A 57671-nucleotide genomic window follows, 5' to 3' on the forward strand; every position below is an offset into this window, starting at 1 on the left:
ATCTCGACCGCGAGCCTCCGCGCGGCCGGTCCTACCCGGCGGAGCCCTATCCCGAGGACGACCCCGACTGGGGCCCCTCGCGTGACCGCACCTACCGGCCCGAGCGCTATCCGGCGGACGACATGGACCGGGAGCCGCCGCCCAACCGCAGACACCCGCGGGACGACGGCTGGTCCTGGGCGGAAGAGGAACGATGACCGCCGAGGGCGAGGCCCGGACCTCCCCCGACCCGGTCGTGCCCGTGCCGGACGGGGGTCGGCACCCGCACGACCGGGCGGGGGAGCGCATCGCCGAGCGATTGCTGAGCACGGTGCGGGAGGACCTGGGGCGGGCCGACTCGAAGGCCGCCGTGCTCCTGTCGGGGACGCTCGCACTGCCCGCGTTCCTGATCGGATGGCACGGTGCCCCGGGCTGGCAGGGCCCCGCCGACGTCACGCTGGTCCTCGCGGGCCTGCTCTGGGCCGGCGCGGTGATCGCGCTGATCGGTGCTCTGATGCCGCGCACCAGCACTGTCCGCGGCCGGGACGGGGTGACGTACTTCGGTGACCTGGCCGCCGCCCGCGACCTCGAAGGGCTGACCGCCCAGGTCGCCGAGGCCGGGCTCGACCCGGCCGAATGGCTGCTCGTCCAAGCCGTGGACGTCAGCTCGATCCTGTCCGCCAAATACCGGGCCATCCGCTGGGGCATGGGCTCGCTCGCCCTGTCGGCGGCCCTGGCACTGGCCTGGGGCCTGACCCCGCGCTGACGCGTGGCCGGCCCGCACCAAGCACTCCATGCAGAAACGAACCAGGAATCAGGGGACGGCCGTGGAAAGAGTCACGGGAAGACGGCACACAGGAAGGGGCCGGGCGCGCCGCGCCCTGGTCCCGGTGCTGGCAGGCGCCGCGTTGTTCGTGTCCCTGCTGGCACCGGCCGGTCAGGATCCGGTGCCGGCGGCGCACTCCGCACCGGCGTTCCCAGCGGTCGACTACGCGGTGGCCGTGGACGAGTCCGCGAGCCTCGCAGCCGAGGACATGAAGGCCGAGAAGGCCGCCGCGGCACGGATCGCGCTAGGCGACGTGTCCTCGGACTCGCATGTCACCGTCTTCGGTTTCGCCGCCGCCGAGTCCGGCGACCAGCGCGCGGTGGACCCGGTGTGCCCGCGCACCACACTGGACGCGGCGGGCCGCGAGACGATCGGCACCTGCGTCGGCAAACTGCGCAGCCGCACGAAGAAAGAGGGCACCGGCACCGACTTCCCGAGCGCGATACGCCAGGGCGTGCACGATCTCACCGACGGCACGGACCCGTCCCGGCCCCGGGTGCTGTTCCTGCTCACCGACGGGTACATGGACGTCACCGACAGCCCCAAGTACGGGGCCCGCGAGCACCGCAAGGCCGAGGGTGAACGCCAGCTGGGCCTCGCGCTCAAGGAGGCCGCCGCCCAGAACGTGCAGATCTGGCCGCTCGGCTTCGGAGCGCAACCGCGGCTGGACGAGCTCAAGCGGATGGCCCGCGGCGGATACCAGAAGGGCTGTGTCGACCTGCCCTCCGCCGCCCCGCAACCCCACAAGGTCAAGGCGGCGGACATCGGCTCCACGCTGGAGGACATCTTCGCAGCCGCCCACTGCATGCGTCATGACGACGGGGACAGCCAACGGCCCCCCGGCACCCTGAAGGTCGGCATCTCGCCGCTCGCCACCGTGGGCAGCATCGTGGTCGACAAGGGCGACCCCCAGGTGAAGGTCACCTACTACGACCCGAGCGGCGACCGGGTCCCCACGCGCGGGTCGTACAAGAAATCCACGTTCGAGCTGGCGGGCGACACCGGTCCGGTGGAGGCGCTGAAGATCGTCGACCCGCTGCCCGGCACCTGGAAGGTGAAGGCCGAGGCCCCGGAAGGACACCGTTCCCTGCCGGTCTCCGTCAGCGTGCTGTGGCAGGGCGAGCTGCGCGGCGCCATCACCATGGACCCGCCCTCGCCGCAGGCCGGGGACAAGGTCAAGGTGACCATGCGGCTGCAGACGCGCGAGGGTTACGAGATCAAGGACCCGCGCGACTACGCGGGGCTGCGGGTGCGCAGCGAACTGACAGGTGACGGCTTCGGTCCCCGCGCGCTGGACCTCACGGACGACGGCAAGGGGGCCGACCCCGAGGCGAGCGACGGTGCCTTCACCGGCTCGGCGCGGATCCCGACGAGCGCCGACGGTGCGCTGAAGGTGAGCGCCACACTGACGGCCTCGGGGCTCAGTGCCGACACCCGCAGCGAGGCGGGCCAGGTCGCTCCCGGCCAACTGCCCGTCACCACCGCGCTCGACCTGCCCGCGGCGAGCGTCCACCCCGGCGCCACGGTCACCGGCAGCCTGGCCGTCCACAACACCAGCGACACCGCGCACACTCTGCGGCTCACCGTGGCCGATCTGCAGCCCGGGCTGCTCTCCGTCACCCCCGCCGAGATCACGGTCAAGGCCGGCGAGTCCGGCACCCGGAAGGTGAGTGTCGAGGTCGCTCCCGCGAACGTCTTCGGCGACCGCCTCGGCGACGACGGGCTGAAGCTCGCCGGCACCGTCACCGTCGTCGACACCACCGACCACGACCGGGCCCTCGTACGCGCCCCGCTCTCCGTGCGGGTGACGCCCGAGCCGGGGATCTGGGAGCAGTACTGGTGGGTGTTCGTGGTCGCTGCCGCCCTGGTCGTGCTGATCGCCCTGGTGGCCGCCACCTGGGTACGGCAGCGCCGCCGGCGCCGGGACCCGCACGGCCTGGTGCTGCGGCTGGTCTCGGAGGACGGCAGCGTCCTCAACGAGCACCGGGCGGGCCACGGCCACAAGCAGTGGTACGAGTTCGCCGTCGCCGAACCCCACCGCAGCCCGCGCATCGAACGGCGCCCCCACGGCCCGTACGCAGTCCGGCGCAGCCCCGAAGGCGGGGCGGTCCTGCGCAAGCAGGGCGGCGGCCGGACCCCGGTGCCCGCCCAGGGGCAGGTCCCCCTCACCGACACGCTCTACCTGGCCCTCGGCGGGGACGGCCATCCGCCGAAGGACGGCGACAGGTCGCGGTCCGTCTCCACCGGCCCCACGCCCGGTGCGGGCGGCAGCGGCCCCTACGTCGACTACGAGTGACGCGCCGCCGGGCGGCCACCTCACCGCCCGATCCGCCCGGCGCACCACATCGCGGCCACCGCGCCGCGCACACCACAGACGTTCCCAGCACGAACCCGCGGCCGCCCCGGCCGCGAGCGGGGAGGAAACCATGAAGATCTTCCAGCCGATGCTCTTCGTCGGCCTGGGCGGCACCGGGGGACTGGTCGGCGCCGAACTGGAACGCAGACTGCGCACCGAACTGTGCGGTCCGGACGGCATGGCGCTCAGCCGGCAGAGCGGCCACGCCGCCTTCCAACTGCCCGACTGCCTCCAGTTCGTGTACGCGGACTACAGCGAGAGCGACCTTCAGCGGCTGCCGCAGTTCAACGTGGACCGGTCGCTGCGGGCCGCGTACGCCCGCACCTCTCGCGCCACGCACAACCTGCTGCCGAACTTCGACAGTTCACCCGAAGTGACCAAGATGCTCCGGGCGAGCCTGCGCGAGGAGGTGGCCGGCTGGCTGCCGCCGATCATCGACGAGCCGGAGGTCACCCCGCTCCACAACGGCGCCGGGCAACTGCCCACCGTCGGGCGCGCCGCCCTGTTCGCCACGCTCCGCCATGGCCTCGCTCCGGTCCTGGAGCCGCTGCTCCAGGCGATCGACGCGATCGCCAAGTCGGCCGGTGAACTGAGCGAGCTGGGCGGCGGCAAGGTCAGCGGCTGCGACGTGTTCGTCGCCTTCTCGGTGGCCGGCGGCACCGGTGCCGGGATCTTCCTGGACTATCTGCACCTCATCAATTACGCCTTCCAGCTGCGCCGCTTCGACGGGGTGAAGATCTACCCGCTGGTCGTGATGCCGTCGTCGTTCGCCGCCGCCACCGGCGGCGGGCGCGAGGCGGAACTCAACGCGGCCCGGGCACTGGTCGACCTGTTCCGGCTGGTGGACCGGCAGAACGCGCCGCGGGAGGGCGCGGAGATCGGCGACCTCGACCACGACTCCAGCTTCGGCATCCGCTACCCGGGCACCACCCCCGTCCGGCTGCGCACCGGCATTCTGCCCACGGCCTTCCTGTTCAGCCCGACCGCCGGCATCCGGGCGGACGACCTGCGCCGGTCCATCGTCTCCCTGGTGATGTCGCTGATCGGCACCGAACTGGGCGACGGACGCTCACGGGGCCGGAAGACGGCGGCCGACGACGACTACCAGACCTTCGCCGCGAGCTTCATCAACCGGGGAGTGGCCCGAGGTTCCCTGTCCCCCACCGGGATCGGCCGGCAGGGCGTCTCCACCAGCCTGGTGGCCTCCATGACCGCCCCGATGGACCAGCTGGCCGACCTGGTGGCCGGGCGGGTGCTGCGCGAGGCGGTCACGGATCTCGTGGAGCGGCCGCGGGCCGCGTTGCGGGACGGCGCGGTGCCGATGATCCGCCAACTGTTCGCCGACTCCCACCTCGAAGAGCTGTGGGAACGCAGGCAGTTGGCGGTGCCCGAGCCCGATCCGCTGCCGCGTGGCGGCAAGAACATCGAGCAGGCGCTGGGCGAGCGCGTCGTCGACATGCAGCGGCTCGTGTCCGACCTGCGGGCCGAGGCCGACCGCCAGGCCGCCGTGATGGCCGACCGGTTCGCCCCGCGCCCCGCCATCGACAAGCTGCTGCAGAACGCGGACCCCTTCCTCGCCGAACGCGTCGTCAGGGGCATACCGGACAGTGACGAGGGCATCGCCCGGCTCGGCTTCCTCGGCATGCTGGACAGCCGTGCCCGTGCCCCGCAGCGCCCGCCGGGCGTCACCGAACAGCCGCCCAAGATCCCCCGGATCAAGGGCCTGCTGGCCGGCATGGCCCCGGCCCGCTGGGGCGACGACGCCGTACAGGCGGCCATCCAGGAGCAGGACGCCTGGTACCAGTGGCGCTGCCGGTCGGTGTGGCACGAGGCCTGGCGGGAGCAGCAACAGCACTGGCAACCCCAGGCCGACGCGGCCGGGACCGACCTCGACCGCCTGGTGCGGGCCTTTCGCACCCACGGCGACCAGGAGCGCAAGGCCTCCGCGCGCAAGGGCCACGAACTGTACGAGGACCGCACCGGCATCTCGTATCTGCTGCCTCCGCAGCGCACCCTCAACCACTTCTACGAGGACGTGGTCGCCCGGCTGATCCGCCGCGAGGGGCTGCGCGAGACCGACTACGTGGCCGCGCTGCTGCTCAAGCTGGTCGACGGGGACAGCTGGCGCCAGGTCCACGCGCGCAGCCGCCGCGACCCGGAGGGGGCCGTGGCGCAGGTCAAGGGGCAGCTGGAGGCCCGGATCACCCGGCTGTTCGCCGAGAGCGGCACCCATCTGGAGGAGCGGCCGCTGCTGCCGGCCATGGGCACGCTGCTGGCCGCCGCGGCGGGCAGCACGGACGCCGTCGACCAGGTCAGCAAGGAGGCACTGGACCTGTTCGGACGCAAGCTGACCGGGCTGCTGCCCGTCGGATTCACCCCGGAGGGCACCGGGCCGCTCCGGGTCCTGGTCACCCACCCCAGGGTGCAGGCCGTGGAGGAGGTGCAGGAATACCTCGGCAAGACGTTGCGGCTGCCGGCGGACGCGAAGAACTCCGTGGAGTACCGGGGTGTGGAGAGCGACTCGATCACCGTGGTGCTGTTCCGCAGCGAGATGAGCCTCACCCAGGTGCCCGAGGCCCGCAAGGTACTGCGCCAGTGGGCCCGGGCCAAGGAGTCCGAGCAGGCCCAGGACGTGCTGCGGTGGCGCCAGCGCACGGGCTACCGGGACAACTGGATGGTGAGCAGCGAGGAGGACCGGCGCACCATCCTGCACCGGCTGCTGTGCTGTCTGTGGAACGGCCAGGTGGACGTGGTGGACGGCGACCCGGCGTCGCCGGACCGGGTCCGGCTGCGGCTGCACTCCGAGACCGGTCCGAACGTGCCGGGTGTCCGGCTGCGGCTGGGCGACTTCCCCGGCGGAGTGTCGAGCTGGGCGGAGCTGCTGCGGTCGTACGAGCGCTGGACGGTCCTCGACGACGAGCGGATCGTCGAGGACTACTGCCGCGAACTGATGGGCGCTCAGCCGCTGGGTCTGGCCCGCACGGGCAGCGAACCGCATCCGCTCTTCGTCGACCTGGTCGAGAAGATCGCGCCGCGCCAGCTGGAACTGCTGACGGACCGCAGGGAACGGGGCGGCGAGCGGGTCGAGGGCTGGGTGCGGCCGCTGTGGGAGTTCTGGGCGGAGACCCTCCCGGCCGCTCTGGACAAGGAGTTCGGCGATCAGCGCGCCGTTCAGCCGACCCTGCGCACCCTGCTGGAACACGTGCGCGGCGGCACGGCGACCCGCCCCCGCGGCCGCGACGACATCCCGCAACCCCGGCGCGCGGCATCCGATGACGACGACTGGGGCACGGCGCCCGTCTCCTCCTACGACACCCACCGGCGCGAGGGCGAACGGGACGAGCCGAGCGGCAGGAACGACACCGGCGGTTACCGCAACGAAACGCGCTACGGCGAGGAGAGGCCGTACGCGGAGGAGAGGCCGTACGGCGACGAACGGCGGTACGGCGACGAACGGCGGCACGGCGACGAACGGCGGTACGGCGACGATCGCGGTGGCCGCTTCCGGAAAGAGGACGACGAAAGCGGCGACGGCCGGGCCGACCGGGAGGGCCGCCGTGACGGCAGGTCCCCCTCGGAGGACGGCGCGGACGGACGGTCCCGCCGCGAGGACGCTCCTCCCCCGCCGTGGGACGAGCCCGGTGGCCGGGAGGCGTACCGCGGCGGCGACGAGCGTGACCGGTCCCGCCGCACCCCCTGGGACGGAGACGCGCAGTGAGCATGCCTCAGGACTTCGACTCGGTCATCCATCTGGACCTGCGGGCCGGAGCGGCCGAACTCGACAGCGCGTCCGCGCTGCGCGGCAGGGTCGCCCGGCAGCTGGGCCGGGCCGGACTGGCGGACCCCGACGACCCGCTCTTCCTGGTGGTCGACACCCCGGCCGGCCTCACCGACCACCAGCTCCAGTACGAACTGCTCACCGGCTACCGGGCCGTGGGCGAGGTCAGGCTCCTGGTGCTGCTGGTCGGCAGCGCGCCGGGCTCGTACGCCGGTGAGGACGAGGCGTTCCAGCCCGACCGTCGGCTGGTGCGGCCCGCCGTACTGCGGGCCTCGGGCACCGCGCTGCTGTGGGCCGGCGATCTGCGCTCCGCCCGTACCGCGCTCGAGCAGCCCGCGCCCGACGACCCGGACGCGCTGGCGGTCCTCGTGGACGTGCTGTCGGTTCCGGACCTCTACCTCCGGGTGCTGCACACCATCGGGTCGCTGCCCGAGGCCGTCGCCGCGCCCGGGGTGCGGCTGCTGGAGCAGGACCTGCCGCCCGAGGTGCGCGACCGGGCCTGGCGCGACGCGCTCACCCGGTTCGCGGGCGAGGACAGCGAACTCCCGCCGGACGTCGTGCTCACCGCCTCGTCCGCGGCCGATCTGCCGGAGCCGCTGCGCTCCCTGATGGCGATGCCCGGCGGCCAGGACCGGCGGCACCGCGAACCCGGCGGCGTGGCCGACGACGCCTACCGCGCCTGCGCGGACGCCCTCGACCACGCCGCGGACGCGCTGGCCGGGCTGCAGACCCTGCCCGGGCTGCTGCGGCCCACCCGCAGGGAGGCGTTCGAGGCGGACGTCGACCAGGCGCACCAGGCCCTGGACGAGTACCGCGAACTCGTCGGCACGGCCCTGCGCGGCGGCGGTGGCACGGCACCGTCCGCCGCCGAATCGGCTGCCCGCCTCGCCGCCCTCGGCCTGCGGGTGCCGTCGGCCGAGGGCATGGGCGAGCGGATCGGCGAGGGCCTGAAGGAGTTCGCGGGGAAGCTGCTTGGCCAGGGACTGCCCATGCGCGCGGTGGCCCAGCGCTTCACCGGTCTGGCGGGACGGGTGGAGCCGGTACCGGGCTCCGCGCTGCTGCCCAAGCTCGCCGCGCTCCCGCACGCCCGGATCGACGCGCGCGGGGGCGCCCCCGGCGCCGACGCCGCGGCCCGCAAGTCCGGGACGGCGGGCGCGGCGGTGCCCGGCCTCCCGGCGGCCGCTCCACTGGCCTGCGTGGCGGGGCTGCTCGGCGCACTGTGGCAGGGGCCGTACCTCGCGCTGGCCGTCGTCGTCCCCCTGCTGTTCGTCGGCATGGCGGTGCTCGGGGCGGCCCGGCTGCGCGAGGCCGGACGGCCCGGCCGCTGGGCGGTGGCCCCTCGCATCGCCGCGTTCTGCGGCGCGGTGGCCGGGGCGGCCGTGGCGCATGCGACCGGGCCCACGGTCTGGCTGGGCGCTCTCGGCCTGCTGGCCGGTCTCGGCCTCGCATGGGACACCGCGCGCCGCCTCTGGCGTGCGGCGGCGGGCGCCTGGGCGCCGGGCCGCACAACGGCCGTGCTGCGCCGGGCCCTGGACGGGCTCGACGCTCTGCTGGCCGAGGCGGTCCGGGAGCACTGGGCCGTCGAGGAGCGCCTGTACTGCGCCGATGCCGCCCGGTCCGTCGCCGGCATGCTGCGGGCGACGGCGGCCGCGGCCGAGGCCGAGGCGGTACCCGAGCCGGAACGGCTCGCGGCGGCCGCCGCCTTCGGCGGGCCGGACGACGGGACCCCCGTCGAGGACGACTGGCTCGCCGGCCCCTCCGCACTGGAGGCGGACGACGCCCTCGACGGCTCCGACGACGCCGAGGCCGACTGGGCGAGCGTGTACGCCTGGCAGGACAGGCCGTCATGGGAGGAACCGGCCGAGCGGGAGGGCTGGGAGAAACGGGCGGGGGAGAGCCCGGATAAGAACTCCGCCATCCCCTTGGGGGATCGCACCAAGGGGGTTCCGCGCTGGCTCGACCGGGAGAGCGGCGAGGGCGGACCTGAACTGGTCGCCACCCTGGCCGCCGATCTCACGGACGCCGCCCTGGAGGCGATGAAGCAGTACTGGGGCGCCGTCGAACGCGGCCAGGCCGGCACCCGTGCCGTCCGGCGCACCGAGGAACGGGTCCGTGAGCTGCTGTCGACGGCCCGCCGCCACCTCCAGCACAACGGCGTGCTGGCCCCACCCCCGTTCGCCGCTCCCCGTCGCGTCCGCGCCACCTCCGCGAGCCTGCTCGGCACCGACCCGCACGGACCGGCCGAACTGGTCCGCGCGGAGGCCGACCGGCAGGCCGTGGTGCAGCTGTCCTCACCCGAGCAGGGCGCGCTGCTCAGCCGCGACCCGGCAGCCGCGGGGTGGATCAGATTCGCGCCGAGAGCCGTACGCGACGAACTCGAGAAGGCCTGGCGGTCGAGCGGTACGGCCCAGCCCGAGGAGGTCCTGTGGACCTCGTCGGGACGGTACGCCGGCCTGGTGCGGCTCACCCCGCTGCGGATGGGTGTGGTGGACACCGTCCGGCCCCGGTACGGCTCCGGGACCGACGACAGGACGGATCCGTACAGCCGGTCGGAGACGGATCCCCGAAGGGACGGTGACCGCTGGTGACCCGCGCCACGCACCCCGACTCACCGGACAAGCTCGCGTTCACCCTGCCCTCGGGCCGGCGCCGCGTGACTCCCGCCCGCTTCGGCCGGGAGTCCCGGCGCGACCGGCTGCTGCCCCAGCTGATCCGCAACTGCCTGCTCGACGACGACGCAGAGCAGTGCGTACAGGTACGCCTGACCGCCGCCGACGCGGCCAACCCCGCGGCCCGCGCCCTGCTGGACGCCGAGGCGGGCACCGCCCTGCACCTGCACCGCGTGCTCGACGACACCGAGTACGCGGCGCTCTTCCCGAGGATCATCGGCTACGAGCCGGACGCGGCAGAGCCGTTCCTGCTGTACGCCGCTCCGCGCGGCGCCCCCGCCGCGCGGACCCATGTGATGGCCGCGACCGACCAGCAGCGCCTGACCCGGGACCTGATGCTGGCCCTGTGCCTGCTGGACGGACAGGGCCTGGTGCCGCGTGGTGTCTCGCCCGCCACCGTGCTCTGGGACGGCGCCCGGCTTCAGCTGTGGGGACTGGAGGCGGTGACCAGGACCGGCCTGCGGCGCGGCCCGTGGGGCCGGCCGCCCTTCTGCTCGCCCGAACAGCGCCAGGGCGAAGGACTCACCGACTCGCGGGACGCGGTGTGGAGCGCCGCCCAGGTGCTGTACCGGCTGGTGACCGGCCGGCCGGGCCCCGCCGACCGGGCGCCCGCCGACCTCGGTGAACACCGGGTGCTCGACCGGACGTTGCGGCAGGCCTTCGCCCCGCGGGCGGCCGACCGGCCGACACCCGACCAGGTGCTCGACCTCGTGGCGCCGGGAGCCGCCCGGCGCGCCCGCCTCACCCTGCCCGCCGACGAGACACGACCGCACCGGGAGGCCTTCGAGGAGGCGCTGCGCCTCAAACGGCAGGCCCCTGTCACCGTTTCCGAGGACGCCGCCGGGGCGACGACGGCCGGGCGTGGCACCGGCGAAGTGCTCTGCCCCTACTGCCTGGAGACCATCCAGCTCGACCTCGCGAAGCTGTTCGTCACCGACAGCAGGATGCAGTACCAGCCGCTGGACCTCGCCGGCATCAACAACCCGGTCCGGCGGCACGACATCATGCGCGGCGCCGTCCAGAAGTGCACGGCCGACCCGGAGTTCCCCGAGCACTTCATCCCGGTGCCCTATCTGACGTACGGCCGCCCGCTGACCGTCGCGATGGTCGGCCAGTCCTCCACCGGCAAGAGCCATCTGCTGACCCAGATGATCGCGGCCGTCACCGACGGCGGCCTGGAGCCGTTCGGCCTGAAGTGGCAGTCCGTCAATCCGGAGCAGCACGCCCGGTTCGTACGGGAACGGGTGCAGCCGCTGCGGGGCGGCCAGGTCCTGGACCACACGGCCGCCCTGGGCCTGGACGACTTCGCCCGCTTCGTGGAGTCGCTCCTGATCACCGACGCCCGCGGACAGGTGCGCCCGGTCGCCTTCTTCGACCTCGGCGGCGAGGACCTCGTACGGACCGACGCGGCGCTGCGGTTCCTGCTCGGCGTCGACGCCATGATCTTCGTCGTCGACCCGGCGCTGGCCCTGCCGCTGCCGCAGCTGGACCACGTCAGGGAACGCTGGGGGGTGGAGGTGAACCGGGACGGCGACCTCGCCTTCGGCACCGTCCTCGACCGGCTGCGGAAGAACGGCCCGTACCTGGACGTGCCGGCCGCCATGGTGCTCGGCAAGGCGGACCTCCTCAGGTTCCGGCCGCCCGTCGACCGGTGGCTGAGCCGGCCGCCGGCCACCTCGCTCGACCCCGCGCTCATGCACGAGGAGAGCCGGGACGTGTACGGGCTGCTGCGCCGGCACGCCGGGCAGGCGTGGCTGCGCCCGTTCGACGCGATCCGCCGGTGCACCCTGCACATCGCGTCCGCCACCGGCGGCCAGGAGGACCACGGCCGCTATCCGGCGGGCGCGGGGCCCCGGCGGGTGCTGGAACCGCTGCTTGCGCTGCTGGCGATGCACGGGCTGATCGACGTGCCGGGCGGCGCCGAGGCGCTGGCCGTGGGAGAGGCGCCCGTGCTCGAGGCGGTGCCGTGGGAGGACGCAGAGGAAACAGCGGGATCCGGGGGATCCGGGGGAGAGGTGCTGCAGTGAACGGCTTCCAGGACCGGGACTCGGTGCACCAGGTCGTCTTCCGCTGGGACGGCAACCACGGCCGCCAGGACACCGGTATGAACGCCGTCGCCCACTCCTGCTCGGCGGCGCGTGCCGGGGAACTGGGCCGGGAACTCGGCCCGTTGCTCTGGGTGTCCGGTGCGGCGGCGGCACGGCCCAGCGTCGTGCGCACCCTCTCCCGCGACGGCGACGTCATGCTCGTACAACGCTGGCCCACCACCGACCGGGCCGGCCGGCCGAGCACGGTCAGCCATGTCCTCGTCGGCGACCCCGGGATCCTGAAGACACGTCAGTGCCTCGGCCTCGCGTGGAACGGCGGCTGGCGGTTGCAGGAGAAGGCCGAGCAGGCGTCCGGCCCGCAGCCGGAGCTCAGCCGCGGGAAACTCGACGAGCTGGCGCTCAGCCGGCTGCCGGACATGCTGGAGCTGCTGCCCACCGTCGAACACGCGCTGATCCTCGCCACCGCGGAGCTGCTCCGCGATCCGGCCCAGCGGGTGTCGCTGCTCCTGGAGGAGAAGGCGCCGCGTGACTGGCCGGATCCGGAGGGGGTGCCGCTGGTCTATCTCGGGCTGTTCCTGATCTTCGGGACCTGGCTGCGGCACGAGTGGACGTTCGCCACCTACGACACGGTGGACACCCATCCGCTGCGGCTGATGTCCGTCCCGCGCTGGGAGCCGGACACGGGCGGGTCCGGCCCGCTGGCCCGGGTCGTGGGCCGCCAGCCGACCCGGCCCGGGTTCGAGCACCGGGCGGCGAAACGGCTGGTGGAGCATCTCCTCGCGCACCCGTACGAGGCTGCCGGCGTGCCCCAGCTGGTCAAGGAACTCGCCGACGGCGCGACCCTCGACTGGGAGCACCGGCGTGCCCGCCTCCAGGCCGTCCTCGACACCGACCGCCCGCCGGGCCACAGGGCCGCAGCACCGCCGCCCCTCCCCGCGGACACGCCCCGCCCGGCGGAACAGGGCCCGGCGCGGGGCTGGGAACGGGAGCGGGGCCCGGAGCGGGACCGGGATCGTGATGTGGATCGGGGACTGGGCCGGGGTCGGGGGCTGGACCGGGACTTGGAGCTGGATCTCGACCCGGATCCGCACCTGGATCTCGACCCGGATCCGCATTTGGATCGGGACCCGGACCCGGACCCGTACCTGGATCGGTATGTGGATCGAGACCCGGAGCCATTGCAAGGGGGGCACGACGCAGAGGAGCGGCCCTGGGATCAGGAGCAGGCCCGGGCCATGGCCGGTCCGGAGCCCTGTCCGGAACCCGCAGCCGCACCACCTCCGCTGCCCCGTCAGCAACTGCCCGAGCACGGGCCCGGCGGGCAGCAGTGGCCCGCATCCGGCGGCGGGTATCCCGTGGCAGGCCAGGGTGTCCCGGCCGCCCCCGACCCGTACACCCTCCGCCAGGACCTGCGCGAACACCGACGCGCGGACGGCATGCGGCGCAGTCTCCTGATGGCACAACTGGGCGCGCAGCCCGACGAGTTCCTTCTGGGGGAGCTGCGCTCCGGCGACCTTCCGCCGGACTCCGTGGATCTGGTGCTGAACGAGCTGGGGAGACAGGCCCGCATCGAGGTACGGCACCTGGAGATGCGGCACGCACTGTGCGCGGAGGTGCTCCGCGAGAGCCTGTACCTCACACCGCAGGAACCGGGCGCGGAGCAGGCGTCGAGGGCGGCCATGGCCGATCGGGCCGCCGTGCTCTTCCACTGGGCCGTGGCTCCGCTGGCCCGGGACGAGCGCTATCTGCGCGATCTGCAGGAGCTGTTGTACCGGCTGGGCCGGGACCGTCACCCCACCATGGGCAACTGGCTCTGGCAGACCGTCGTCGAACCGGCGAACGGCCGGGTCCCCGACCTGCCGCCCCTCCTGTGGAGCCAGCTCCTGCGGGAGGCGATCAGCCGGAACGGCAGACCGCCCGCCGTCCCGCCGCCCGGCACCGCCCCGCTGCCCAAGTCCCCCATGGCTGCCCCCCCGGCCTCTCCGGTCGTCCCGGAGTCCTCGGCCCTCGCCGGGCACCAGCCCTCCTACGCCGCCTGGCTCGCCGACCAGACGAACAATCCGGGCTGTGTGATCGGGACCGGTCTCCTCGTGATCGGCGTGCTCATCACCATCGTGCTGATCTTCGTATGACGAGGAGCGACATTCCGTGTCACTGTGCTGGGCGCCACCTCACCCAGGAACTCGTCAAGTCCGGCTCCGTGGCCACCGGCTGACCGACCGACCCGACGGCCACACCGCTCCCCTGTGGCGGTGTGACCGTCGGAGCTTCAGGGGTCGGCGCCGCAACCTGCCGCAGTGCCTCCGCGAGGTCGAGGAGCTGCTGCTCTTGTGACCGCACTTCACCACCGAGCCGGGACGGCCGTCCGCCGATCGGTGAGCGGCGAGGGCCGTGATGGTGTAGCGCTCATTCATGTCTCCTGTGGAGGCGAGAACGCCAGACGTGAGATGGCTGTGGGTGACGTGCGGGGGCCGTACCTCTCCGGCGGCCGACCCTCCATCACGATCAGGGATCATGCTGCACCTAGTCATGGATGTCAATTGGCGCCTCAATCATTCCGTCGAGACTCCCGATGGGCTACAAATGTGGCCCCCCTGGTGCGGTGCGCGCCTCTCTGGCGCTAACCTTCTGTGCGCCGCCCACGCGGGTGTACCGACGACGAGGCAGGAGACCGCCTTTTTATGGAGAGCACCACCGGGGTGGAGGACCTTGCGGCGGCCCTGGCATCGATCAAGGCGGAGCTTGAGGAACTGGGCCACACCATCGAGGTGATCAACTTCGACCGGCTCACCGACGAAACGGGCATCGCCGAGGCGACGGTCCGCAAGCTCTTCGCGGGGGATTCCGTCAGCCCCGACGAGGTCGACCCGCCCTTCAAGGACCGCCTGCGGTTCCTCCTGGACACCCGGCTCAAGGAGAACGGGCGGAAGCATACGTTCCAGGAGGTCGCCGACGCCGTCGGTGTGGCCAAGTCGACGATCACCAATCTGTTGAACGGCTCCCGCAACCCGGGATTCGACGTCAGCAAAGACCTGGCGGAGTTCTTCAACGCCCCCGGCTTCTTCACGCTCGGACCGAAGACGGCACTCCTGACGGCCCTCGAGCCCGTTCTGGAGCAGGCACGGCTGATCGCCGAACTCAAGGGCCGGCGGGTGGAGCGCGTGGCTCTGCGGGGAAGCGTGTCGGCCGGCAGCGACCAGTTGTCACGCCAGTTGCAAGCGGCGATCCACCAAGTGGTCGAAACGGCCCAGCGCGCGTCCCAGGCGCCGACGGCTGCGGACGGTGGCGACGAGGACCCTGAACTCAGTGAACTCGCCGCCACGATGCGCTCGTTGCCGGCCAGACACCGCAGGAGCGTGATGGGCATCCTCAGAAATGCGGTTGGTCTGGCCAAGCACGACGACTGACGACAGCTTCTCGATGCGGTCCGCGGTCCGCGGCCTCGTGGCGCCCGGCCGGCCCACGGAGACCGTCCGTCACCTCGACAGGCGCCGCACGCTTCTCACGGCGCGGTACTGACGCGCCAGGACGCCGAGGGCGGCCGGGATCGACGGCCGCGCCCCGCCGTGCAGGAGGGAACCTCCCTTGCGTCGTACGGCCTGGAGATGGAGAACCTGAAGGGAGATCAGGGCTCGCAGAAACGGCCGGCAGGGCGCGTCGACCAGATCAGGCAGTCCCCGGCACGCGGTGAGCGCGGTCTCGGCGAGATCGGCCTGCGCGCCGACCAGCCGCCCCAGAGCGGGAACGCATGCCTGCGACTTGCTTCGCAGGTCCTCGATGGTCAGCCCGTACCGGTCCAGTTCCTCGCGTGCGATGCCGATGCGGCCCTGCTCGGCGTCCTCGGCGAGATCGGCCAGGAAGTCGATGCGCTGCCACCCCTCGATCAGCGACCGGCATCCCTGCAGGAACGGCTCGTCCACACCTGCCTTCGGCGCCGGCGCGATCAGCGACGCGGTGAGCATCAGGGCCGGGAGCGAGTAACTGTCGATGTAGGCCTGGTAGTCGGCCTCGCTGTCGAAGCCGGTCCATTCGGCCTCGACGGGCGCCCCGTCCAGGAAGTCGTGCACGCGCGCAGCCGTGTGCGGGCATCGGCGTGCGGTGTCGGCGAGCGCCCGGAGCAGAGCGGACGCGGGAGCACCCGGGCCGGGGTCTGCATCGAGTGCCGCCCCGACCTCACGGTGCCATGAAAGCAGTGCTTCCTTGCGGGTGCCGACCTCTCCGGCGTCGATCCGCTCGTCGGTTTCGTGCATGAAGGCGACCATCGCGACGACGGACGGATGGAGCTGCGCGGGGAGCAGCAGCCGGGTGGCGAGGTACTGGTGGAGGGCGAACTTCCGCACCAGGTCGCGCTGGGCGTCGTAGGCTCGCCGCAGCGTCGGGTCAGTGATGCCGGCCTCGGTCAGGGCCGCGGGCCATCGGGGCACTGCTCTCCTTCGGTTGGTGGTTCCGGTAGGGGCACGGACGGTCAGCGGTCCAGGAGGACGCGCGCCGCGCGCAGCAGGACATGAGCGCGGGTGAGGGTTCGCGGATGCTGTCGCATGTGGACGACGTCCATGTAGACACGGTTGATCTCGGGGTCCCGGACCGACGCTCGGGTGATCTTGTCGCCCACCCAGCGGATCAGGGGATAGCCGCGTGGACGGGGGCCGGTGACGTGCGGCTGGGCCAGGTCGGCGGTCGTCGACAGTTTCCACCCGGCGTCGATGAAGACGTCCGCGCGACGGAAGTAGTCCCAGGCCGGAGCGTGCGGCGCGGCTCCGGAGCGCAGGTGCATGGCGAGTGCGCGGGCCTGCAGAGCCGCGAGGGTGAGCCCTTGCCCGTAGACCGGGTTGACGGAGGCCATGGAATCGCCCACCGCGACCAGTCCGCCCGGAAAGCGACTTGTCGCGCGGAACAGGCGGCGTCGGCTCTCGGGGAAGTGGAAGGTGTCGACGTCGCCCTGCAGCGCGCAGTGCTCGGCGACCTCCCGCAGCGGGGCGACGCAACGGCGCATTCTGGCGATGAACTCCTGTGGGTCCCGGGTGGGGCGGTGACCGGCGTAACCGGCCAGGACGACCGTCCACCGGCTGTTCTCGACCGCCGCAAGTGCTCCGGGTTCGCAGCGCGCGGGCTCGTAGCCGCTTTCGGGTCCTGGGGCGGAGTGCGCGATCACTGTCCCCGGGAGTTCGCTGCCCCGGTGGAATGCGGCCGTGGCGTAGCCGAGGTCGATCCGCATCCGCTCCACGGGCGGCACGGGCCACCCCTCCTTGCCGAGCCAACTGCTCAGGCGACTCGACCGGCCCATGGCATCGACGACGAGGTCGGCGGCGAGTGTCGTCTCGTGCTCGTGCCCGGCCGGGGTGTAGCGGACGCCGCACACGCGGTCGCTCCGCACCAGCAGTCCTTGGCCGCGGCCGGCGAGGAAGCGCACATGGGGCAGCTCTCGCGTGCGCCGCCGTACGGCGCGTTCGATGAACGGGCGTGTGGCGCCGAGCATTTCGACGTCGTCCAGGGGAGGGCGCGGCCTGCCGTCGACGTAGAACCGGACCGCTCGGCCGCTGCCGACCAGGGCACCGCCCGCGGTCATTTCCCCGGTGATGCCGGGAAACCAGAGTTCCAGCTGCGCATGCCCCATGGCGAGCAGGGCGTGCAACTGGTGCCGGTGCGGTGCGCCTGGGCCGGTTGCCTTGTCGTCGAGGTGGTCCGGTTCCACGATGACGACCTCTTCGGCGAACTCGCTCAGCACGCGGGCTGCCAGGAGACCCGCGTAGCTTCCGCCAAGCACAACTGCCCGTTGCACGGGGCTCCCCTCCGAGCCCGTGACGGCTCAGCTCCGTTCGAATGGGTAGGTCGCCGAGAAGCACGACCGGACGGGACACTACAGTGCCGCTGCGCGAGTCCGGGGCGTCCCTTCGCCCTCCCGGGCAGAGCGGACCACCTGGAGCGATGACTCCACGAGAGGGGCACGGAGCGCTCGGGCCACGCGTACCAGGCGGGTCCTCTCCTGGGCGGCGGGCGTGTTCTTTCCCGGGGCGAACAGGGCGGGTCCGGCAGAAGCGGCCGGTGCCGCGCCGTCAGAGCCTGCCGCCTGGAGGCGTTCGACCGCGTCACGCAGGACCGCGGCCGTCACGGCGGCTTCGAGCTCATGGGGGGCGAGTCCCTTCTTCCCGAGGCCCAGCCGGCTTCGGAGGACGTCGGTCTTCATGGCCTCGCTGTGCAGGCTCGCGACCGCCTGCGTCGGCAAGTCGCTGATCCAGGCGCGCCGTTCCAGCTGCCGGATTCCGTCGAGGATCTCGATCACTCGTCGATGAAGTGTCCACCGGACATTGAAGAAGCGATTCGGCTTGGACCGCTCGGGACCGGCCGATGCTTGCCGGTCCCGGTGATCCGACCGGCGCTGGCCCGAGCCCAGGGACAGTTCCTGGTCGACCCCTGAGACGACGAGATCCCACAACGGCTGCAGGACCGCGATGTCCCGACGTTCGCCGAGCCACTTGCTCAACGCCGCTCCGGAGACTCCGTAGCAGGTCATGATGGATCCCACGACGCCGAAGGCGGAGCCCAGCACGCCCACGTCGTCGAGTTGGTGGTGACCGAGGGCAGCGGCTGCGGCCGCGGGCGCCGAGCACACCACGTACCCGGACGTCACGAGCATGCTGCGCCCGTACCAGCGGACGGAGTGCATGATCGCCTTGTCGTCGGCCCGTGCACGTCGCGTGCGACGCCATGTGTGCACCGTTCCGCAGGTGAGCATGGTCAGAAACACGCAGAGGAAGACCTGTACCTGTGGATGGACCACCTGCTCGGTATTGAACTTGAGCGGATCGGCCGGGCCGCCCAGATCCGTGGTCACGAACGCGACGACCATGATCGCCAAGGAGATGCCGTAGGCGACCGCCCAGGTCGCGATCTGCCGCCGGACCCATTGCGGCTGATCCGACCGGGACGGGGTCCACAGGATCGTCAACAGGTGCTGCGTCCCGAAGCACAGCAGGATGCCCAGGTAGATCGGCAGCGTGGGGAGCCACGGCTGACCGGACGCCGAACCGAGGCTCCGGTACCCGAAAGGAGAGGCGACCACGTAGACGATGCCGCCCAGTCCGTGGGTGGCGACCTGCAGGCCCAGCGCGAGAGAAGGGGAACGTACGAGGGCTGAGGCCTTCCAGAGGGCGATCGTCAGATGGAGGGAGGCGATGACCAGGTAGACAGTGGTCGCGCTGCTCTCAGACACCAGTCCTCCGGTGGGTGAAGCTGAAGGCGAGGCCATGTGCGTCGGACTGTTGAAGCGCGATCTTGCGGTCCAGCGCGACAGTGGCGAAGGCCTCGACCTGCCGCTCGACCGGCGAGTCGTAGTGAGACCGTTGGAAGAAGGCGGTGACCGTGTCGGGGTTGAGCGCCGGCGTGAGCTGGACCGCCAACTCCCGCGACAGCGGGCTCTTGTCGCCCGCCTCGACAGGCACCCTGACGTCCTCCGCCTTGTCGAAGAGGAAGTGCCCCAGTTCGTGGGCGATGGAGTTCACCCGGGTGAGTTCGCTCGCGTACTCGTCGACCGCGATGTAGTCCCCGTCCGGGGTGGCGAGGGAGAACGCACTGACGGTGGACGGCATGTCGATGTGCAGTACAGTGATTGGGTTGCCGCGCCGCTCGGCGACGAGCTCCACCAGGCCGTCGATGCTCTGGACGCTCGAGAGGCCCAGGTCCCGGCGGATCTGCCGGGCAGCCGCGTGGGTTTCGCGGCGTATGGCGAACTCTTCCCTGACCATGGCGATCCAGCGTGACCACTCCCGTTGCCGATGGCCCGCCCTCATGATCGGCCGCATCCTCGCCCCCCTCCGCCCGGGTCCGTGGCCACCGCACGCCGGCTGAACCCATGCGGCTGAATCTGCAGACCGGCAGGGAACTTCTCGCCGACGAGAGTGGCGGTCCGCGCAGCACGGTGATCATGTCCGGGTGGCGCGGTACCGCGGGAGCGAGGCGACTCAAGGCAGGTCGATCGATCCGCAGTGCCCGGTTGCCGGAGCCATGCCCGGTGCGTGGCCCGAGGGCCTGCTTGTACGGCCCCGGTGTCCGCTCCTGCGGCGGATCGCGCGATCCACCCCGTCATCCGTTCTCCTCACCCAGCCCCGACCACACCCCGGAAACCGCGTTCAAGTCACCAGACCCGGACAGTGTTTCAAAGCGTGTCGACCAACGCGCCGTCAACTATAGTTCCGGAACTTCAAGTGGCGGGCCGCACGCCGTGGCCCGTGACGCCTGGCCTGTCGGCGGCTGGACCTCATTGCGGTCGTGAGCCGTGGCTGCCTGGCATGCGGATGTGGGCGTGCACGCCCACCAACACAGCGATACGGGCACTGCAGAGGCCGTCGCTCCGCTTCTCCGGTTGAATGCCTGTGTGGCACAGGACTTGGACTTCGACGAGGACGACCTGCGGGCGCTGGCGGGGCCACGCTCGTTCGAGCGGGGCCGAAATTATCTGGCCGAGGTGACCGCTGTGGAGGTCGGCGACGGCTGGATCACGGCCACCGTTCACGGGACGGACGCCTACCAGGCGGAGCTGACCCTGGACGGGCCCGACGGCTTCGCCGGGGAGTGCGACTGCCCGTACGGCAGGGAGGGCAACTTCTGCAAGCACCTGGTCGCCCTGGGCCTGACCGTGCTCGCCGAGCCGGAGGCGGTGCCGCGGCAGCGCGGCCGGGCCAGGACTCGTGCTCAGGAACTGGATACGTGGCTGGCTGCGTGCTCCAGGGACGAGCTGCTCGCCCTGGTACGGGAACAGATCGCCGAGGACCGGAAGTTGGCGCGTCGGCTGGCGCTGCGTGCGGCGAGCGCCCGAGGGGACCTGGTCGAGGTAGGCGCCCGGATCCGGGAACTCCTCGACACCGCCCCCTTCGCACGGTACGGCTATGTCGAGTACGCCGATGCCCACGCCTACGGCGAACAGGCCTCTCAGGCGGTGTCCGCGATCGCCGCGCTGATCGCCGCAGGGCGGGCCACGGACGCGATCTCCCTGTCCCGGGAGGCGATGCGGCTATTGGGCGAGGCGCAGGACGCGATCGACGACTCCGACGGTCACCTGGGTCGAATCGGGGCCGCGCTCGCCGAAACCCACCTCGACGCGTGCCGCGCAGCACGCCCCGACCCGAACGAGACCGCGCGGTGGCTGGTCGGCCATCTGCTCAGCGACCTGGACGATCTCACCGGCATTGACCCCCTCGACTATGAGGATGTCCTCGGCGTACAAGGGGTGTCCCGGGTAAGGGAGTTGGCGGCTGCCGCCTGGCGCCGCAACCGCACCGGCTGGGCGGAGAAGTACCTGATGGAACGGCTGGCCAAGGCGGAAGGGGACGTGGACGGATGGGTCGCCGTGCACGCGGCCGACCTCGCTCCGGACGGCAGCACCCACCTGAGCGTCGCCCGCGAACTGGACACCGCCGGCCGCCCGGACGAGGCCCTGCGGTGGGCGGAACGCGGCATTGAGGAAACACCCGACGACGTGACCCCCGACATCGCCCTGATCGACTACCTCTGCGACCGCTACACCCGCGCCGACCGGCTCTTCGACGCCGTCGCTCTGCGCCGCACCCAGTTCGCCGCCCGCCGTTCCCTGGTCGCGTACCAGCAGCTGCGTACGGCGGCACGGGCGGCCGGCTGCTGGCAGGCCGAGCGGGAACCGGCCCTCGTGCTGCTGCGCGCCGACGCCGGGCAGCGGCAGCGGTCCTGGAACGGCGGCCCGGTCCTGGTCGATGCCCTGCTCGACGACGGGGACATCGACGCTGCCTGGCGGGCCGCGGTCGAATCGCGTGCGCACGACCGGCAGTGGCTCGCTCTCGCCGACAGGGCCCGCGTCGTCCGCTCTGCCGACGCGCTCGGGGTCTACCTGCGGCTGGCCGAACCGCTCATGAAACAGACGGGCAACGCCGTCTACGACCAGCTGACCGGTCTGCTGCTGAGCATGCGCGACTGCCATCGCCGCCTGGGCACCGAAGACGAGTTCACCGCGTACCTCGCCGCTCTGCGTGCCGGCCAGAAGCGCAAGCGGAACCTGATGAGGCTCCTCGACCAGCACGGCCTGTGACCCTGCCGGAAAATCGGTGGCGCCCGAGTGTGCGCGCATCTAGGGTTGGGCTCACTTCGTGCAGCGAGCTGTTGGCCGCTGCTGTCGGCCGAGTGAGGAACGGGAGGTGTGACCGATGGCTGTCTCTGTGATGGGCGTTGCCCGCAACCAGCAGATCATCCACTCCACCTCCGTGGCCTCCGGCTGACCTTTCTCACAGCGCAGATCTGCGCGGAGCCGGGGCCGCCCTTCGAAGGGTTTCCCTTGAATCTCTCTTCCGCTTCTGCTTCGTCGCACTCTCTCGCCCTGTACGGCTGGGACGAGGACTGGGCCGCAGAGTTCACCGTGTACGCCGACCAGGGTCTGGTGCCCGGTCGTGTCGTGCGGGTCGATCGCGGTCAGTGTGACGTCGTCACCCCGGACGGCATCGTCCGGGCCGACACAGAGTTCGTCGTTCCTCGTGACCCGATGAAGGTCGTGTGCACGGGGGACTGGGCCGCCGTCGATCCGGAGGACGGCGACCCGAGGTATGTGCGGACGCTGCTGCCACGCCGTACCGCCTTTGTCCGCTCCACCTCCTCCAAGCGGTCCGAGGGGCAGATCCTCGCGGCCAACGTCGACCACGCCGTAGTCGCCGTGTCCCTCGCCGTCGAACTCGACCTCGGCCGCGTCGAACGCTTCCTGGCCCTCGCGTGGGAGTCCGGCGCACAGCCCGCGGTCGTCCTCACCAAGGCCGACCTGGTACCGGACCCGGTGACGCTGGGCCACCTCGTCCAGGACGTCGAGACGACCGCGCCCGGCGTGCCCGTGCTCACCGTCAGCGCCCTGCACGGCGACGGCCTCGACACACTGGTCGCTCTCGTCGGCTCCGGCACGTCCGTGCTGCTCGGGCAGTCCGGCGCCGGCAAGTCCACCCTCGCGAACGCCCTCGTCGGCGAGGACGTCATGGATGTACGGGCCGCCCGTGACGTCGATGGCAAGGGCCGGCACACCACGACCACGCGCAACCTGCTGCCCCTGCCCTCCGGGGGCGTGCTCATCGACACCCCCGGGCTGCGGGGCGTCGGCCTGTTCGACGCCGAGGGCGGGGTCGGGCAGGTGTTCTCCGAGATCGAGGAACTCGCCGTGCAGTGCCGCTTCCAGGACTGCGCACACGAGTCCGAGCCCGGCTGCGCGGTCCGCTCCGCCCTGGAGAGCGGGGATCTTCCGGTACGACGGCTGGAGAGCTACCGCAAGCTGATGCGGGAGAACCAGTGGATCGTCGCGAAGACGGACGCGCGGCTCCGGGCGGAGATCAAGAAGGACTGGAAGCGGAAGGGAGCGCAGGGCCGGGCGGCGATGGAGGCCAAGCGGGGCCGCCGGCAGTAGGGCCCCGGGTACGGTGACGCGTTCCCGGCGGGTGGCTTCGGCGCCCGCCGGGAACGACGGCCTGCGACGGGGCCGTGGCAATGCGTCCGTGCACGGCCCGCGGCACAGTGGTCTGGGCTGAGCAGTCCCCGCGCGCGGACCGGCACGAACCGCCCGTCGGCACGGCCGACGACCTGCTGCCCCGACGGGACGACGACCCGTGGGCGCCCCGGCTCACCAGCGCCGCTCAGCTGCACGTCCGATTCCCGCTGGCCCTTCCCCGCCGCCGCGACCGACACTGGAAGACGTGATGGACGAGGACACCAGGTACGAAGCGGTACGCAGCCGTGACGGGCGGTTCGACGGGGCGTTCTTCTTCGCCGTCGAGACGACCGGGATCTACTGCAGGCCCAGCTGCCCGGCGGTCACCCCGAAGCGGCGCAACGTGCGGTTCTTCCCGACGGCCGCGGCCGCGCAGGGCTCCGGCTTCCGGGCCTGCCGGCGGTGCCGCCCGGACGCCGTCCCCGGCTCCGCCGAGTGGAACGTCCGCGCGGACTCCGTCGGCCGGGCCATGCGGCTGATCGCCGACGGTGTCGTGGACCGCGAGGGCGTCGCGGGTCTCGCCTCCCGGCTCGGCTACAGCGCCCGGCAGGTCCAGCGGCAGCTCACCGCCGAACTGGGCGCCGGACCCGTGGCGCTCGCCCGAGCCCAGCGGGCGCACACCGCACGGGTGCTGCTGCAGACCACCGACCTGCCGATCACCGAGATCGCGTTCGCGTCCGGGTTCGCCAGCGTGCGGCAGTTCAACGACACCGTCCGCGAGGTCTACGACTCGACGCCGACCGAGGTACGGACCGCCGCACCCCGGGGCCGGGGCAGCCGGCGGGCCACCCCGGGCGCCGGCATCCCCCTCCGGCTCGCCTACCGCGGGCCCTACCAGGCCGCCGCCGTCTTCGACCGGCTGGCGCGGGAGGCCGTACCCGGCGTCGAGGAGGTGAGCGGCGGCCCCGGCGGCCGCACCTACCGGCGTGCGCTGCGGCTGCCGTACGGGACCGCGCTCGTCGCCGTCGAGGAGCGCACCCGGGTGCCGAAGACGGTCGGCGGCACGCATCCGGGCGGCTGGCTCGACGCACGGCTGCACCTCACCGACCCACGGGACCTGACCACCGCCGTACAGCGGCTGCGGCGGCTGTTCGACCTCGACGCCGACCCGTACGCGGTGGACGAGCGGCTCGGCGCCGACCCGAGGCTCGCACCGCTGATCGCCGCCCGGCCCGGACTGCGCTCGCCCGGCGCCGTCGACCCCCTGGAGCCCGCCGTACGAGCGCTGGTCGGGGTCGCCGGAGCGGAGGACCTGGTCCGCCGGTACGGCAAGGCGCTCGACGCCCCCTGCGGCAGCCTCACCCACCTCTTCCCGGAGCCGGCCGCCCTCGCCGGGGCCGAGCCCGGCGGGCCGCTGGGCGCGCTCGCCGCCGCCCTGGCCGACGGCACCGTGCGACTGGATCCGGGCGCCGACCGGGACGACGCCCAGGAGGAGCTGCTCGCCCTGCCCGGCATGGAGCCGGCCGTCGTCGCCGCCATCCGCGTTCGCGCCCTCGGCGATCCCGACGTGGCTCCGCCCGGCCTGGACGCACCCGACACCTGGCGGCCCTGGCGTTCGTACGCCGTCCAGCATCTCGTTGCCGCAGGGGAGTTGACCGACCGATGAAGCCGATCCACTGGACGAACGTGGACACCCCGCTCGGCCGGCTGCTCCTCACCGCCGACCCGGACGGCGCACTCACCTCACTGTCCGTGCCCGGACAGAAGGGCGGGCGGACCGTCCAGGACGACTGGCGCCACGACCCCGGGCCCTTCCGGGCGGCCGAGGAACAGCTCGCCGCCTACTTCGCGGGTGAACTCAAGGACTTCCGGCTGCCGTTGCGCACCCACGGCACCGAGTTCCGCGAGCGGGTGTGGGGCGCGCTCGACTCCGTGCCGTACGGCGCCACCACCACCTACGGCGAGATCGCCGCCCGCATCGGCGCACCCCGCGCCGCGGTCCGCGCCGTCGGCGGGGCGATCGGCGCCAACCCCCTGCTCATCGTGCGCCCTTGCCATCGGGTCATCGGAGCGGACGGCTCGATGACCGGGTACGCGGGCGGACTTGAGCGGAAGGTGTGGCTGCTGACGCTGGAGGGCGTGCTCCCGGCATAGGATCTTCCTTTCGGATCAGGGGAGACGGGGGTCTGGATGAGCGACATGGACACGACCGAGTGGTGGGGGCTGCTGCCGGCCGGGATCCGCGAACAGGTCGACGGGTACGTCCTTCAGGACGCCCTCATGCAGGCGGTGCGTGCCGTGTGGGAAGCCGGCCGAGCGCAGGGTCTGGGGCTCCATGACGCCCAGCTCGTCGTCGACGACCGCTACCTCCACCACGGCGACCGCATCGCCCGCACCCCGGACAGCCCCCTCGACCCGGAGTCCCTGACCGCCGTGCGGCCGGCTGCCCCGGCCGCATCGTGGCGATCGAGGCGGTCTGGGACGGCGACACCGTTCACGGCTGGTTCGTGAACCTGCTGGCCATCACCGCCGACCCCGCCGGCGAGCATCGAATGGCCACCATCTACCGGAGGACGGCCGTGCGGTACCTCGGAGAAGACGAGGACCACGGCCCACTCCGTCCGTCGGCGGCAGCGGCCGACCGGGCCGGCCGGATCCTGGCCGCCCAGCTGTCGGTCCCCTTCCACTTCGCCGGCCCGGACACCCCCGACGACCAGGCGCCACGCTGGCGTCCCGACAATTCCTAGCTCTCCTCCAGCCCCCGGCTGAGCACACGGCCCGGACGGCTCCGGATCACCTCCTAGCTGAGGTGCGGCCCCAACTCATGTGGTCCGACGAGGAGTTCGGCATCCGCGCGGATGTCGACCCCGCGTACCCGCCAGAGGCGTTCGCTCACCACGTCGTCCACGACCAGGGCGACCCCCGGGTTCTGCGGGAGGCTGCGCCACTTCTTGGTGGTGCCCATCGCACGTCCGCCGATCAGGATCGTGCCGTCGTCCTGCGGGAAGAAGCCGACGGGGTTCGCCCGAGGCCGGCCGCGCGGGTCGACGGTGGCCGTGCGGCCCAGCCGCTGCGAGCGCAGATACGTCAGTTCGGCCTCGCTGAATCCGGTCATACAGGCAGCCGAGCACGTCGTCTGCCCGGCCCATCGGCACTCCACCCCAGGGTCTACGGCCAACGGCCTACGCCAAGCGGGTGGACCGGTCGGCATGTTCCGGCGCCGCGCGGCAGCGGTGTGGCACCTTCGCCTCGGACATCCACGGGAAGGGCGGGCACAGACATGGTCAAGGTCGGACGGGTCCTCGTGGCGCTGCTGCTCGCGGCGTTGCCGGGCACGACGGCGACGGCAGTCGCCGAACCCGCCCAGCCGCCGTGGACCGGCAGCTGGGAGACGGCCCCCTCCGGCACCGCACCCGCGCTGCCCGGTGCCGCCGTCCGCAACGTCGTCCACCTGAGCACCGGCGGCACCGCCGTGCGGATCCGGCTCAGCAACCGGCTGGGCACCAAGCCCCTGCAGCTCGGTGCGGTCACGGTCGCGCTGCGCCGGGCTGCCGGACCGGACGCCTTGCCCGGCGCCCTGCGCACCGCCACCTTCCAGGGCGCCCCGACGGCCACCGTCCCGCCCGGCCAGGACCTGCTCACCGACCCGGTCCCGCTGCCCGTACCGGACGACTCCGACCTGCTGGTCACCGTCTACACCCCGGTCGACAGCGGACCGGCCACCTACCACCGCACCGCCCTGCAGACCAGCTACCTGGCCCCCGCCGGCGCCGGCCACGTCGCCGACGAGGACGGCTCCGCGTACACCACCGCCACCGGCTACTGGTACTACGTCACCGGCGTCGACGTCCTCGGCACCGCGGCCGGCTCCGTCGTCGCCTTCGGCGACTCCCTCACCGACGGCAACGGCTCCACCCCCGAAGCCAACCACCGCTGGCCCGACCGGCTGGCCGAGCACCTGCGCGGAGCCCGGCTCGGCGTCCTCAACGCCGGCATCGCGGGCAACCGCCTGCTGCGCGACGGCACCGGACCGAGCGCCCTGGCCCGCCTGGACGCCGACGCCCTGGACCGGGCCGGGGTGCGGATCCTGATCGTGTTCGAGGGCATCAACGACATCAAGGGCACCCCCGAGGCGAGCGACCCCGAGGCCTTCGCGGCCGCGTACCGCACGATCGTCGCCCGCGCCCACGCCCGCGGCATCCAGGTCGTCGGCGTCACCCTCACCCCCTACGGCGGCCATTCCGCCCACACCCCGGCCCGCGAGGCGGTACGGCAGCAGGTCAACACCTTCATCCGCACCGGCGGCGCCTTCGACGCCGTCGCCGACGCCGACGCGGCCGTGCGCGACCCGGCCGCCCCCGAACGGATCCTGCCCGGCTACGACCCCGGCGACCACCTGCACTTCAACGACACGGGCATGCGCGCGGTCGCCGACACCGTGGCCCGGGCCCTGAGCAGCCGGTCCCTCGGCACCGTGGGCGCCGCCCCGGCCGCCGCCTGACCGGTCAGCCCCACAGCACCGCGCCCAGCCACGCGCCCGCGATCAGCAGACACGCGAACAACTCGGCGAGCACGCTGGAGCCGCCGGACCGCATCGTCGTACGCAGCGAGGCCATCGCCTCGCCGTGCCGGCCGAGCCGCAGCCGTTCGTGCAGATAGATCCCGGCCATGAAGCCGGGCAGCGCGCCCAGCACCGGGATCAGGAAGAAGCCGAGCAACGCGCCGACACCGGCGTACACACCCATGCGGGGCGTGGCGCCGCTCGCCCGCAGCCGGCGCGGCGGCAGCGCCCAGCGCACCATCAGGGACAGCAGCAGCACCCCGGTGGCCCCCACCAGGACGCCCCAGGTCACCGGCCGAGGGTCCTGCAGGGCCCACCACAGCACCGCGGCCCACACCAGCCACGATCCCGGCACCCCGGGCACCAGTACTCCGCACAGGCCGAGCACCAGGACCACGCCGACCAGCAGGAGTTCCCACGCTCCCATCTGCCCAGAGTGCCGGAGACCGGAAGAAGCCGCAGGTCACGGGAAGCCTATGAGCGGGACACCCAGCCCCGCTCGTAGGCGTGCCAGCCCAGCTGCAGCCGGGTCGTCACACCGGTCAGCTCCATCAGCCGCTTCACCCGGCGCTGTACGGTCCTGAGACCCAGGTCGAGCTGTTTGGCCACGCTCGCGTCGGTCAGCCCGGCCAGCAGCAGCGACAGCACCTCCAGGTCGGTGGCGTCCGGGCCGTCGGGCTGCTGCTCGGTCACCCCGGACGCCCCCAGCCGCAGCGGCAGCGCCTCGCGCCACACCGACTCGAACAGCCCGGCCAGCAGCTCCAGCAGACCGCTCGCGTGCACCACCAGCGCGGCCGGCCCGACCGTCCTGGAGGTCAGCGGGACCATGGCGAGGGAACGGTCGGCGATCACCAGTTTCGTCGGCACCCGGTCCACCACGCGCACCTGCTCGTCCCGGCCGAGCGCCGCGGCCAGCTCGGTGAGCCCCTGCGGCAGGTCCAGCACCGACCGCTCCACCACCACCCGGTAGCGGACCCCGCGCCCGGCCGCCTGCTCCTCCGCGTCGTTCTCCGTCCCGGACACCACCACCGGATTGCCGGTGACCAGCGCGCACACCTCCTCCACGGCGCCCAGCTGCAGCTGCAGAAAGCGCTGGGCGACCGCCGAGGCGCCGGTCACCACCTCCACCAGGTCGTGCACCTCGGGTTCGGACGCGGCGGCCCGGTACTCCTCGGCCAGCAGTGCCGCCGCCAGTTCCGCCTTCTCCAGCTCGTGCCGCTGCTGGGTCAGCAGCGCGCCCAGCGCCACCCCGGGCGGTGCCGCCACCCAGCGGCCCGGCCGCGCCGGGGACTGTGCCGCGAGGCCCTGCCGCTCCAGCCGGCGCAGCGCACGTTCGGTGTCCGGCTCGGCCAGCGACAGGCGCCGCGCCAGATCGGCCACTTCGGCGGCGCCCACGGACACCAGGGCCCGGTACGCCGACTCGTGCGTCTCGTCCAGGCCTATCGCTGCCAGCATCGACCTACGTCCCTCCCCTGAGAACAAGCCGTCCACGCGGGGCGCCCTGGCGGAAACCGGCCACGGCGCAAACCCGCCGTCGGACATCATCGCCTTACCGACGGTGACTCTGCCAAGGTGGCCAGACCGAGGGACGCGCGGCCGTACTCACGACTCACAGGCGCATCCCAGGAAACCAAGCCACAATTCGGCCATCCGGCCGGCGCCCTCGGCGATCCGGTCGGCTGAGACCGTGAGCCGGGCCCGGACGTGCGCGAACGCACGAGGGGATGCGGGGCCGGGTCACTTCGGATGTCGCCGGGCGGTCCTCCCGTGGGGGGTGGGGCCGCCCGGCGGCCATCAACCGGCGCTCGTACGGCCGTTCGGGCTGTCCCTCGACCTGTCGTTCGCGGTGATCACGTGCGCCGGTTTTTCCTGATGCCCCGTTTTCATCCGGCCGGTGCGGTGGACAATTAGGGGCATGAGCCAGCAGGGGGGTAGGCCCGCCCGTCACGAGGACGACTGGTGGGGGCAGCTGTACGACGAGTCCACCGAGGACACGGGGCCCACGAGCGCCCCCGACTCTCTGGACGACCGCTTCACCTCGGCGCGGAACGCGGTGGCGGGGCGGCCCGGCGGGACGGGGCACACAGGCGGCACGGCCGCCCGGACGCCGCGTCAGGAGTCGCCCCGGGAGCCCGCGGTACCGACGCAGCGAGCCGCGTCACCACCGACCGGTCCCACCGCGCCGCCTCCGCCCGGGCAGACCACCGCGTCACCACCGGGCACCGCTCCCACCGGCGCACCACCCGGGCAGCACGCCCCGTGGGAACCCCCGCCCGCCGAGCCCGAGGCACCGGTGACCTTCCCGCCGGTGCCGGACCGGGCCGGGGACCGGGCGGAAGGGGCGCGCGCGGCGGCCCGCACCTACGAGCCGGAGCCGCCCGGAGCGCGGCCGCCGGTGCAGGGCGGGCCCGCCGGCCGGGCGGAGAGCGCACCCGACCGGGCATCGGAACAGACGCCCGTACCAGGACCCGTACCGGAACCGGTACCGGCACCCTCTGCCGAGCCCGCCATCCCGGCCCAGCCCGCCGCACCCCCCGACGCGTCCGAGCGTCCCGCCGTCTCCCGGCCCCCCGCCACGCCCTTCGCGGGCCCCCCTGCCGTGGCCACCGCACTCGACCTCCCCGTCACACCCCCGCCGCCCCCCTCGTCCCTCGACTACGTCGGCTCCGGACCCCCCACCTACGCCCCCGAGCCCACCGCCCTCCCTGCCGCCGATCCCGACGTACTCGACGAGCTGGTCGCCGACACCGTGCTGGACGGCGCCCGGTACGGGGCCTGCACCCTGCGGGCCGTGTCGATGCGCGGGGACTCGGCGCGCTACCGGGGGGAGCCACGGCGGGACTCGCTGCTCACCGCGCGGTTCGGTACCGGCGAGCAGGCGCTGGTGCTCGTCGCGATGGCGACCGGCGCACGGGCCACACCGGATTCGCACCTGGCGGCGGCAGAGGCCTGCCAGCTGATCGGGCGGGCCGTGGGCCGCAGTCATCAACGACTGGTCGAGGACATCCGGGCCGCCCGGCGCGGCGACCTGAAATCGGGACTGCATCGGCTGGCCGACCGTAGCCTCGGCAAGCTGCGCGCCAGTGCCGTCGAGCAGGACCTGGACCCCGAGGAGTACACGGCGAGCCTGCGCTGCCTGCTGCTGCCCGCCGACCCCGACTGCCGTACCCGGGTGTTCTTCGGGGTCGGCGAAGGGGGCCTGTTCCGGCTGAGGGGAGGTGAGTGGCACGACATCGAACCGCGCGTCTCGCCCGCCGACACCACCGGCGAACCCGTCCTCGGCTTCGGCTCGGCCCCCGCCGAGACCCCCGAGGGCGACCGCCTCACCATGGACCTCGGTATCCCGACCCCGCCGAGTCCGTACGAGCCCGCCCCCGAGCCGCCCCGCGAACCCTTCCGCTTCCGCGCCTCGGTAGCCCGCCCGGGTGACGTGCTGGTGATGGGCACGTGCGGGCTCGCGGAGCCGCTGCGCGGCGAGCCCGCCCTCTGCGCCTATCTGGCCCGCCGCTGGTCCGGCCGCACCCCGCCCGGCCTGGCTGCATTCCTCGCGGACACCCAGGTGCGGGTCAAGGGCTACGCCGACGACCGCACGGCGGCGGCCGTTTGGGAGGCGTAACCACGGCCCCTGTGGACTGATGGACCGGGAGGGGCGGATCCCGGGACAGCGAAGGGGCAGACGAGAGTCATTGCCAAACAGAACGTCGCCGAACAGTTCGTCGACATCCTCGTCCGCGCCGGCGTGCGCCGCCTCTACGGCGTCGTCGGCGACAGCCTCAACCCGGTCGTGGACGCCGTCCGCCGCAACTCCGCCATCGACTGGATCCATGTACGCCACGAGGAGACCGCCGCCTTCGCGGCCGGCGCCGAGGCCCAGATCACCGGCCGACTGGCCGCCTGCGCCGGCTCCTGCGGCCCGGGCAACCTGCACCTCATCAACGGCCTGTACGACGCCCACCGCTCCATGGCTCCGGTGCTCGCCCTCGCCTCCCAGATCCCCCCAGCGAGATCGGCCTCGGCTCCTTCCAGGAGACCCGTCCGGACCGGCTCTTCCAGGAATGCAGCCACTACAGCGAGCTGATCTCCAGCCCGAAGCAGATGCCACGGCTTTCAGCACGCGGTCGGGCAGAGCGGCGTGAGCGTGGTCTCGCTGCCCGGCGACATCGCCGACGAACCCGCCCCGGACAAGGCCCCGCAGAGCGCCCTCGTCACCTCCCGGCCCACCGTCCGGCCCGTGACGCCGAGATCGGCCGGCTCGTGGAGATGATCGACGCGGCCGGCCGGGTCACCCTCTTCTGCGGCAGCGGTACGGCCGGCGCGCACGCCGAGGTCATGCGGTTCGCGGAGCGGATCAAGTCGCCCGTGGGGCATGCCCTGCGGGGCAAGGAGTGGATCCAGTACGACAATCCTTAGTGGCTTACGTATCTCGGTGTAACTGTGCTGTTGCAGCATGCTCGCGCGGGAGCGCCCCGCAGCGCGTGGCTGCGGGGCGCCTAGTGGGGCTTAGTCGACCATCTGCCCGTCGCCCGTACCGCCGACGCACTTCATCCCGACCACCTTTCCGCCGCCGTCCACGCACTCACCCGGGGTGAGGCTTTCGGTGTGGGCGGTGGCGGTGGCGTTGTGGGTGGCGGCCGTGGCGGTGGCAGCGCCTGTGAGGCCGAGTCCGGCGAGGGCTGCCGTGGCGATGACGGCGCCGAGGATTCGTCGAATGCGCATTTGGTTTCCCTTTCACGGATTGCCGCGGTTGGGGCACTGACCAGCTTGATCTTCACCCATATGGGTGGCGCGTTGGGTTACTCCATTCGGGTGACGTCAGTCGAGAATGGGCCACTGGCGACGCAGGGACGGATACCGGTGCCGCAACCCGCCGGAGAGGCCCTGAGGGCCGTGCTCGCATTCACATACGCAGGTATCACCAGTACGACAACCCGTACGACGTCGGCATGAGCGGGCTGCTCGGGTACGGCGCCGCCCACGAGGCCACCCACGAGTGCGACCTGCTGATCCTGCTCGGCACGGACTTCCCGTACAACGCCTTCCTGCCGGACGATGTGCAGATCGCCCGGATCGACGTACGGCCCGAGGTCCTCGGCCGCCGGTCCCGGCTCGACCTCGCCGTGTGGGGAGACGTCCGCGAGACCCTGCGCTGTCTGATCCCCCGGGTCCGGGAGAAGACCGACCGGCGCCGTCAGGCCGTCTCCATGTCCGGCGACGGCGGATTCTCCATGCTGATGGGCGACTTCCTCACGCTCGTGCAGTACGACCTGCCGGTCAAGATCGTGCTGTTCAACAACTCCTCCCCGAGCATGGTCGAGCTGGAGACGCTGGTCGCGGGCCTGCCCTCGTACGGCACCGCCCACACCAACCCCGACTTCGCCGCCATGGCCCGCGCCTGTGGTGCGCACGGTGTGCGGGTGGAGAAGCCCAAGCAGCTCGCCGGGGCGCTGAAGGACGCCTTCAAGCACAAGGGCCCGGCCCTGGTGGACAGCGTCACCGACCCCAACGCCCTGTCCATCCCACCGAAGATCAGCGCGGAGATGGTCACCGGGTTCGCGCTGTCCGCCTCGAAGATCGTGCCGGGCGGAGGCGTCGGACGCATGCTGCAGATGGCTCGCTCCAACCTGCGTAACGTGCCGCGGCCGTAGAGCGCTTGAGGGTCAGCGGTGTCGGCCGGTGGTGGCGGCGCGGGCCTGCCCCGGCCCTGAGGCCGAGTCAGGACCGTTGCATTCCGGCCAGTTTCGCGGGCTTCCCCGGCACGCCGGCGTCTGGCGGGCGGCATATGCGCTCTTCGTGGCGGGGCGCCCGTGGCGACGTAGGGCGCCCCCGGTGGCCGAATTGAAGGCGGCGGGGTCCTCGAAGCCGCGCCGATCCGCCGTACCGGCGTGGCCGAACCACGAGGCGTCGCCGATTCGACATGACTGCCCCCGCGCGCACAGGGCATGGATCCCCGTGAACATGTTCGACCAGGAGGGGCAGGTTCGGCAACGTGCAGGCGGGGGTCATGAAGAGGCAGGCGCGAGGGGGCGGTCCCGTGGCCATAGGGGCCTCCTCGGCGAACGCGGGGGAAGGAGCCGACACCATCACGGAACGGGCGCACACGCCCCAGCTCAGGCGCAGACTGGGGCGGGCGGATCTCAGGGCGGTGCCCGAGGCCCGCCGGGACATGCGCGAGCTCTTACGGCACTGGGGGAGGCCGGACCGCTCGGAGATAGCCGAACTGCTCACCAGCGAACTCGTCACCAACGCGCTCGTGCACACCGACGACGACGCCGTCCTGACCGCCGTCGTCTCACCGCGCGGACTGCGCGTGGAGGTACGGGACTTCGTGGCCCGCAGGCCGCGCCTGCGCGCGCCGGACACGGGCGAGGACACGCACGGCCGGGGGCTGGTCCTGGTGCAGTCCCTCGCGGACGCCTGGGGCGTAAGGCCGCACGGGGTCGGCAAGTCGGTGTGGTTCGAACTCGGCGCCGAGGCCGCGTGAGCGGGACCGGCAGGAGAGCCGGAAACGGCAACGGGACGGGGGCGTGACCTGCGCGGTCACGCCCCCGTCCCGTTCTGCACCCAGGTCTTAGCCGAACTGCTGTTCGAGGTCCTTCAGCTTGCGCTCGAGCGAGTCCAGCCGCGGCAGAGCCATCGTGTCGTCCTCCGCGGTCAGGTCGACGGCGACCGGCTCAGCGCCCTTGCGGACCGGCTGAAGGGAGGGCCGAGAGAGTACGGGCAGTTGCTCCGGCGTCGATATGGCAGGCTCCGCGGTGGCCGGCGCGGGGGCGCGCTCCATGGCCTGCACCTCGACCTGCCGGCCGCCGGTGCGGCCTACGAAGCCGCGATGGCCCCGGCTGATCGCCTTGAGCTGGGCGCGCTCCACCCGCTGCTGGTCGCGCCGGTGCTGGCGCGCCTGCTCCTTCTGCCGTGCGTCGTCGCGGACCTCTTCGACCGCCTCGTCCAGGCTGCGCACGCCCTCCAGGAGCATCAGCGACCAGGCCCTGTAGGTCTCGCGGGGGGCCCGCAGCCAGCGGACGATGCGGATCTGCGGCAGCGGGCGCGGCACCAGCCCCTGCTCACGCAGCGCGGCCCGGCGGGTCTGCTTCAGGGCGCGGTCGAACAGGACGGCCGCCGACAGGGACATGCCGGAGAAGAACTGCGGCGCGCCGTCGTGGCCGACACCCCGGGGAGCGTGCACCCAGTTGAACCAGGCCGCCGCCGCGGCGAACATCCATACGAGTATCCGGGAGCCGAGGGCCGCGTCACCGTGGCTCGCCTCGCGCACCGCGAGGACGGAGCAGAACATCGCCGCGCCGTCCAGACCGAACGGCACCAGGTACTGCCAGCCGCCCGTCAGTCCGAGGTTCTGCTCGCCGAAACCGACCAGGCCGTGGAAGGACAGCGCGGCCGCCACCGCCGCACAGCAGAACAGAAGTACATAGGAGGCCGTGCCGTAGACGGCCTCCTTGCGCCTGCGGCGCTCCTCGCTGCGCTCCCACGAGTCGTCCGCGCTCGCGTTCTCCCCGGAGGAGCGCTTGCCGCGCGCGAGCACCGCCACCGCCGCCAGCATGCCCAGGAGCAGCACGGCGCCCGGAAGCAGCCAGTTCAGCGATATGTCGGTCAATCTCATCAGGGGTCCCTTGCATTGGGATAGGGCGTAACGCCCGCCATAGTGGCCCACTCCCGAAGGCCCTCAGGGGGTTTCGGGGCAAGAGGCCGCCAAGGAAGTGCAGGGGGATGCCCGGGGCGGCGTTCTGCTCGAACTGCCGCTTGAGGGGCGAGAGTTGAGTTCGAATAAGACTACCCGCACGGATGGTTCCCCGGAAAGTTCCTGGGGCTGGTGAGGAAGTTGTGAATTCCCTGTCCGGGAGTGGACGGTCCGGGTCCGATGATCTTAGTGGACCCGCAGGGCTGCTCCGGACCTGAGGAACCCTCAGGCAGCGGCTGCGGAGGTGAGTTTGGCGATCCGGTCGGTGTCGCAGGTGCGCGGGCAGGTGGCGCAGGTGTCCTCGGGCCGCACGGTGTAGAACATGCAGCAGCTGGCTCGGTCGCGGGTGGACAGCGGCTCGCCGTCGGGCCCGCTCAGTACCCGGAACGCGGCCGAGCCGACGTACGGCCGCGTCGCCCCCGGCAGCAGCAGCTCCAGCTCCCGCACGGCCCGCGCCTCCTCGGCCCCGTCCAGCAGATGGGCGACGTACCACAGCCCCTCCACGACCTCGTCGGTCGCCATGCCCCACAGCGCCCGCCCGCGCCGACGCATCCGCGGCCCGAAGGCGGCGAGCACGGGCTCCAGGTGTTCGGCGACGGCCGCCCGCACCTCGGCCCGCAGTGCCTGGGCGTCGGGTACGACGACGGCGCCGGGCAGGGCGGCCGCGGGGTCGTCCGGCAGACAGGCGAAGGAGGCGGGGCGTACGGCCATGCGGCCGGCGGTGCGGTCGTACGAGAGATGCGTCACGGGCAGCCGGGGGACCCGGCGGTCCAGGAACCACGGGACGGTGATCAGCAGGCAGGCCGGCCAGGCGTAGCGGTGCAGGCCGAAGCTCGCCACGACGTCCGGGCGGGCCCGCCGGCCGTAGTCCCGCAGCACCTGTGCCTCGTCCCAGGCGAGAAAGGCCTCGAGGGCCGCGCCGCCCTCCGCCAGCCCGGCGGCGCCGACCCAGCCCTCGCCCCGGGGCATCGGCTCCGCCGCACCGAGGACGGTCACGGCCAGCCCGGGGTAGGCCGCGGTGAGACGGGCGTACGCGGCGGTGAGCGGCGAGGCCGCAGCGGGCATGGCGGAACCACCGGTCCTTGATCGCGGGAAACCGAAGAGGTAAGGCTAACCTTACCCACCCTCCGGGAAATTTGAACTGTTGCCTCGTGCGCCTATGGTGCTTGACGGACAGGTAACAACCCGCCGTTAATGACCCATGTGCCGACAAGCCGGAGGAGGACCCCGTGAAGCAGGGCGTGCAGGGCTCCGCCGGGATTCAGGGCACCGCCCGGATACCGGCACAGCAGCGCGCGGTCGACGTGACCCGGGAGCGGGACGTCGCCCTGCCGGGCGCGCGGGGCGAGCACACCCACTGTGAGGCGCCGATCCCGCAGCCGCGGGCCGTCGTGCAGCGTTCCTCGGTGCGCGGGCAGATCGTGGACGCGCTGCGTACGGCGCTGGTGGCGGGGGAGCTGAAGCCCGGCGCGGTCTACTCGGCGCCGGTGCTCGGTGAACGCTTCGGGGTGTCGGCGACACCGGTGCGGGAGGCCATGCAGCAGCTCGCGCTGGAGGGTGCCGTCGAGGTCGTGCCCAACCGCGGCTTCCGGGTCGTCGAGCGGGGCGCGCGGGAGCTGGCCGAGCTGGCCGAGGTGCGGGGACTGATCGAGATGCCGGTGATGCTGCGGCTCGCCCGCACGGTGCCGCCCGAGCGGTGGGCCGAGCTCCGTCCCCTGGCGGAGGAGACGGCACGCGCCGCGTCCTCCGGCTGCGCGGCGACGTACGCGGAGTCCGACCGGGCCTTCCACCGGGCGGTGCTGTCCCTGTCCGGCAACGGCCAGCTGGTCCGGATCGCGGAGGACCTGCACCGGCGCTCCCAGTGGCCGCTGGTCGGCGGACCCGTCCGGCAGCGCCGAGCTGACCTGGTGGCGGACGCGGCGGAGCACACGGCGCTGCTGGATGCCCTGATCGCCCGTGACCTGGATGTGGTGCGCGGGCTGGTGGGCGAGCACTTCGCGGGCGCGAGCTGAGGGCTCTCGGCCGCCCGGGGGCTCGCCGTCGGGCTGCGGGACGGCTGCCGGCTGCGGCTGCGCTGTGGCCGTTCGCGCAGTTCCCCGCGCCCCTCAGGTCGCAAGTTCCCGAGAGGCGCGGGGAACTGTGCGATCAGCCCCCGCGCACCCGCAATCGGCCGGGGTCCGCGACCACCCGCCGCCGGGCCCCCTCGTCGAACTCCCGTCCGCCGCGCGACAGGACCTACGCGGTCGCCGCCCCCGGTGCCGGTGGTGTCAGCTGGCGGGCCAGCCAGGTGGGGACACCGCCGAGCAACCGGAACAGCCGCCGGGCCTCCTCCCGTAGCCGCGACGCCTCGGGCTCGGACTCGGCGTCCGCCAAGGACGCGAGCGCAGGCGCCGTACCCACCAGGTAGCCCAACTCCTCCCGGATCCGCAGCGATTCGGTGAAACCGTGCCGCGCTTCCGCCAACTCGCCGTCCCGGAGAGCGAGTCCGGCCAGGTGGCGCCAGGTGAAGGACAGCAGGAGGGGGTCGGCGTGCGCCGTGGCGCCCGCGTGGGCCCGGCGGTAGGCCGCCCGCGCCGCCTGCGGGGAGCGGGCGAGGTTCTCGGCCAGCAGGCCCCTGCGGAAGTCCAGCAACGCCCTGCCCGCACCCCCCGGAGGGATCAGCGCCGCCGCCCGCCCCAGCGCGGCCCGCGCCTCGTCCGCCCGGTCCCGTACGGCGTGCAGCGTGGCCGAGTAGGCGAGCTGGCCGCGTTCGCAGGCGGCCGCCCCCCGCTCCTCGTCGGTGTGCGCCAGCGCCTCGGCCGTACGCAGCGCGTCCTCCGCCTCGGCCCAGCCCCGCTCGGTGTACAGGCACCGCTCGACCAGCAGCGCGGCCCGCTGGAGGGCGGCGGCCGGCGTGTCCGGTGGCAGCAGGGCCGCCGCGTCGGCCCAGCACGCCCGCGAGCGCAACCGCCACACCGCGGTCTGGAGAGGATCGTCCCCGGCGGTCGTTCCATTACCAGACATGGCGGAATACGCCACGTTGCCCTCCCCGAGCACGCCATCGAGCTGTTGAGTGGTGGCGGCATTCCAGCACCAATGGCCGGGCCGGGCCAAGAGGGTGGGTGAAAGATTTCACAAAGTAGTGGGGCATTGGCGTGACTTGGTTTGGCCGCCCCACGCCCGGCTGACCTCAGCTCATGCGCAGTGCCAGGAAGAAGTCCAGCTTGTCTTCGAGGCGCGAGAGGTCCCGTCCCGTCAACTGCTCGATACGGCCGACCCGGTAGCGCAGCGTGTTGACGTGCAGGTGGAGCCGGGTGGCGCAGCGGGTCCAGGAGCCGTCGCAGTCCAGGAACGCCTCCAGGGTCGGGATCAGCTCGGCCCGGTGCCGCCGGTCGTAGTCCTTGAGCGGGTCCAGCAGACGGGCCGTGAAGGCGCGGCGGACGTCGTCCGGGACGAACGGGAGCAGCAGGACGTGCGAGGCCAGTTCCTGGTGGCCGGCGGCGCAGACCCGGCCGGGGCGGGCCGCGGCGACCCGGCGGGCGTGCCGGGCCTCCTCCAGGGCGCCGCGCAGCCCCTCCGCCGAGTGCACGGCCGCGCTGACCCCGAGCGTGAGCCGCCCGTCGTCGTTCAGGCCCGCCGACAGCGACTCCCGTACCGACTGCAGCAGTGCGTCGGCGAGCAGGCCGGTCTCCGAGCCGTCGTGCTCGGAGGAGACCGCCGGGAGCGGTACGAGCGCGATGGCCTCGTCGCCCGTGTGCGCGACGGCGATGCGGTCCGAGGGCTCCGGGCCCGTGGCCAGGGGGTCGACCAGGACCTCCTCCAGCAGCGACTGGGCGACCGGGCCGCCCTCGATCTCGTCGCCCTCCCACTCGACGCGGGCCACCACCACCTGCCAGTGCGGGGCAGCGCCGAGCCCGGGCAGCAGCACCGGCGCCGCGACCCTCAGGCGCGCGGCGATCTCGGCGGGCGCGGCACCCGTCTGCACCAGCTCCAGCACCTCCTGGGCGAGCCGGCGCCGTACCGTGCGCGCCGCGTCCCGGCGGTCCCGCTCGACGGCGATCAGCTGGGTGACGCCCTGGAGCAGATCGAGGCGCTCATCCGGCCAGTCCCCGGCGTCCGCCTCGACGGCCAGCAGCCAGTCCGACAGGACCGTCTCGCGCACATCGCGGGCCGCCTGCGGGGAACGCCCGGAGGAGCGGATCGGGAACAGGGAGTACCGGACGCCGCCCAGGACCACCCGGTGCGGACCGCGGCGCCCGGTGCGGGCGGCGGCCAGGTGCTCGGCGGCGAGCTTGGCGCAGGCCTCCGGCGGCAGCTCCGGGCCCGTGGCCTTGGAGCCCGCGATCAGCCGGCCCGTGGGGGAGAGCACCCAGGCGCGCAGGTCCAGATCGGAGCCGAGCAGGTCCAGGACCACGTCCGGGCCGCCGCCCGCCGGGCCGGAGGTCATCATCCGCCGGTGCCGGTCCACCACCGCCGCCAGGTCCCCGGCCCGCTCGCCGGAGACCTGCCGCACGACGTGCTCGGTGATCGTCGCGAACGCCACCGACTCGTGCACCGCGAACAGCGGCAGCCGGTGCCGGGCGCAGGCCAGCACCAGATCGTCGGGCACATCGCCCAGCTCGGCCTCGCCGGCGGCGAGGGCCGCCACCCCGGCCTGCACGAGGAGGCGCACGAAGTGCTCGGAGTCGTCCGCGTCCCGGCGCCAGGCCAGGCCCGTCAGCACCAGTTCGCCGCCCGCGAGGTAGCGGCTCGGGTCGCGCAGGTCGGTGGTCATGACCCCGCGTACGGAGCGGTCCAGCTCGTCTTCGCCACCGAGCAGCCGCAGGCCCAGCGCATCGGTGTCCAGCAGTGCGCGCAGCCGCATCTCGTCGCCGCCGTTCTTTGTCTCGAAAACTACGATGAATCTTGATGGGTGACGGGGGAGGGACCCGACGCGGGGCGCACAGGCCGTTCTCCGGGGTCGTCGGGCTGTTTCCTGCGTTTCCCGAGGAAAACGGAGAGGTTACCGATGACCTCCGTTCATACGAATCTACAAGATGCCCGCAGTGGCCAGCCAACTCCTTCATGGTTTCGGTGACTGACCCCGCCGGAGTACGGGGCGGTGTACTGAGTCCACTCCGCGTTAACAGGACATGAACGAGCCGGGCCCGCCGCACACGGATTGGCTCAATACGTACGACCCACGAGACGAAGAAGAAGAGAGCCGGTCATGGACTTCCTTCGCCCCGCCAGCTGGGAGGAGGCGCTCGCCGCAAAGGCCGAGCACCCCACCGCTGTGCCGATTGCGGGTGGCACCGATGTGATGGTCGAGATCAACTTCGACCACCGCCGGCCCGAGTACCTCCTCGACCTCAACCGCATCGGCGACCTCTCCGAGTGGGAGGTCGGCGCGGACTCCGTACGGCTGGGTGCCTCCGTCCCGTACACCAAGATCATGCAGAATCTCCGTGCCGAGCTGCCGGGTCTCGCGCTCGCCTCGCACACGGTCGCCTCCCCGCAGATCCGCAACCGCGGCGGTGTCGGCGGCAACCTCGGCACGGCCTCGCCCGCCGGTGACGCCCACCCCGCCCTGCTCGCGGCCGGCGCCGAGGTCGAGGCGGAGTCGGCGGCCCGCGGCACCCGCCTGATCCCGATCGACGCGTTCTACACCGGCGTCAAGCGCAACGCGCTCCAGCCCGACGAGCTGATCCGCGCCGTCCACATCAAGAAGGCGGACGGACCGCAGCAGTACTCCAAGGTCGGCACCCGCAACGCCATGGTCATCGCGGTGTGCGCCTTCGGACTCGCCCTGCACCCCGAGACCCGCACCGTCCGGACCGGCATCGGCTCCGCCGCCCCGACGCCCGTGCGGGCCAGGACCGCCGAGGACTTCCTGAACGCGGCCCTGGAAGAGGGCGGCTTCTGGGACAACGGAAAGATCATCACCCCGTCGGTCGCCAAGCAGTTCGCGGACCTGTGCTCCGCGGCCTGCAACCCGATCGACGACGTCCGGGGGACCGCCAGCTACCGCCGCCACGCGGTCGGTGTCATGGCCCGCCGGACACTCACCTGGACCTGGGAGTCGTACCGCGGCACCCGCCACGCCTCGGAGGGAGCTGCGTAATGCGTGTCAACTTCACCGTCAACGGACGCCCGCAGGAAGCAGACGACGTCTGGGAGGGCGAGTCGCTGCTGTACGTCCTGCGCGAGCGGCTCGGCCTGCCCGGTTCCAAGAACGCCTGCGAGCAGGGCGAGTGCGGCTCCTGCACGGTCCGCCTGGACGGCGTCCCGGTCTGTTCCTGCCTGGTCGCGGCCGGACAGGCCGAGGGCCGCGAGGTCGTGACCGTCGAGGGCCTCGCGGACTACGCCAAGCAGCGCACCGAGGGCGGCTGCACGACCGGCGCCTGCGGCACCTCGCTCGACGCGGCCAAGGGATGGCAGGCCAAGGGCACCGACTCGCAGACCGGCGAGGGCGAGGAACTCTCCCCGATCCAGCAGGCGTTCATCGACGCCGGCGCCGTCCAGTGCGGCTTCTGCACCCCCGGTCTGCTGGTCGCCGCCGACGAGATGCTGGAGAACAACCCGAACCCGTCCGACGCGGACATCCGCGAGGCGCTGTCGGGCAACCTGTGCCGCTGCACGGGCTACGAGAAGATCATGGACGCGGTCCGCCTGGCGGCCGCCCGGCAGGGAGAGGCGGTCTGAGCATGCCCACCAACGGCGCTCCCACCAAGATCACCCAGGGTTCCCGTACCAAGGGCGGTATCGGTGAGTCCACGCTCCGCCCGGACGGCACCCTCAAGGTCACCGGCGAGTTCGCGTACTCGTCCGACATGTGGCACGAGGACATGCTGTGGGGCCAGATCCTGCGCTCCACCGTCGCCCATGCCGAGATCGTCTCGATCGACACCGGTGAGGCCCTGGCCACGCCCGGCGTCTACGCGGTCCTGACCTACGACGACCTGCCCACCGAGGTGAAGAACTACGGCCTGGAGATCCAGGACACCCCGGTCCTCGCCCACGGCAAGGTACGCCACCACGGCGAGCCGGTCGCGATCGTCGCCGCCGACCACCCGGAGACGGCACGCCGCGCCGCCGCCAAGATCAAGGTGGAGTACAAGGAGCTGCCCGTCATCACCGACGAGGCCTCCGCCACCGCGCCGGACGCCATCCTCATCCACGAGGGCCGCGACGACCACCACATCGGCCACGTCCCGCACCCGAACATCGTCCACCGCCAGCCGATCGTCCGCGGCGACGTGGAGGCGGCCCGCGGGCGGGCCGACGTAATCGTCGAGGGCGAGTACACCTTCGGCATGCAGGACCAGGCCTTCCTCGGCCCCGAGTCCGGCCTTGCCGTGCCCGAGGAGGACGGCGGCGTCCACCTCTACATCGCCACCCAGTGGCTCCACTCCGACCTGCGCCAGATCGCGCCCGTCCTCGGCCTACCCGAGGACAAGGTGCGCATGACGCTGTCGGGCGTCGGCGGCGCCTTCGGCGGCCGCGAGGACCTGTCGATGCAGATCCACGCCTGCCTGCTGGCGCTGCGCACCGGCAAGCCCGTCAAAATCGTCTACAACCGGTTCGAGTCCTTCTTCGGGCACGTCCACCGCCACCCGGCGAAGCTCCACTACGAGCACGGCGCGACCAAGGACGGCAAGCTCACGCACATGAAGTGCAGGATCGTGCTGGACGGCGGCGCCTACGCGTCCGCCTCCCCGGCGGTCGTCGGCAACGCCTCCTCGCTCTCGGTCGGCCCGTACGTCGTCGACGACGTCGACATCGAGGCCATCGCCCTCTACACCAACAACCCGCCCTGCGGCGCCATGCGCGGCTTCGGCGCGGTCCAGGCCTGCTTCGCCTACGAGGCGCAGATGGACAAGCTGGCGAAGAAGCTGGGCATGGACCCGGTGGAGTTCCGGCAGCTGAACGCGATGGAGCAGGGGACGATCATGCCGACCGGGCAGCCGGTCGACTCCCCGGCCCCGGTCGCCGAACTGCTGCGCCGCGTCAAGGCGATGCCGATGCCGCCCGAGCGCCAGTGGGAGTCCAGCGAGGGCGCCGACGTACGGCAGCTGCCCGGTGGTCTGTCCAACACCACGCACGGCGAAGGCGTCGTACGCGGTGTCGGCATCGCGGTAGGCATCAAGAACGTCGGCTTCTCCGAGGGCTTCGACGACTACTCCACCGCCAAGGTGCGCATGGAGGTCATCGGCGGCGAGCCGGTCGCGACCGTGCACACCGCGATGGCGGAGGTCGGCCAGGGCGGTGTCACCGTCCACGCGCAGATCGCCCGCACCGAGCTGGGCGTCACGCAGGTCACCATCCGCCCGGCCGACACCCAGGTGGGCAGCGCCGGTTCGACCTCGGCCTCGCGGCAGACCTACGTCACCGGCGGCGCCGTGAAGCACACCTGTGAACTCGTCCGCGAGAAGGTCCTGGAGATCGGCCGCCGCAAGTTCGGCACCTACCACCCCGCCTGGGCCACCGCCGAACTCCTCCTGGAGGGCGGCAAGGTCGTCACCGACGGCGGCGAGGTCCTCGGCGACCTGGCCGACGTCCTGGAGGGCGAGACCGTCGAGATCGAGGCGGAGTGGCGGCACCGGCCGACCGAGGCCTTCGACCTGCACACCGGCCAGGGCAACGGACACGTCCAGTACTCCTTCGCCGCGCACCGCGCGGTCGTCGAGGTCGACACCGAACTCGGCCTGGTCAAGGTCATCGAGCTGGCCTGCGCCCAGGACGTCGGCAAGGCGCTCAACCCGCTCTCCGTCGTCGGCCAGATCCAGGGCGGTACGACCCAGGGCCTGGGCGTGGCGGTGATGGAGGAGATCATCGTCGATCCGAAGACGGCCAAGGTCAGGAACCCGTCCTTCACGGACTACCTGATCCCCACGATTCTCGACACGCCGACCATCCCGGTCGACGTGCTCGAACTCGCCGACGACCACGCCCCGTACGGGCTGCGCGGCATCGGCGAGGCCCCGACCCTGTCGTCCACTCCGGCCGTCCTCGCGGCGATCCGGAACGCGACCGGGCTGGAGCTCAACCGCACTCCGGTACGGCCCGAGCACCTCACGGGGACCGTGTAGCACCCCAGCTCTCCGGGCGGCGCAGGGAACGTCACACACTCCGCCGCGCCGCCCGGAGGAACCCCCTTTGAGTTCCGCACCGCTCGCGGTCCTTGAAGTACCAGGAAATTCGTTCGTCTCGGGCCGTCCCCCGGGTCGTCCATTCCCCAAATCCCGTGACCGCAGAGGCGGTTGTACGGGTGCCCCTGTGAACCTTGGGAGATGGCACCATGACCCAGCAGTCAGTGGAGCCCAGGACCGCAGCCGACGACGCCGGCGATGGCAGCCGCGTCCCGGCCGGGCGGTCCTGGCTCGACCGGTACTTCCACATATCCAGAAGAGGGTCCACGGTCTCGCGTGAGGTCCGCGGCGGCATCACCACCTTCATGGCGATGGCCTACATCCTCCTGCTCAACCCCCTCATCCTGTCCGGCAAGGACGCGGCGGGGGACACGCTCGGCCAGAAGGCACTGATCACCGCGACCGCGTTCGCGGCGGCCTTCACCACGCTGCTGATGGGCTTCGTCGGCAAGGTGCCCCTCGCGCTCGCCGCCGGCCTGTCCGTCTCCGGCGTCCTGTCCTCGCAGGTCGCCCCGCAGATGACCTGGCCACAGGCCATGGGCATGTGTGTGATGTACGGCGTCGTCATCATGCTGCTGGTCGTCACCGGCCTGCGCGAGATGATCATGAACGCGATTCCGCTCGCGCTCAAGCACGGCATCACGATGGGCATCGGTCTCTTCATCGCCCTCATCGGTTTCTACAAGGCCGGCTTCGTGCACCAGGGCAAGGCCACCCCGGTGAGCCTCGGCCCCGCCGGTGAACTCGCCGGCTGGCCGGTCCTGCTCTTCGCCGGCACCCTCCTGCTGATCTTCATGCTGCAGGCCCGGAACATCCCCGGCGCCATCCTCATCGGCATCATCTCCGGCACGGTCGTCGCCGCCGTCCTCAACGGGCTCGGCGTCATCGACCCCAAGCAGTGGGCGAACGGCGCCCCCGAACTGCACGGCGGCGCGGTCTCGATGCCCGACTTCTCGCTCTTCGGACACGTCGAGTTCGGCGGCTGGGGCAAGGTCGGCGCGATGACCGTGGGCATGATCGTCTTCACGCTCGTGCTCGCCGGGTTCTTCGACGCGATGGCCACCATCATCGGCGTCGGCACCGAGGCCAACCTGGCCGACGACAAGGGCCGTATGCCGGGCCTGTCCAAGGCGCTGTTCATCGACGGCGCCGGCGGTGCGATCGGCGGTGTGTCGGGCGGCTCCGGCCAGACGGTGTTCATCGAGTCGGCCACCGGCGTCGGCGAGGGCGCCCGTACCGGTCTCGCCTCCGTCGTCACCGGCCTGTTCTTCGCTGCCTGTCTGTTCTTCACCCCGGTCACGGCGATCGTCCCGCAGGAGGTCGCCTCCGCCGCCCTGGTCGTCATCGGCGCCATGATGCTGATGAACGCCCGGCACGTGGACTGGGCCGACCGCGCCACCGCGATCCCGGTCTTCCTGACCGTCGTCCTGATGCCGTTCACGTACACCATCACCACCGGTGTCGCCGCGGGCGTCATCTCCTACGTGGCCATCAAGACCGCCCAGGGCAAGGCCCGCGAGATCGGTGCCTTCATGTGGGGTCTGACGGTCATCTTCCTGGTCTACTTCGCGCTCCATCCCATCGAGGGCTGGCTCGGCGTGCACTAGCCGCCCGCCCGACGCCCTTCCACGCAACCCGTTAGGAGACCGAGAGATGCTGGACATCGCCGAGGAGCTGAACCGGTGGGTCGAGCAGGGCCGTGACTTCGCCGTCGCCACCGTGGTGGCCGTCGGCGGCAGCGCCCCGCGCCAGCCGGGCGCCGCCCTCGCGGTGGACGCCGACGGCACGGCCATCGGCTCGGTCTCCGGCGGGTGCGTGGAAGGCGCCGTGTACGAGCTGTGCCAACAGGCACTCGAGGACGGGGAAACCGTGCTCGAGCGCTTCGGATACAGCGACGAGGACGCCTTCGCCGTGGGCCTGACCTGCGGGGGCATCATCGACATCCTGGTCACACCGGTCCGCGCGGACGGTCCCGCCCGGCCGGTGCTCGCGGCCGCGCTGGCCGCCGCCGCCGGTGGGGAGGCGGCGGCGGTCGCGCGGATCGTCGAGGGGCCGGCCGACCTGAGGGGCCGGGCTCTGCTCGTACGTCCCGACGGTTCCTGGGACGGCGGTTTCGGCGCCCACCCCGAACTGGACCGGACGGTGGCCGCCGAGGCCGGCGCCTTCCTGGACGCGGGCCGCACCGGCACCCTGGAGATCGGCGAGCAGGGCTCGCGCTGCGGCGCCCCGCTGACCGTCCTGGTGGAGTCCTCGGTCCCCGCCCCCCGGATGATCGTCTTCGGCGCGATCGACTTCGCCTCCGCGCTGGTCCGCGTCGGCAAGTTCCTGGGCTACCGCGTGACGGTGTGCGACGCCCGCCCGGTGTTCGCCACCCGGGCCCGCTTTCCCGAGGCCGACGAGATCGTCGTCGAGTGGCCCCACACGTACCTGGAGGGCACCGAGGTCGACGGCCGCACCGTGCTGTGCGTCCTCACCCACGACGCCAAGTTCGACGTGCCGCTGCTGCGGCTGGCCCTGCGCCTGCCGGTCGCCTACGTCGGCGCGATGGGCTCCCGCCGCACCCACCTGGACCGCAACGAGCGCCTGCGCGACATCGGCGTCACCGAACTCGAACTGGCCCGTCTGCGCTCCCCGATCGGCCTGGACCTCGGCGCCCGTACGCCCGAGGAGACCGCCCTGTCCATCGGCGCGGAGATCGTCGCGAACCGGCGGGGCGGCAGCGGGATCTCCCTGACCGGAGCCCACACCCCGATCCACCATGACGCGACCTCACGCCCGGCGGGGCGGATCGGGTCGGTGGCCTGAGACCGGGCCGGTGGGCCGAGGCGCACGCGGGAGGGGCGATTGCCGGCCGGCGCCGCCCTGAGCCGCGCTGTCCGGACCCGGCATGCCGTTCGCCGTCGGCGAGCGCCCGCCCGCGGACGCCGGCCACCGCGGTGGCCGTTGCCGATCGCCCGTCCCCGTGCGCGTGCCCCTCACTCACGGCCGCCTGAGCAACCGGTTGATCGCCCGCCCGAACACCGCGCGTGACGCTCGCTCCAGCACGCCGTCGAGGAAGCGCGGCAAGAGGCGGAGCCGCAGCTCCTCCCGCCACACCACCCGGGTACGGCCCCCGGGCCCCGGCCGGACCTCGATCTCGGCCCAGCCGAGCACGACCCGCCCGCGTTTCTCCAGGCGGCACAGGCCGGGCCCGCCGTCGTCCGGCGGGCGCCAGAGCGTGACCTCCATGGGGTCCTCGAAGGCGAGGGGGCCGAAGCCTGAACGGGCCACGAAGCGTGTGCCCTCCCGGGTCGGCGCGGGCGTGACCACGGTGATCCGGGTGAGCGGGACCACGTCGCCGTGGCGCGGCCACTCGGTGAGCCGGCGCCACACCTCGTCGAGGGGGAGCGGCACGGTGCGTCGGAGAGAGAAGAAGGGCACAGCACGATCGTAGGGAATAACCGTCGGCCACCTGCGAGTTCGCTCCCGGCTCACCTCTCCGGGGCAGCAGCGGGACGACCGCCGGCGCACGGGTGAGCACACGAGTGGCCGATGGGACGCAACGTGCTCACCCTGGAAGGGTGAGCACCGCGGACCGCACCGCGGCGGCCTCCGGCCTGAGCGGGTTCCTGGAGAGCCCCGTCGTCGGCATGGCTCCGTGGATCATCTTCTCCCTGCTGGTCGGACCGGGCCGGTTCGAGATCTCGGTCGCTCTCGCCCTGGCCTGCTCGGTCGCCCTGATCCTCCTGGGCAGGCTGGCCCACCGGGGCAGCTCATGGAAGCTCCTGGAACTCTCCGACCTGGTCTTCTTCGCCGGCATGGCCGTCGTGGGCATCCTGGCGAGCGACGGCACGCTGCGCTGGCTCGAGACGTATGCCGGGGAGGTCTCCAACATCGCCCTGGTGCTGATCGCCTTCGGCTCGATGGCCGTCCGGATGCCGTTCACCCTCCAGTACGCCCGCGAACAGGTCGACCCGGCCCTCTGGGACACACCCGCGTTCCTGCGCACCAACTACGTCATCACCGGGGTGTGGGGGCTCGCCTTCCTGGTGGCGGCGCTCGCGGGCGGCTACGGCGACCTCGTCCTGCACAACCCGAACAACCTCTGGACCGGCTGGATCATCCAGCTCCTGGCCATCGTCGCGGCCTTCCGGTTCACCGACTGGTACCCCGACGTGGTCCGTGCCCGCGCCCGGCGCGACAGCGGACTGCCGGGCCCGGCCCCGCCCCGGGTGGCCGACCTGGTGCTGCCGCTGGCCGGCCTGCTGGTGCCGATCGGGATCGCCGTCCTGGTCTTCGACGCCATGTGGTGGCTGGGCGCGGCCCTCATCGTGGCCGGCACGCTGCTCACCAAGGCGTTGCGGGACGCCGGGACCGGCCCGGCCGCGGGCGCTTGACCTGGCAGGTAATCGACCCCGGGGCCGGCTCCGGGAAAGATCGGGAGCGTGGCACGACGGGACGCCCCGTCCCGTCCGAACCCGCCCGGACCACCCCGAGGAGCCCCCATGCCGTACTACGAGAGCCCCGTCGACGGCACCCGTCTGCACTATGTCGACCACGGCCCCGCCTCCGGACCCGTCGTCGTCTTCGTCAGCAGCGCGTACCTCGGCCACGAGCTGTGGGAGTACCAGATGCTGCCGCTGGCCGAGGCCGGCTACCGGTGCGTCGGGTTCGACCGGCGCGGCCACGGACGCTCGGACGACACCTGGCTCGGCTACGACCTCGACACCCTCGCCGACGATGTCCACGGCCTGCTCGACCACCTCGACCTGCGGGAAGCGACGCTGATCGGGCACTCCGTCGGCGCCGCCGAGGTGGTTCGCTGCCTGACCCGGCACGGCTCCGGCCGGGTGGCCCGGGCCGCGCTCGTCGCCGGCCTCACCCCGGGCCTCGTCCGCTCGCCGGGCCTTCCGCAGGGCGTGGACCCGGAGGTGGTGCGCGCCGACGACGAGGTCTTCCGGCGCGACCGCGCGGGGTACTTCACCGCCGCGGCGGACGACTTCTTCGCCATCGGCCGGCCCGGCAACGAGCTGTCCGCCGCCTATGTCCGGTACCTCGTGGACCGCTGTCTGGCCGCCACCCCCCGCGCCGCGAACGAGGTGCGGGCCGTGGTCGCCGCCCTCGACCTCACCGCCGAACTGCCCGGCGTGAGTGTCCCGGTACTCGTCGTGCACGGCACCCATGACACCTCGGCACCCCTCGCGCTCACCGGGGAACGCGCCGCGCGGCTGCTGCCGCACGCCACGCTGAAGGTGTACGAGAACGGCGGCCACGGCCTGTTCGCCACCCACGCGGAACAGCTCACGGCGGACCTGCGGGAGTTCATCGACGCGGGGGCCGCCCCGCGTCGTCCGGGTGCGCCGGACGAGGGCCGCGCGGCTGTTTCGGCCGAGGGGCGCGAAGGGCGTTCGGCCCGGAACGGCCGGCGCATCCCGGCCTGAACCTCTTCGAGTTCACACCCGGTACCGAGTTCACACCCGGTACCGAGGCCACACCCGGTACCGAGGCCACACCCGGTACCGAGGTCAGGGTCGGTACACCTGCCCCGGCTCGGCCTTGCCGGGCGCCAGCAGCTGGGGCACCGTCACGAAGACGTACCCGCGCTCCTTCAGTGCGTCGATGATGCCGGGAACGGCGGGCACGGTGCCCTTGTAGATGTCGTGCAGCAGGATGATCCCGTCCCGGGACGCCTGCTCCAGCACCCGCTTGGTGATCAGCGCGGAGTCGTTGGTCGTGTAGTCCTTCGCGGTCACGCTCCACAGCACCTCCGCGAGGCCCTGCTCCCTGGCGATCTTGTGGACGTCGGCGTCCGTGCGGCCCTGCGGCGGGCGCATCAGCGTGGGCTTGTGCCCGGTGAGCCGCTCTATCGCGTCGTTGGGCCGCTTCAGCTCCTCCCGTATCTGCGCGTCCGAGATCCGGGTGAGGATCTTGTGGTCCCAGGTGTGGCTCGCCACCTCGTGGCCCTCGGCCGCCATCCGCTTGACCAGCTCCGGATACGTGTCGATGTGCCGCTTGCCGAGCAGGAAGAAGGTCGCCGGGACCTTCTTCTCCTTGAGGATGTCCAGCAGCCGTGCCGAGTTCTCGCTGGGCCCGGCGTCGAAGGTGAGCGCGATGCACTTGGCCCGGCGGCAGTCGACGGTCCCGAACCGGGCCTGTGCCCCGTGCGCGGCCTCGGCCCGTGCGCCGCTCGGCGAGGTCGTGTCGACCTCGGCGCAGCCGGACACCGTGAGAGCCAGACAGGCCACGGCGGAGGCGAGCGCGGACAGACGCAACCTTCGGCGCCCTCCGTGCATCTTCTGGGGCGCGGGCTGCGAGGCCGGGTTCGTCCCGGCCGAAGTCGAAAGAGGCATGCGGGGACTATACACTCAGTGTATAGATCGCATGTTCGAATACTTGCGCGTGCGCCGCGGACCACAAGCCGGGTCGCCGTAGCACCATGGAGGTACGGGCGAGCAGAGGACCCCCGGCGAGAGGACGAGCCCATGCGCTACCGGGACCGTGCCGAGGCCGGACGGACACTCGCCGGCCTGCTGAGCGACCTGCACGACCGGGGCGAACTCCCCGACCCCGTCGTCCTGGCCCTGCCCCGGGGCGGGATCGCCGTGGCCGCGCCCGTCGCCCGGGCCCTGGGTGCCCCGCTCGACGTGCTCGTCGTACGCAAGATCGGCGCCCCGCACCACGAGGAGTTCGCCGTCGGTGCCCTCGCCGCCGACGACCCGCCCCTCTTCGACACCGACACCCTCGATCACCTGGGCCTGACCGAGGAGCGACTCGCCCCGGTCGTGGAGCGGGAGCGGCGCGAACTGGCCCGGCGCGAGCAGCGCTACCGCGGCGACCGCCCGCCTCTGGAGCTGCGCGGCCGTACCGTCATCGTCGTCGACGACGGCCTGGCCACCGGTGCGACCGCCCGCGCCGCGCTGCGCCATGTGTCGCGCCGCGCCCCCGCCCGGGTCGTCCTGGCGGTCCCGGTCGGCGCCCCGGACTCCCTGGACCGGCTCGCCGACGAGGCCGACACCGTCGTGTGCCCGTACCGGCCGGCCGCGTTCAGCGCCGTCGGCCAGTGGTACGACGACTTCGCGCAGCTGACCGACGCCGACGTGCTCGGCGCACTCCATGTGCGGTGAACGAGGAGCGAGGATGCCCGAACTGGCCGAGGCGGAGGCGCGAGACCGGTTCACCGCCGCCCGGGTGGCCCGGCTGGCCACGGTCGACCCGGCCGGCCGCCCCCACCAGGTGCCGGTGGTCTTCGCCCGGCGCACCCTCGACGGCGCCGACGGGCTGGTGACCGCCGTCGACCACAAGCCCAAGACCACCACCCGGCTCCAACGGCTCCGCAACATCGCCGCCCACCCGGCCGTGTGCCTGCTCGCGGACGCCTACGACGAGAACTGGGACCACCTGTGGTGGGTCCGCGCCGACGGCGAGGCCCGCATCCTGCCGCCCGACGCCGCCGATCCGGCAGCACACCGGGCCTACGGGACCGCCGTCGCGCTGCTGTGCGAGAAGTACCCGCAGTACCGGGACCACCCGCCGGGCGGCCCGGTGATCGCCGTCACCGTACGCAGGTGGACGGGATGGCAGGCCCGCACGCAGTGAAGCCGGACCCGGTCGGCGGCGTACCGGTCCGACTCGGCGCGGGAGAAGCTCTCCTGGCGGGTGCCCCGCACCTCTGGATCACCGCGGGCCCCCGCCCGTCCGCGACAACCCGTGCACACCAGTGGTACCGAAAGAGTACGCGGAGTAACCTCGGTTGACATGACGCGCACGGGGGAGCGAGCCGTCAAGTCGCGGTTACGGACGCCACCTTGGGTTGCCCGCATCGAACAGCCGGACGGGCTGGTCCTCGGTGCGGGGGTGCTGCTCGCCCCCGACCGGGTGCTCACCGCGGCCCATGTCGTGCGACCCGGTCGGCCCTATGTCGTCCACTTCGTCGGCGTTCCCGGCGTTCCCGGCGTGGCCGCCGTGGTCCGGGAGGACGAGTACGTACCGGAGCGGAACGACGCCTTCGGCGACCGCAGCGGCGATCTGGCCCTGCTGAGGCTGGCACAGCCGCTGCCCGCCGAGCACACCACCCGCCTCTACCGGCTCGCCTCGCCGCACGGGCCGGTGAGCATGTACGGCTTCCCGGCCGGCGACGACGGCGGCCGCTGGCACGGCGCCACCCTGGTCGCCGCCCGCGGCCGGGACAACCAGGTGCAGCTGCGCCCGCAGACCCCGGACGAACTCGCCGCCCCGGGCTTCAGCGGCGGGGGAGTGGTCGACCACGAGACCGACGAGGTCATCGGGATCGTCCTCAGTGTCGACGTGGGCCCGGGCTCCGTCTTCAGCTACATGAGCCCCACCGAGACCATCCTGAGCCATCTGCCGCAGGCCGCCGTCTGGACCGAGGGCGCCGAAGCCGTCGACCCGGCGCTGCGCCCCGGAGTGACGGCCGCGGCCGGCCGGCTCGACGTGCCGTTCGCCACCGAACTCGCCTCCTGGTTCCGGGGCGAGGGCTGGCCGGTGCTCGTCACCGTGGTCCCCGCCCGCAGCGGCCGCGCCTGGACCCTCACCCGTGCCGTCACGCTGGCCGACCGGGAACTGCGCACCCAGCAGAACACCAGCGCCTTCAGCCACGACCCGCCCGAAACCGTGCCCCCGGCCGGCGGTCACGATCTCGCCCTGGACGTCAAGAACATGACGGCCGCTCAGGTGATGGACCGGATCGCCGGACGGCTTGGCATCCGCGGCGACCCCCGGCCCGAGCGGCTCGGCGCCCTGCGGGTCCCGCTCGCCGCGGTCCTGGTCGGCGTGGACCAGGCCGCCGAACCCGACGCCCTGCTGGGCCTACTGGACCGCCTCGCCCAGCAGGGGGCCAGGCTGTTACTGGTCTTCCGCCGCCCGGGCGACCGCTCGGCCCGCGCGGCCGAATCCTTCGTACAGCGACCGCTGCGCGACCGCTGGGCCCGGCTGCACCGCGAACTCGACTACATAGTCGACGAGTTGGGGCCCGCCCTCGACGAGCACCGCGACCGAGTGTCGGTGGACCCGGGCACCCGGCACCTGCTGGACCAGGCGGAAGCCGGCGTACGGCGCACCCGGATGCTGCGCGCATGGGTGGCCCACACCCCCGAACGGGAGAGGGAACCCCGCCTGGCCGACCTGCTGTTCACCTTCGAGGACGCCGCCGAACGACGCAGCCGGCGCCTGGAACAGGCGGTCCAGGTCCTCGACGCCCGGGTGCACCGCCGCGAGGAACTCCTCGGCCGGGTCACCGCCGAGTGGCCGCTGTGCCGGGAACGGGCCGCGGCCGAGGGCGGCGACCGTGTCGTGGAGGCCTACCGGCTCTACGAACTCGCCCTGTCGCTGCTGCGGCAGACCCCGTGCGACGTGGACGCGGCGGAGACCGCCGTCCGGCGGTTCGTCGGCTTCTGCTCCGGCACGGCGCCCGGACCCGGCACGACATCCGGAAGGGGAGGCGGCTCATGACCTCGTGCATCCGGCCCGGCTGCGCCGGCCACATCATGGGCACCGGCTACTGCGACACCTGCGGACACAGGCATCCGGAGCCGCAGACCGACCCGCCGCCGCCGCCACCGGGCCCCGGCACCGAGGAACCACCCGCCCCGCAGCCCACGCACGCCGTCGCCGGCGTCGGCGAACTCGACCAGCACGGACTGGTCCTGCTGCCCGACGTCCCCGTCCCCGAGGGCGGGCTGGTCGAAGACCCCCGGCCGCCCACCGGCGGCGGCCGCTGCGGCGCCGACGGCTGCACCATGACCATCGGCATCGGCTACGGCGGCCAGCCCGCCCGCGCCACCGGCCGCTGCCCCCGCTGCGGCACCCCCTACTCCTTCCTGCCCCAGCTGAACAAGGGCGACATGGTCGCCGACCACTACCGGATCCTGGGCTGCCTGGCCCGCGGCGGCCTCGGCTGGATCCACCTCGCCGAGGACACACGCGCCGACGGCTACCGCGTCGTCCTCAAAGGGCTGATCAACATCCACGACGCGCTCGCCCGCCGCAACGCCGTCGAGGAGCGCCGCTCGCTCACCGACCTGCACCACCCCGACATCGTCCGCATCATCACCTACGCCGAACACCAGGCCCCCGGCCGCTCACCCGCCGGCCACCTGGTCATGGACTACATCGGCGGCCGCTCCCTGCAGCAGCTCTTCGACGCCGACGACGCCGAGCGGATCTTCCATGGCCTCCCCCGCCTCGACCACGTCCTCACCTACGGCTGCAAGATCCTCGGCGCCCTGCAGTACATGCACGAACGCGGGCTGCTCTACTGCGACATGAAGCCGGCCAACGTCATCCACTTCGGGCGGGCCATCAAGGTCATCGACCTCGGTGCGGTCCGCGCGATCGGCGACCGCGGCTCCGGCTACGTCTACACAGCGACCTTCGCCCCGCCCAAGGAGGAGGTCGACAGCCGCGGCTGGCACGTCGACAGCGACCTCTACACCGTCGGCATGACCCTGCAGGCCCTCGCCCGGGGCGCCGAGCCGGCCCGCGGCCTCGCCCCCGACTCCTTCCGCCGCCTCATCGACCGCGCCACCCACGCCGAACCCCGCGCCCGGTTCCGCTCGGCCGCCGAGATGTCCCGTCAACTCTGGGAAGTACTCCGCGAGTTCCGGTCGCTGCAGTTCGGCGAGCAGTTGCCCGAGAGCTCCACCCGGTTCCGTGCCACCGAGGCCAGTCTCGACGCCGGACTCGGCGCGATCCCCTCCCTGGACCACTGGACCACCCGCTCCGGCGAACTTCCCGCCGAACTGGACGTCTCGCCGCCCTCGGCCACCGAGGTCGCCGGCGCCCTGCCGGAGCCGGTCCCCGACCCCGACGACGGCGCCGCCCTGCTGCTCGACACCTTCCCGCCCGACGCCCCCGACCGGGTCGCCCGGCAGTGGCCCCGCGAATCCCGGCTCGGTACCCCCGAGACCGCGCTGTGGCTGTGCCGCGCCTACCTCAGAAAGGGCGCACAGGACGAGGCCGAGAGCTGGCTGACCGAGGCCGAGACCCTGCTCGGCGAGCGCGCCGCCGCCTACGACTGGCGCATCGCCTGGCACCGCGGCGTCCTCCATCTGAGCAAGGCCGAGGTACGGCGGGCCGGCAGCTGTTTCGAAGCCGTCTACCGGGCGCTGCCCGGCGAATACGTGCCCAAACTCGCCCTCGGCTACTGCGCCGAACACGGCGGCGACCGGCGCACGGCCCGCGCCATGCGGTTCTACGAGGCCGTGTGGGCCCGGGACTTCGCCCACACGGCGGCCGCGTTCGGCCTGGCCCGAGGCCACCTGGCCACCGGTGACCGGGACGCGGCCGTCCGCGTCCTCGACGACGTCCCCTCCACCTCCCGCCACCACGACGCCGCCCGCATCGCGGCCGTCCGCGTCCGCGCCGGCATCCTGCACGGCAGCGCCCCGTCGGTGGCCGACCTGCGGGACGCGGACCGCCGGCTGCCCGAGCTGCACCTGGACGGCGGCGCCGCCGACGGCGAGTCCCGGGCCCGGCTGGTCGCCGAGGTCCGCGAGAACCTCCTGCACTGCCGCCCGGAACAGGGCTGGGGGCCGGAGTTCCCCACCGGCGACCGGTTCGGATCCGGTGCCGAGGACCCCCTGCGCACGCTGCTGGAGCAGTCCTTCAGACAACTGGCGGCACAGGCACGCACCGCGGGCGAGCACGGCCGGCTGCTCGACCTGGCCCATGCCGTGCGGCCGATGAGCACGTTCTGAGAACTCCGGGCACAAGAGACTTCACAGGGAAGCGAGGGTGACCAAGCCATGAGTGTGGCCGAGAACGCCGAGGACATCGCGGTGACCCTCGCCGTCGGCCAGCAGAAGGAACTGCCCGCCGTGCCCACCGCGGCCGGGCAGCCCCGCGCCCGGGAGATGCACGCCATCCTGGAGATCGGGGTCAGGAGCAACGGCGCCCCGGGTGTCGTCACCGGGGCCGCCCGCGGGGCCGGGTCCGCCCTCGCCGAGGTACTGATCATCGACACCTCCCGCTCCATGCTCCACCCGGACGCCAAACTGCACGCCGCCAAGGACGCGACGGTCGCGGCTCTCCGGCTCCTTCCGGAGGGCACCGCGTTCGCGGTGCTCTCCGGCCGGTTCGACGCCACGCTGGTCCACCCCGGCCCCGGCCGTGAGGTCATGGCCGTCGCCGGGCCCGCCGAGCGCGAGGCCGCCGAACGCGCCGTGCGGATCCTGGACGCGGACGGCGGCACCGCCATCGGCCACTGGCTCGACCTGGCCCGGCGGCTGCTGAGCAAGCAGTCCGCGCCTGTCAAACACGTCCTGCTGCTCACCGACGGACGCAATGAGCACGACCACCGTGCCGCCATGCGCCTGGACACCGCCCTGGAGGCCTGTGAAGGCCGGTTCGTCTGCGACGCGTGGGGCATCGGCGACGACTGGGACGCCGACCTGCTGCTGAGCATCACCCGGCGGCTGCACGGCCGGGCCGGGGCCGTCCGCAGGGAGTCCGAACTTCCCGCCGCGTACGAGGAGTTGGTGAACGGACTGCTCGGCACGGCCGTCCCCGAGCTGCGCATCAGGCTCACCCCGACCCCCGGTACGGTGATCCGCCAGGTCAAGCAGGTCGTCCCCGGCGAACAGGAACTCCTCGCCACCGGCACCGAGTTCGGCGGGCGGGGCGCCGAGTACGTCACCCGTGCCTGGGGTGAGGAGACCCGGCACTTCCAGGTCGTGCTGACCGCCGACCCGACCGGCCGCGAGATCGGCGAGGATCTCCAGCTCGCCGCCGTCGACGTGGTCGTACCCGACTTCGGGCGTACCGTGCGGCTGCCCGCACCGCAGCCCGTCCTGGTCCGCTGGACCGACAACCCGCTGGACGCCTCCCGGCCGCATCCCGGGGTCCGCCGCCACGAGCTGTACCAGCACGCCGGCGCGGCCGTGGCCCGTGCCTACCGGGCCTGGCTGCGCCGCGCGGAGGGCAGGGCGGAGGCGGACCGGGAACTCGCCCGGGCGCTGGCGCTGGCCGGGGAACTGGGTGACGCCCAGCTGCTGGGCGCCCTGCGCCGCATCGAGGCCGCACCGGGCACGGGCCGGGTCCGTGACAGCCTCAAGGACGTCGACTGGCAGCACCTGATCCTCTCCAGCGCCATGACCACACCCCCGCAGCAGCAGGCCGCTCCACCGCCCGCCGCGCGCCCGGCGGCTCCGCGCGCCGCGGGCGCCGGCGGGCCGGCCGGTGCCGACGACCTGGTCGAGTGCCCGGACTGCAAGTGGCTCGGCCCGGCCGACTCGGTG

General features: G+C 72.7%; 44 protein-coding genes and 3 pseudogenes (1 of these 47 running past the window's edge). 33 read left to right on the forward strand and 14 right to left on the reverse strand.

Going from position 1 to position 57671, the window contains the following annotated elements; all coding sequences use genetic code 11:
• From ACIRU3_RS10460 to ACIRU3_RS10495, 8 genes and pseudogenes are all read left to right on the forward strand, one after another.
• Positions 1–197 (forward strand): annotated as a pseudogene (locus tag ACIRU3_RS10460) (hypothetical protein); the annotation flags it as partial.
• Positions 194–745 (forward strand): Pycsar system effector family protein, encoded by a 552-nt coding sequence (locus ACIRU3_RS10465; protein ID WP_404054236.1) that lies wholly within the window; start codon positions 194–196, stop codon positions 743–745. The pseudogene ACIRU3_RS10460 and the gene ACIRU3_RS10465, both read left to right, overlap by 4 nt.
• Positions 746–773: 28 nt before the next feature.
• The gene (locus ACIRU3_RS10470; RefSeq protein WP_404054239.1) at positions 774–3101 is read left to right on the forward strand and encodes a VWA domain-containing protein; all 2328 of its coding nucleotides are present in this window, start codon (positions 774–776) and stop codon (positions 3099–3101) included.
• Positions 3102–3231: 130 nt separating this feature from the next.
• Entirely contained in the window at positions 3232–6879 is a 3648-nt protein-coding gene (locus tag ACIRU3_RS10475) for a tubulin-like doman-containing protein (protein ID WP_404054241.1), read from the forward strand.
• 2 nt (positions 6880–6881) lie between these two features.
• Positions 6882–9527, forward strand: coding sequence for a hypothetical protein (locus ACIRU3_RS10480; RefSeq protein WP_404054452.1), 2646 nt, complete (start codon positions 6882–6884; stop codon positions 9525–9527).
• A complete protein-coding gene (locus tag ACIRU3_RS10485) occupies positions 9524–11635 on the forward strand; it encodes a hypothetical protein (RefSeq protein WP_404054244.1) in 2112 nt (703 codons plus the stop codon). The genes ACIRU3_RS10480 and ACIRU3_RS10485 overlap by 4 nt, the downstream gene beginning before the upstream one ends.
• Positions 11632–13788 carry a hypothetical protein gene (locus ACIRU3_RS10490; RefSeq protein WP_404054247.1) on the forward strand — a complete coding sequence of 719 codons (2157 nt, stop codon included), beginning with the start codon at positions 11632–11634 and terminating at the stop codon, positions 13786–13788. The genes ACIRU3_RS10485 and ACIRU3_RS10490 overlap by 4 nt, the downstream gene beginning before the upstream one ends.
• 498 nt (positions 13789–14286) lie before the next feature.
• The gene (locus tag ACIRU3_RS10495) at positions 14287–15063 is read left to right on the forward strand and encodes a helix-turn-helix domain-containing protein (protein WP_404054249.1); all 777 of its coding nucleotides are present in this window, start codon (positions 14287–14289) and stop codon (positions 15061–15063) included.
• A 69-nt stretch (positions 15064–15132) separates the two neighbouring features.
• Here ACIRU3_RS10495 and ACIRU3_RS10500 read toward each other — a convergent pair whose 3' ends face one another.
• The 4 genes from ACIRU3_RS10500 to ACIRU3_RS10515 form a co-directional block, all read right to left on the reverse strand.
• Positions 15133–16080 carry a phytoene/squalene synthase family protein gene (locus ACIRU3_RS10500; RefSeq protein WP_404054252.1) on the reverse strand — a complete coding sequence of 316 codons (948 nt, stop codon included), beginning with the start codon at positions 16078–16080 and terminating at the stop codon, positions 15133–15135.
• Positions 16081–16121: 41 nt separating this feature from the next.
• Positions 16122–17435 carry an FAD-dependent oxidoreductase gene (locus ACIRU3_RS10505; RefSeq protein WP_404054255.1) on the reverse strand — a complete coding sequence of 438 codons (1314 nt, stop codon included), beginning with the start codon at positions 17433–17435 and terminating at the stop codon, positions 16122–16124.
• Between the two features lie 78 nt (positions 17436–17513).
• A complete protein-coding gene (locus ACIRU3_RS10510; RefSeq protein WP_404054258.1) occupies positions 17514–18866 on the reverse strand; it encodes a DUF6545 domain-containing protein in 1353 nt (450 codons plus the stop codon).
• Positions 18859–19443: an ImmA/IrrE family metallo-endopeptidase gene (locus ACIRU3_RS10515; RefSeq protein ID WP_404054260.1), complete on the reverse strand. Its 585-nt coding sequence runs from the start codon at positions 19441–19443 to the stop codon at positions 18859–18861. The genes ACIRU3_RS10510 and ACIRU3_RS10515 overlap by 8 nt, the downstream gene beginning before the upstream one ends.
• A 584-nt stretch (positions 19444–20027) precedes the next feature.
• Here ACIRU3_RS10515 and ACIRU3_RS10520 point away from each other — a divergent pair.
• The 7 genes from ACIRU3_RS10520 (at position 20028) to ACIRU3_RS10550 (ending at position 25825) form a co-directional block, all read left to right on the forward strand.
• Positions 20028–21710: an SWIM zinc finger domain-containing protein gene (locus ACIRU3_RS10520; protein WP_404054262.1), complete on the forward strand. Its 1683-nt coding sequence runs from the start codon at positions 20028–20030 to the stop codon at positions 21708–21710.
• Positions 21711–21953: 243 nt separating this feature from the next.
• Positions 21954–23057 (forward strand): ribosome small subunit-dependent GTPase A, encoded by a 1104-nt coding sequence (rsgA, locus tag ACIRU3_RS10525; RefSeq protein WP_404054265.1) that lies wholly within the window; start codon positions 21954–21956, stop codon positions 23055–23057.
• Between the two features lie 74 nt (positions 23058–23131).
• The gene (locus tag ACIRU3_RS10530) at positions 23132–23347 is read left to right on the forward strand and encodes a hypothetical protein (RefSeq protein WP_404054267.1); all 216 of its coding nucleotides are present in this window, start codon (positions 23132–23134) and stop codon (positions 23345–23347) included.
• Positions 23347–24744 (forward strand): DNA-3-methyladenine glycosylase 2 family protein, encoded by a 1398-nt coding sequence (locus tag ACIRU3_RS10535; protein WP_404054455.1) that lies wholly within the window; start codon positions 23347–23349, stop codon positions 24742–24744. The genes ACIRU3_RS10530 and ACIRU3_RS10535 overlap by 1 nt, the downstream gene beginning before the upstream one ends.
• Positions 24741–25232 (forward strand): methylated-DNA--[protein]-cysteine S-methyltransferase, encoded by a 492-nt coding sequence (locus ACIRU3_RS10540; RefSeq protein WP_404054270.1) that lies wholly within the window; start codon positions 24741–24743, stop codon positions 25230–25232. Before ACIRU3_RS10535 ends, ACIRU3_RS10540 begins: the two co-directional genes overlap by 4 nt.
• A gap of 36 nt (positions 25233–25268) precedes the next feature.
• The gene (locus ACIRU3_RS10545; protein ID WP_404054273.1) at positions 25269–25589 is read left to right on the forward strand and encodes a hypothetical protein; all 321 of its coding nucleotides are present in this window, start codon (positions 25269–25271) and stop codon (positions 25587–25589) included.
• Complete coding sequence (locus ACIRU3_RS10550) at positions 25586–25825, forward strand: hypothetical protein (RefSeq protein ID WP_404054275.1); 240 nt, start codon at positions 25586–25588, stop codon at positions 25823–25825. The genes ACIRU3_RS10545 and ACIRU3_RS10550 overlap by 4 nt, the downstream gene beginning before the upstream one ends.
• Before the next feature lie 53 nt (positions 25826–25878).
• Here the strand turns inward: ACIRU3_RS10550 and ACIRU3_RS10555 are convergent, their stop codons facing one another.
• Positions 25879–26193, reverse strand: coding sequence for a PPOX class F420-dependent oxidoreductase (locus ACIRU3_RS10555; protein ID WP_404054278.1), 315 nt, complete (start codon positions 26191–26193; stop codon positions 25879–25881).
• A 165-nt stretch (positions 26194–26358) separates the two neighbouring features.
• Between ACIRU3_RS10555 and ACIRU3_RS10560 the strand changes: the two genes are divergently transcribed.
• The gene (locus ACIRU3_RS10560) at positions 26359–27579 is read left to right on the forward strand and encodes an SGNH/GDSL hydrolase family protein (protein ID WP_404054280.1); all 1221 of its coding nucleotides are present in this window, start codon (positions 26359–26361) and stop codon (positions 27577–27579) included.
• Between the two features lie 4 nt (positions 27580–27583).
• Here ACIRU3_RS10560 and ACIRU3_RS10565 read toward each other — a convergent pair whose 3' ends face one another.
• Entirely contained in the window at positions 27584–28066 is a 483-nt protein-coding gene (locus ACIRU3_RS10565) for a DUF456 domain-containing protein (RefSeq protein ID WP_404054283.1), read from the reverse strand.
• Positions 28067–28113: 47 nt separating this feature from the next.
• Entirely contained in the window at positions 28114–29094 is a 981-nt protein-coding gene (locus ACIRU3_RS10570; protein ID WP_404054285.1) for a helix-turn-helix domain-containing protein, read from the reverse strand.
• A gap of 460 nt (positions 29095–29554) precedes the next feature.
• On the opposite strand from ACIRU3_RS10570, the gene ACIRU3_RS10575 reads away from it, so the two are divergent.
• Both ACIRU3_RS10575 and ACIRU3_RS10580 read left to right on the forward strand, forming a co-directional pair.
• Positions 29555–31255: a protein phosphatase 2C domain-containing protein gene (locus ACIRU3_RS10575; protein WP_404054287.1), complete on the forward strand. Its 1701-nt coding sequence runs from the start codon at positions 29555–29557 to the stop codon at positions 31253–31255.
• Positions 31256–31324: 69 nt separating this feature from the next.
• Positions 31325–32034: pseudogene (locus ACIRU3_RS10580) on the forward strand (thiamine pyrophosphate-binding protein); the annotation flags it as partial.
• Positions 32035–32139: 105 nt separating this feature from the next.
• Here ACIRU3_RS10580 and ACIRU3_RS10585 read toward each other — a convergent pair.
• Positions 32140–32355 (reverse strand): hypothetical protein, encoded by a 216-nt coding sequence (locus ACIRU3_RS10585; RefSeq protein ID WP_404054291.1) that lies wholly within the window; start codon positions 32353–32355, stop codon positions 32140–32142.
• Positions 32356–32498: 143 nt separating this feature from the next.
• On the opposite strand from ACIRU3_RS10585, the pseudogene ACIRU3_RS10590 reads away from it, so the two are divergent.
• Positions 32499–33284: pseudogene (locus tag ACIRU3_RS10590) on the forward strand (thiamine pyrophosphate-dependent enzyme); the annotation flags it as partial.
• A 386-nt stretch (positions 33285–33670) separates the two neighbouring features.
• Complete coding sequence (locus ACIRU3_RS10595; protein ID WP_404054293.1) at positions 33671–34120, forward strand: ATP-binding protein; 450 nt, start codon at positions 33671–33673, stop codon at positions 34118–34120.
• Between the two features lie 87 nt (positions 34121–34207).
• Here ACIRU3_RS10595 and ACIRU3_RS10600 read toward each other — a convergent pair whose 3' ends face one another.
• Together ACIRU3_RS10600 and ACIRU3_RS10605 are read right to left on the reverse strand one after the other, a co-directional pair.
• On the reverse strand, positions 34208–35251 hold the full coding sequence (locus ACIRU3_RS10600; protein ID WP_404054295.1) for a DUF2637 domain-containing protein: 1044 nt from the start codon (positions 35249–35251) through the stop codon (positions 34208–34210).
• A 303-nt stretch (positions 35252–35554) separates the two neighbouring features.
• The gene (locus tag ACIRU3_RS10605) at positions 35555–36394 is read right to left on the reverse strand and encodes a (2Fe-2S)-binding protein (RefSeq protein WP_404054298.1); all 840 of its coding nucleotides are present in this window, start codon (positions 36392–36394) and stop codon (positions 35555–35557) included.
• A 164-nt stretch (positions 36395–36558) separates the two neighbouring features.
• On the opposite strand from ACIRU3_RS10605, the gene ACIRU3_RS10610 reads away from it, so the two are divergent.
• Positions 36559–37341, forward strand: a complete 783-nt coding sequence (locus ACIRU3_RS10610; protein WP_404054301.1) for a GntR family transcriptional regulator — start codon at positions 36559–36561, stop codon at positions 37339–37341.
• A 223-nt stretch (positions 37342–37564) separates the two neighbouring features.
• Here ACIRU3_RS10610 and ACIRU3_RS10615 read toward each other — a convergent pair whose 3' ends face one another.
• Together ACIRU3_RS10615 and ACIRU3_RS10620 are read right to left on the reverse strand one after the other, a co-directional pair.
• Positions 37565–38332, reverse strand: a complete 768-nt coding sequence (locus tag ACIRU3_RS10615) for a hypothetical protein (RefSeq protein ID WP_404054304.1) — start codon at positions 38330–38332, stop codon at positions 37565–37567.
• 166 nt (positions 38333–38498) lie between these two features.
• Positions 38499–40172: a PucR family transcriptional regulator gene (locus tag ACIRU3_RS10620; RefSeq protein WP_404054307.1), complete on the reverse strand. Its 1674-nt coding sequence runs from the start codon at positions 40170–40172 to the stop codon at positions 38499–38501.
• Between the two features lie 345 nt (positions 40173–40517).
• Here ACIRU3_RS10620 and ACIRU3_RS10625 point away from each other — a divergent pair, with 345 nt between their 5' ends.
• From ACIRU3_RS10625 to ACIRU3_RS10645, 5 genes are all read left to right on the forward strand, one after another.
• A complete protein-coding gene (locus ACIRU3_RS10625; protein ID WP_404054309.1) occupies positions 40518–41411 on the forward strand; it encodes an FAD binding domain-containing protein in 894 nt (297 codons plus the stop codon).
• A complete protein-coding gene (locus ACIRU3_RS10630; RefSeq protein WP_404054311.1) occupies positions 41411–41992 on the forward strand; it encodes a (2Fe-2S)-binding protein in 582 nt (193 codons plus the stop codon). Before ACIRU3_RS10625 ends, ACIRU3_RS10630 begins: the two co-directional genes overlap by 1 nt.
• A 2-nt stretch (positions 41993–41994) precedes the next feature.
• Complete coding sequence (locus ACIRU3_RS10635) at positions 41995–44379, forward strand: xanthine dehydrogenase family protein molybdopterin-binding subunit (RefSeq protein ID WP_404054314.1); 2385 nt, start codon at positions 41995–41997, stop codon at positions 44377–44379.
• 209 nt (positions 44380–44588) lie between these two features.
• Entirely contained in the window at positions 44589–46046 is a 1458-nt protein-coding gene (locus ACIRU3_RS10640) for an NCS2 family permease (RefSeq protein ID WP_404054316.1), read from the forward strand.
• A gap of 46 nt (positions 46047–46092) precedes the next feature.
• Positions 46093–47244 carry an XdhC family protein gene (locus ACIRU3_RS10645; protein ID WP_404054319.1) on the forward strand — a complete coding sequence of 384 codons (1152 nt, stop codon included), beginning with the start codon at positions 46093–46095 and terminating at the stop codon, positions 47242–47244.
• A 174-nt stretch (positions 47245–47418) separates the two neighbouring features.
• Here ACIRU3_RS10645 and ACIRU3_RS10650 read toward each other — a convergent pair whose 3' ends face one another.
• On the reverse strand, positions 47419–47859 hold the full coding sequence (locus tag ACIRU3_RS10650; protein WP_404054321.1) for an SRPBCC family protein: 441 nt from the start codon (positions 47857–47859) through the stop codon (positions 47419–47421).
• A 140-nt stretch (positions 47860–47999) separates the two neighbouring features.
• Here ACIRU3_RS10650 and ACIRU3_RS10655 point away from each other — a divergent pair, with 140 nt between their 5' ends.
• Both ACIRU3_RS10655 and ACIRU3_RS10660 read left to right on the forward strand, forming a co-directional pair.
• Positions 48000–48815 carry a hypothetical protein gene (locus tag ACIRU3_RS10655; RefSeq protein WP_404054324.1) on the forward strand — a complete coding sequence of 272 codons (816 nt, stop codon included), beginning with the start codon at positions 48000–48002 and terminating at the stop codon, positions 48813–48815.
• A 108-nt stretch (positions 48816–48923) separates the two neighbouring features.
• On the forward strand, positions 48924–49859 hold the full coding sequence (locus ACIRU3_RS10660; protein WP_404054326.1) for an alpha/beta fold hydrolase: 936 nt from the start codon (positions 48924–48926) through the stop codon (positions 49857–49859).
• An 84-nt stretch (positions 49860–49943) separates the two neighbouring features.
• Here the strand turns inward: ACIRU3_RS10660 and ACIRU3_RS10665 are convergent, their stop codons facing one another.
• Positions 49944–50711: a polysaccharide deacetylase family protein gene (locus ACIRU3_RS10665; protein WP_404054457.1), complete on the reverse strand. Its 768-nt coding sequence runs from the start codon at positions 50709–50711 to the stop codon at positions 49944–49946.
• Between the two features lie 189 nt (positions 50712–50900).
• On the opposite strand from ACIRU3_RS10665, the gene ACIRU3_RS10670 reads away from it, so the two are divergent.
• From ACIRU3_RS10670 to ACIRU3_RS10690, 5 genes are all read left to right on the forward strand, one after another.
• Positions 50901–51542: a phosphoribosyltransferase gene (locus ACIRU3_RS10670; protein ID WP_404054329.1), complete on the forward strand. Its 642-nt coding sequence runs from the start codon at positions 50901–50903 to the stop codon at positions 51540–51542.
• A gap of 13 nt (positions 51543–51555) precedes the next feature.
• Positions 51556–52014, forward strand: coding sequence for a TIGR03668 family PPOX class F420-dependent oxidoreductase (locus tag ACIRU3_RS10675; protein ID WP_404054331.1), 459 nt, complete (start codon positions 51556–51558; stop codon positions 52012–52014).
• A 159-nt stretch (positions 52015–52173) separates the two neighbouring features.
• Entirely contained in the window at positions 52174–53886 is a 1713-nt protein-coding gene (locus ACIRU3_RS10680; RefSeq protein WP_404054334.1) for a trypsin-like peptidase domain-containing protein, read from the forward strand.
• Complete coding sequence (locus ACIRU3_RS10685; RefSeq protein ID WP_404054337.1) at positions 53883–56132, forward strand: tetratricopeptide repeat protein; 2250 nt, start codon at positions 53883–53885, stop codon at positions 56130–56132. The genes ACIRU3_RS10680 and ACIRU3_RS10685 overlap by 4 nt, the downstream gene beginning before the upstream one ends.
• A 48-nt stretch (positions 56133–56180) precedes the next feature.
• Positions 56181–57671, forward strand: the 5' portion of a protein-coding gene (locus tag ACIRU3_RS10690) for a VWA domain-containing protein (protein WP_404054340.1). The gene runs 45 nt beyond the window's last position; 1491 of the gene's 1536 nt are visible here — the first part of the coding sequence; it begins with the start codon at positions 56181–56183; the stop codon falls past the right edge of the window.

The organism is Streptomyces sp. NPDC101151 (assembly GCF_044768335.1).
Classification (GTDB): domain Bacteria; phylum Actinomycetota; class Actinomycetes; order Streptomycetales; family Streptomycetaceae; genus Streptomyces.

Excerpts from the sequence above, each read along its gene's own strand:
- ACIRU3_RS10465 (WP_404054236.1), top strand. The coding sequence starts at position 194 with ATGACCGCCGAGGGCGAGGCCCGGACCTCCCCCGACCCGGTCGTGCCC.
- ACIRU3_RS10470 (WP_404054239.1), top strand. The coding sequence starts at position 774 with ATGCAGAAACGAACCAGGAATCAGGGGACGGCCGTGGAAAGAGTCACG.
- ACIRU3_RS10475 (WP_404054241.1), top strand. The coding sequence starts at position 3,232 with ATGAAGATCTTCCAGCCGATGCTCTTCGTCGGCCTGGGCGGCACCGGG.
- ACIRU3_RS10480 (WP_404054452.1), top strand. The coding sequence starts at position 6,882 with ATGCCTCAGGACTTCGACTCGGTCATCCATCTGGACCTGCGGGCCGGA.
- ACIRU3_RS10515 (WP_404054260.1), bottom strand. The coding sequence starts at position 19,443 with ATGAGGGCGGGCCATCGGCAACGGGAGTGGTCACGCTGGATCGCCATG.
- ACIRU3_RS10535 (WP_404054455.1), top strand. The coding sequence starts at position 23,347 with ATGGACGAGGACACCAGGTACGAAGCGGTACGCAGCCGTGACGGGCGG.
- ACIRU3_RS10540 (WP_404054270.1), top strand. The coding sequence starts at position 24,741 with ATGAAGCCGATCCACTGGACGAACGTGGACACCCCGCTCGGCCGGCTG.
- ACIRU3_RS10545 (WP_404054273.1), top strand. The coding sequence starts at position 25,269 with ATGAGCGACATGGACACGACCGAGTGGTGGGGGCTGCTGCCGGCCGGG.
- ACIRU3_RS10555 (WP_404054278.1), bottom strand. The coding sequence starts at position 26,193 with ATGACCGGATTCAGCGAGGCCGAACTGACGTATCTGCGCTCGCAGCGG.
- ACIRU3_RS10560 (WP_404054280.1), top strand. The coding sequence starts at position 26,359 with ATGGTCAAGGTCGGACGGGTCCTCGTGGCGCTGCTGCTCGCGGCGTTG.
- ACIRU3_RS10565 (WP_404054283.1), bottom strand. The coding sequence starts at position 28,066 with ATGGGAGCGTGGGAACTCCTGCTGGTCGGCGTGGTCCTGGTGCTCGGC.
- ACIRU3_RS10570 (WP_404054285.1), bottom strand. The coding sequence starts at position 29,094 with ATGCTGGCAGCGATAGGCCTGGACGAGACGCACGAGTCGGCGTACCGG.
- ACIRU3_RS10575 (WP_404054287.1), top strand. The coding sequence starts at position 29,555 with ATGAGCCAGCAGGGGGGTAGGCCCGCCCGTCACGAGGACGACTGGTGG.
- ACIRU3_RS10585 (WP_404054291.1), bottom strand. The coding sequence starts at position 32,355 with ATGCGCATTCGACGAATCCTCGGCGCCGTCATCGCCACGGCAGCCCTC.
- ACIRU3_RS10600 (WP_404054295.1), bottom strand. The coding sequence starts at position 35,251 with ATGAGATTGACCGACATATCGCTGAACTGGCTGCTTCCGGGCGCCGTG.
- ACIRU3_RS10605 (WP_404054298.1), bottom strand. The coding sequence starts at position 36,394 with ATGCCCGCTGCGGCCTCGCCGCTCACCGCCGCGTACGCCCGTCTCACC.
- ACIRU3_RS10615 (WP_404054304.1), bottom strand. The coding sequence starts at position 38,332 with ATGTCTGGTAATGGAACGACCGCCGGGGACGATCCTCTCCAGACCGCG.
- ACIRU3_RS10620 (WP_404054307.1), bottom strand. The coding sequence starts at position 40,172 with ATGCGGCTGCGCGCACTGCTGGACACCGATGCGCTGGGCCTGCGGCTG.
- ACIRU3_RS10625 (WP_404054309.1), top strand. The coding sequence starts at position 40,518 with ATGGACTTCCTTCGCCCCGCCAGCTGGGAGGAGGCGCTCGCCGCAAAG.
- ACIRU3_RS10630 (WP_404054311.1), top strand. The coding sequence starts at position 41,411 with ATGCGTGTCAACTTCACCGTCAACGGACGCCCGCAGGAAGCAGACGAC.
- ACIRU3_RS10635 (WP_404054314.1), top strand. The coding sequence starts at position 41,995 with ATGCCCACCAACGGCGCTCCCACCAAGATCACCCAGGGTTCCCGTACC.
- ACIRU3_RS10640 (WP_404054316.1), top strand. The coding sequence starts at position 44,589 with ATGACCCAGCAGTCAGTGGAGCCCAGGACCGCAGCCGACGACGCCGGC.
- ACIRU3_RS10645 (WP_404054319.1), top strand. The coding sequence starts at position 46,093 with ATGCTGGACATCGCCGAGGAGCTGAACCGGTGGGTCGAGCAGGGCCGT.
- ACIRU3_RS10660 (WP_404054326.1), top strand. The coding sequence starts at position 48,924 with ATGCCGTACTACGAGAGCCCCGTCGACGGCACCCGTCTGCACTATGTC.
- ACIRU3_RS10665 (WP_404054457.1), bottom strand. The coding sequence starts at position 50,711 with ATGCACGGAGGGCGCCGAAGGTTGCGTCTGTCCGCGCTCGCCTCCGCC.
- ACIRU3_RS10670 (WP_404054329.1), top strand. The coding sequence starts at position 50,901 with ATGCGCTACCGGGACCGTGCCGAGGCCGGACGGACACTCGCCGGCCTG.
- ACIRU3_RS10675 (WP_404054331.1), top strand. The coding sequence starts at position 51,556 with ATGCCCGAACTGGCCGAGGCGGAGGCGCGAGACCGGTTCACCGCCGCC.
- ACIRU3_RS10680 (WP_404054334.1), top strand. The coding sequence starts at position 52,174 with ATGACGCGCACGGGGGAGCGAGCCGTCAAGTCGCGGTTACGGACGCCA.
- ACIRU3_RS10685 (WP_404054337.1), top strand. The coding sequence starts at position 53,883 with ATGACCTCGTGCATCCGGCCCGGCTGCGCCGGCCACATCATGGGCACC.